The sequence below is a fragment of the Streptomyces sp. SD31 genome, from assembly GCF_052068475.1.
Classification (GTDB): domain Bacteria; phylum Actinomycetota; class Actinomycetes; order Streptomycetales; family Streptomycetaceae; genus Streptomyces.
In genome coordinates this window covers 229,080-284,243 of sequence record NZ_JBQHCX010000007.1, presented here as the reverse complement: position 1 = coordinate 284,243, position 55,164 = coordinate 229,080, and the positions used below count along the sequence as shown (strand labels likewise).

The following is a 55,164-nucleotide window of genomic DNA, read 5'->3' as shown; positions in this document are numbered from 1 at the left end:
GACCTCGCAATACGTGCGACGAGGATGGCCACTACCGCATGACGAGTCAAGGGTCCGGGACAGATGACCTACTGGCCGGAAACGGTGGACTGCTGACGGGGATTCGGTTCACACCGCGTGGGTGACCCGAATCTTGGACTGGCCGTGCGGCAGTTCCTCCCAGTCCGTCATGAAGCGGGCCCGCAGGCCGTGCTTCTCGGCCAGTGCGACGAGGGTCTCGGTGCGGTAGTAGAAGTCCTCCCGCAGGACGTGGTGTTCCTCGCCCTCGGTGCGATCGAACGTGAAGTCGAACCAGCCGCGAGGGGCGAGCACCCGGCCGACATTGGCCAGGCACTCCTCGATCACCGTGAGCGGCGAGTGCGAGAAGACGCTGTGTGCGTGCACGACGTCGAAGTGGTCGTCGGGCAGGAACCGCAGCGTCAGGTCGCGCACCGGGGTCAGCGTGGGGAGCCGCTGCTGCAGGCCCATCTCGACGACGGTGTCCTGCGCGGCGAAGAGGATGTCCGGCGAGATGTCGATGCCGTAGTAGTGACCGGGCTCCAGGTGCCGGATGAACCGCCAGCCTCCGCGCAGGTTGCCGCAGCCGATCTCCAGCATCCGGTGCTCGGGGAGCAGGCCGTGGCCGACGAGGTAGTCGAACTGCATCGCCCCGAGCGCCAGCCACCGCTCGCGGCTTTGGCTGCCGACCGCAGCGTCCGGGTCGGCCCGGGTGTCGCAGCGCATCACGGCGCGGTAGTAGGAGACGTGGTCCGGATGCCGACGGCGTAGCCACATGTCCCGGGCGGTGCGGGCCAGATGGCGGGGCACGCGGTCGGGGTGGCGCAGGGCGTAGGCGAGGCGATGGCCGAGAGCGGCGCGATTGACGGTGAGGTTCTTGGCCGGCATGTGGATCGTGCCTCCCTGGGGATGCGGTACCACCGAGGATGCTCAACCGGGGACCGCGGCGCCACAGGTGCGGGCCGGCCGTGGAGAAGGCCATCGGGGTGGGAGCCTCTGGGAGGGGTGGGGGCCGTCGCGGGCGGAGGGCGATGCTTCGACGGCAGGAGCACGACGGGGGATGCTGGAACCCGGATGCCGATCGTCTGTGCTGTCGCCGTTCTCGCCGTCGCGAACCTGCTGAACAACTGGCTCGCGCGGAGTCCCGTGCTGTACGTGGTCATCTGCGTGGCCGCGACGGCGGTCCTGCTGCTGATCGCCCGCTGGGACGGGCTCACCCTGGGCGAGCTGGGGCTCGACGCGGTGGCGATGCGCCGGGGACTGCGGTGGGCTCCCGTCCTGGCGGGAGTCGTCCTGCTCGTTCTGCTGCTGCTCCTCGCCGTGCCGGCCGGGCGCGAGGCGTTCCAGGACGCCAGGGCCGCGGACCTGTCCGTGGGGCGGCTGCTGTGGGTTGCCCTGGTGCGGGTGCCGTTCGGGACCGTGCTGCTGGAGGAGACGGCCTTCCGTGGCGTGCTGTGGGCCATGATCAGGCGGCGGCGCGGCACGGCCTGGGCCACCGGCGTGTCGTCGCTGCTGTTCGGGTTCTGGCATCTGATGCCGTCCCGCGGCATCAACCGCTCCAACGCCGCGGTCGGCTCCGTCTTCGGCGACGGTCCGGCCGGCGTGGCGCCGACCGTGGCCGTGGCGATCGCCGCCATGGCCGTGGCCGGGGTGGTCCTGTGCGAGCTGCGCCGCCGCTCCGGCAGCCTGCTGGCGCCCATGGCCCTGCACTGGGCGGTCAACAGCCTCGGTTACGCGTTCGCCTGGGCGGCGGACCGCTGGTGGCTCGACGGCTGACGGTCAAAAGTTGATCATGTGTCCGGCGAGTCCGTGCACCGCTTCCTTGACCGCCTCTCCGAGGGTGGGGTGGGCGTGGACGTTGCGGGCGACCTCGTGGACGGTCAGGTCCCACTGCTGGGCCAAAGTCAGCTCGGGCAGCAACTCGGTGACGTCGGGGCCGATGAGGTGACCGCCGAGGAGTTCGCCGTACTTGGCGTCGCTGATCAGCTTCACGAAGCCGGTCGCGTCGCCGAGGCCGTGCGACTTGCCGTTCGCGGTGAAGGGGAACTTGGCCACCTTGACGTCGTGGCCCAGTTCGCGGGCCTGTGCCTCGGTGTAGCCGAAGCTGGCGATCTGCGGCTGGCAGTACGTGGCGCGCGGGATCATCACATAGTCCAGCTCCATCGTCTCGGCGTCCGCGATGGTCTCGGCGGCGATGACGCCCATCGCCTCGGCCGCGTGCGCGAGCATCAGCTTCGCCGTCACATCGCCGATGGCGAAGATGTGCGGGACCGAGGTACGGCAGCGGCCGTCGACGTCGATCGCGCCGCGCTCGGTGACGGTCACGCCCGTCTTGTCCAGGCCGTAGCCCTCGATGTTCGGCTGGAAGCCGATCGCCTGGAGCACCTTGTCGGCCTCCAGGACCTGCTGGGCGCCGTCCTTGCCGGTGACGGTGACGCGCACCTGCTCGCCGGACTCGTCGACGGTGTCGACGCGGGTGGAGGTCAGCACGTCGATGCCCAACCGGCGGTACTGCTTGGCGAGTTCGGCGGAGACCTCGGCGTCCTCCAGCGGGGCCATCCGGTCCAGGAACTCGACGATGGTGACCTTCACGCCGTAGTTGTGCAGGACGTAGGCGAACTCGACGCCGATCGCGCCGGCGCCCGCGATGACGATCGAGCGCGGCAGCTCCTCGGCCAGGATCTGCTCCTCGAACGTCACCACGCGCGCGCTGCGGCGGGTGCCGGGGAGCAGTTTCGGCGTGGCGCCGGTGGCGATGATGCAGTGGTCGAAGCCGATGGTGCGGGTCTCGCCGTCGTAGCCGGCCACCTGGAGGGTGTGCGGGTCGAGGAAGGTGCCGCGGCCGTCGATCTCGGTGATCTTGTTCTTCTTCATCAGGTAGTGGACGCCCTTGACGCGGCCGTCCGCGACCTTGCGGCTGCGGCGGAACGCCTCACCGAAGTCGAAGGTGACCTGGCCGTCCACCTTGATGCCGAAGGTCTTCGCCTCGCGCGTGAAGATGTGCGCCAGCTCGGCGTTGCGCAGCAGTGCCTTGCTGGGGATACAGCCCACGTTCAGACAGACGCCGCCCCAGTACTTCTCCTCCACGACCGCCACCCGCTTGCCCAACTGGGCGGCGCGGATGGCGGCGACATAGCCGCCGGGGCCCGCTCCGAGGACCACGACATCGAAGCGCTCGTCCTGCTCGACCATGGACTGTTCCTTCCTGAGGGTGACGTCCTGCTCTGCTGGTGCCGTGCGCTGCCAGGGTCTGGCATCCGGCTTATTCCAGCATGACCGCATCCACGAAGTTGTGTGGGGATGCGGGAGGGTGACGACGATCTCAGGCGGCGCGCACTCCGGCGGTCAGATCCATACCCCCCGCGGGATCAGAGGCATACGAGGTTGAGCACGCAGAGCTGCGCCGGTGAGGTCTCCTCCGGTGCGGGGCTCGACGGGGATGTGGACGTTCCGGTGTCCGAGCCTTCGGTCGCCGAGGGGGCCGGCGTCTGCTGCTGCTCGGCCGTCGTACCGCTGCTGTCGCCGGAGTCGGTCCCCCTGGACGCCGGGGTGACGGCCTGCGACTGCGGGGCCGGCGTGGCCGCCGCGGTGGGTGTCGCGGCGGCGTCCGGTCGGGTGACCTGGGGCGCGGTGCGCTCGTCGGGCACCGACTGCGGATGCGAGGCGTTGGTCGGGGTCAGATGTGAGGGAGGGGTGGCGGCGGTGCGCGGGGAACGGTGCGTGTCCTGCGGCGTGGACGCCGGACGGGTGAGCTCCGTGGCCTGGTGCTCCGCGGTCGCCGTCTTGGGATTCTCCGGCGCGGTGGCCGCCTGGGCCTTGTCCCCGGCCCCGCGGTCCATCGCCGAGACGGTCAGACCGCCTCCGACCAGTGCCACGGCGGTCGCGACCACGGCCCGGCGCTGGTTCTTCTTCCAGCGGGCCCGCTGGCGACGCCGCGCCGCCCGGCCCTGCGGGGCGGCGGGGACGCCCTCCACGTCGGCGGCCGGGGCGAGGGGCGCATCCGTCTCGTCCATGCCGGCCGCCGGGGCGGCCTCGTCACGGAAATAGCCGTCGTACCAGGTGTCGTCGGCGGGGGTCTCCCACGCCGACGTCGCGGTCGCCGCCGTGCCCGGCAGGGCCGACACGGTGGGGCCCCCGACCGCGGAGGGAGCGATGTCCGGGGCGTAGGCGCCGCACCCGGGGCACACCAGGGCCCCGTTGAGATGGCGCCGGCACGAGGAGCAGTAGTCCATCTGCGGTCTTTCCGTTAGCACGCGGTATCGAACGGCCAGAACGCTAACGACGCTTTGGACAGGCTGTGTGCAGTCCGAGTGATGCTCCTGCGCAGATGTGACAGGAAGTGTGTGTGAACCATGACCCGCTCAGAGTTCACAGCACCCCTCACGGCGCATACGGCGGCTCACCTCCAGCCACTCCTCCTCCACCTTTCGCTCCGTGGCGCTGTCGAAGGCGTCGACCAGGTCCGCCTGTTCGAAGAGGACGCCGCCGCGCAGGACCGCCGCCGTGCGGATCAGCGTGGCGAAGTCGGTGAACGGGTCTCCGTCCACGACCGTGAGGTCGGCGAGCTTGCCCTCCTCCACCGTGCCCAGGTCGGCGTCGGCACCGAAGACGCGCGCCGGCAGCAGCGTGGCGGTCCGCAGTACCTCGGCCGGGGACAGGCCGGCGCCGTGCAGGGCGCGCAGGGCCAGGTGCAGGTGCAGCCCGACGGGGACGATCGGCTGGTCGGTGCCGAGCGCGACCAGGCCGCCGCCCGCGAGGATCCGCCGGTAGACATCCATCTCCCTTCCCAGCGTGGCCAGTTGGGCGCCGGTGGGCGGCTGCCCGGCCTGCCGGCGTACGAGTGCGGTGTCCCACGGCGGCATGAGCGCGGTGACGCGAGGATCGTCCGCGAGCGCGGGGTCGGCGCCGAGGAGGGCCAGTGCCGTGAACGGCGTGGCGACGAGGTGGAAGTCGGTGGCGGTGTAGATCTCCTCGACGTCCTGGTACGCCCGCCCCGTCGCGGACGTCGCGTGCCCGAACTCCAGCCGCTGCGTCGCCTGCAAATGGGTGGTCAGGTCCTGGCCCAGCTGTACGCCCGGGGTGCACAGGTGGCTACCGCTACGCACCCCGAGCCGCCGGTGCCCGAAGTCCGCGGCCTCCTTCATCACCCAGCCCGGGGCGCGTACGTACGTCTTCACGAAGTCCCAGTCCAGCGCGGCCCCGCGCGCCAGCGAGCGGTGCAGGCCCTCGCGGGTGCGGTGGGCGCGGCCCATGCTGTAGGCGACCCGCGCCCCGTCGAGGAGTTCGCCGGTGGTCAGCAGCCGGGGTCCGGCGAGCACGCCGGCGGCGACCGCCTCCCGGATGCGGGCCTGCTCGTAGGCGAAGCCGCCCAGCGAGACGGCCGTCGTGATGCCGTACGCGAGTTGGAGCGCGGTCTGGCGGCCGCCGTACGTGGTCTGCCAGGGGTGGGTGTGCGCGTCCCACAGGCCCGGGATCACGGTGCGGTCGCTCGCGTCGACGCGGCGTGCGGCCGGGCGGCCGGTGCGGTGCGGGGAGACCTCCGCGATCCGGCCGGCGCGGATCACGATGTCGATGTTCTCGCGGACGTCCGGCCCGGTGCCGTCCCAGAGGCGGCCCGCGTGCACGACCGTGTCGGGCGGGCGCGGTCGGCGGTAGTCCAACGGGACGGGGACGGTACGGGTCCGGCCGCTGCCGATGTCGATCAGGCGCAGGGCGCCCGCGGAGAGGTAGAGCAGGGTGCGGGCGTCGGCGGACCAGGACGGGTGGTCGGCGGGTTCGGTGGTGAGCCGGCGGGGCTCGCCGTCCGGGGTGCCGTCGGCCCGTACGGGCAGCAGCCACAGTGCCGACTCGGCGATCACGGCCATCCAGCGGCCGTCCGGGGACCAGACGGGGCCGGAGTCGTAGCGGTCGGAGAGCGAGGTGTGGGGGGCGAGGGCGTGCAGGGTGGCCGTAGCGGTGGTCGTGTCGACGACGCGGATGAGGTTGTAGCCCTCACGGAAGCGCTGGCCCAGGCGGTTCCGGTCGCACAGCGCCACGTAGCGGCCGTCGGGTGACCAGCTGGGCCGGCCGGGCAGCCCGCCCGCGCCGAGCGGTGCGGCGAGGACGCGTTCGGCGGCGTCGGGCAGGTCGCGCACCACGAGGTTGCCGGACATGTCGAGGCAGGCCAGCCGTGTCCCGTCGGGCGACAGGGCGGGGAAGACCCGGCCGCCCTCGGCGAGCACGGTCTCCTCGCCGGAGCCGAGGTCACGGCGTCGTACGGCGAACATTCCGGCGCGGTCGTCGGTGTACACCAGCGCCGTACCGTCGGGCGTCCAGGTGGGAGCCGACACATAGCGGGTGGAGGGGACTTGCAGGACTTTGCGGGGTGTGCGGCCCCCTGTCGTGCCGGCGGTCCACAGCGCGTTGAGCGCGGCGAAGGCGACAACGCGGCCGTCCGGGGACAGGGCGGGCAGGTGGAGCGCGCGGACGGGGCGGGTGCCGGCGCCGTCGAAGTCGTATGCCTTCCCTCGGTAGCGAGGGCGGTGCACGGGCAGCGTGGCCGTGAACGGGATCTCCTCGGCGCTGTCCGGCGCGTCCGGGTCGAGCAGGCGGAAGTGCCCGTCGACGGTGAGCAGCAGTCGCTCGCCGTCCGCCCAGCGGGGCGGTGCGGGGAGGACGTCGCCCGCTACGGCGACCGGTGTCCCGTCCACCACGAGGGTGCAGGAGGCCGCGGGCGAGGCCGTGGTGCGCAGGTGGGCCAGGCGCCCGGTGGGCGAGACGGCGGGGGTCATGAGCTGGGCGCCGGAGTCGTCGGTGTGCTCGGTGGTGACCGGGCCCGAGCCGTCGGCGGCCACCGACGCGAGGGTGGTGGCGTGCAGGGTGCCCGTCGCGGTGACGGTGGCCCGCACGAAAAGCACCCGCTCCCCGTCGGGCGACCACGCCGGGTCGAAGTCCTCCCAGCGGACGTCCTGCCCGGGGCCCTGCTGCCCGGGGCGCCCGGTGAGCCGGGTCGCCGTGCCGGTGCGCACGTCCACGACCCAGATGCGGTACGGGGCGCCGGTCACGGTGTCGCCGCCGCGCTCGGAGGCGAACGCGATCCGTGTGCCGTCCGGCGACCAGGCCGGGCCCCGGTCGTCCCACGGTCCGTCGGTGAGCTGCCGCAGGCCGGTGCCGTCGGGCCGCAGCGTCCAGAGGTGGAAGCCTCCGCCTCGGTAGGCGCACACGACCAGACCGCTGCCGTCGGGCGAGAACTGCGGGCGGGTGGGTTCGAGGCCGGGCGGGGTGAGCGGGACGGCGGCGCCGCCGCTGCGGGGGATGGACCACAGGACGTTCTGGACCTCGGCGACCAGCCGGTCACCTGACGGGGCGAGGGTCGCGGAACCGCCGGTGGCGGCGGTGAAGGAGAGGGTGGTGGTCGTACCGGAGGAGGCGGCCGCGAGCGGAGTGCCGACCGTGGAGAGCGCCGTGGTGGTGACGCCGGCGGTGGCGGTGGCCCGGAGGAATCCACGGCGGGAGAGCGGGCCGAAACGAAGGGCGTCGGCGGTGTCTTCGGTGTCCAAGGGGGCTCCCGGTGCGCGGAGTTGGCGGTCGGACAGGAGAGACCACTGGTGGCAACGTACGGGGCGGAGCCCGGTTACGGGCCCCGCCCCGGCGCTTCTCGGCCGTTCTTCGTGCCGGCTAGACCAGAAAGAGCAGTTGGACGGCGACGAGTACGTCGATGACACCGCACCACTCGGCGAACGTACGGGAGACGACCTTGTCGAGCCTCAGGTGCACGAAGTCCCACACGCCGTGGAAGAACCAGCCGGCCGCCAGCAGATAGCGGCCCAGGTCCGGATCCACCGCCAGCCCGGCCAGCGCGAGCCCGCAGAAGACGAGCGCGCCCACGGCCTGCACACCGAGCGTGGCCCGCCCGTGCGGTGTCCCGCGGACGGCGCCCCAGGCCAGGAGGACCAGGGCCAGGGCGACGAGGACCGTCGACGGGGCGACGACGTCCTGCAAGGGAAGGGCGAACCCGACCACCAGCGCGGCCCCGAGGACCGGCCAGGTGGCCTGCGGCTTTCCGATCTGGTGCACGACCAGGTAGATCAGCGGCAGCAACGGCAGGGTCTCCCCGAAGCCGCCGACCGCGTCGGCCACGTCCTCGGAACCGGATGCGATCACGTTGAGGATGACGACCGCTACGGCCAGGGCCGTGGGCCAGCGCCGCTTGAGCACGGCGGCCAGGTGCGGGCGGTCCGCCGTCGCGTGAGTGTGGGATGCCTGCATGGCGGCTCTCCTTCGGTACCGGGGCGGGGTATCCGCCGACCCCTCCAGGCTGGGCCCGGGCGAAGGCCGTCAGTAGTGCCGAATCCCCCTGCGCCGACGTGGAGTTGTCACGTCCGCGCATGACATTTGTCATGCATCCTGGGCCACAATGAGCGGGTGGGGGACGGGTCGATCGAGCGTGGGGCGGCGGGGCTGACGAGCCTGCGTCGCTACATGTGGTGGACCGTGCCGGGCATGACCGCGGGTGTCCTGGCCGTCTTCGTCGGCGAGTGGGTCCTCGACGGCGACGTCCCGCCGTGGGCCCGCGTCCCGGCCGCCGCCGCGCTGGCGGTCGAGGTGTGGGCGAGCGTCGCCCTGCTGAGCCGACGGCTCGCGCTCCTGCCGGTGCCCGACACCCGCCCCGGCCGACCGCCCACGGGCCCGCTGATCGCCGCCGCAGGGGCCGGAGTCGTGCTGGCGGCCTTGCCCCTAGCCCTGCGCGACTACGGGCTGTGGCCGGTCGCGCCCGCCCTGGTGGTGGCGATCCTCGCGACGTACCTCCCGCCGCACCTCAGACGACTGCTGATCGCGGGCGCCGTGGCCCTCGCGCCGCTGCCCGGGGGCGTGGTGAGCCTGGCCGAGGGGGACGGGGAGTTGGCGTACGCCGCACTTTTCCCGGCCGGACTGGTCGCCTTCACGGCCTGGGTGACGCTCGGCCCGCTGTGGGCCTGGGACACGGCACGGCGACTGGACGAGGCGCGGCGGCTGGAGGCGGAGGTGGCGGTCAAGGAGGAGCGGCTGCGGTTCGCGGCCGACCTGCACGACATCCAGGGCCATCATCTCCAAGTGATCGCGCTGAAGGGGGAGTTGGCGGCGCGGCTGGTCGAGCTGGATCCGGCGCGCGCCGCCGCGGAGTTGAAGGAGATACGGCGGCTGGCGGCGGACGCCCTCAGCGACACCCGGGCCGTGGTGCAGGGGTACCGTCGAACGACCCTGGAGGACGAGATCACCAACGCGACGCGCGTGCTGGCCGCCGCCGACATCGACGCGCGGATGGCCGTCGACCCCGACGCCGTGGCCGCCGGCCTCACGGACTCCGCCCGCCATCTCCTCGGGCTGGTGATGCGGGAGGCCACCACCAACGTGCTCCGGCACAGCCGGGCCCGGCACGCCGAGGTCGACTACCGGATCGCGGGCGGTTTCGCCCGCCTGCGGGTGAGCAACGACGGCGCCGAGGAACATCCCGCCGGCCTGGAGGGGACGGGCCTGCGCACCCTCGCCGAGCGGCTGGGGGCGGCCGGCGGTGAGCTGACCTGGGAGCACGACGGTGACCGCTTCGAGGTCGCGGTCGCGCTGCCCACTGGCTCAGCGAACTCACCGCAATCACCGAACCCCGCGGACGGAGCCGCCCGATGATCCGCCTGCTGATCGCCGACGACGAGGACCTGCTCAGAAGCGCCCTGGCCGCCCTGCTCGCGCTGGAGCCGGACCTCACCGTCGTCGCCGAGGCGTCCACGTCCACCGAGGCGGTACGGCTGGCCCGTGAGCGCCGCCCCGACATCGCCGTCCTCGACCTGGAGATGCCGCCCACCGACGGGCTGCGCGCCGCCGAGGAGATCCGGGCCGAACTGCCCACGAGGATCGTCCTGGTGACGCGGCACGCCCGGCCCGCCGTGCTGCGCCGGGCGCTGGCGGCGGGCGTACGCGGCTTCGTGCCCAAGACGACCCCCGCGGCCCGGTTGGCCGAGATCATCCGTGACATCGCCGACGGCCGCCGCTACGTCGACCCGGACATCGCGGCCTCCGCGCTGACCGAGGACGGCTGCCCCCTGACCGACCGCGAGCTGGAGGTCCTGCGCGCCGCCCGCACCGGCGCGTCGATCGCGGAGATCGCCACCGAGGTCCATCTCGCCCCCGGCACGGTCCGCAACTACCTCTCCGCGGCCATGTCGAAGCTGGGCACCCCGACCCGCCACGCGGCCGCCCACCGGGCCTGGGAGCAAGGCTGGATCTAGGCCGGTTCCAGGAATCGGATCTAGGCCGGTTCCGACGCCCGCCCCTCCCCCACACCCGAGCTTTCACGGGGCCCCGGAGCCCGCCTCCCCCGCACCGCGGCGGCTCCGGACGCAGCGGCTTCGAGGAGGCGGCGGAAGGTGGGGCATTCCATGTGGGTGGGCGCGGGGCAGGCTGCGGCGTGGCGCAGGGAGTCGCGCAGGACGCCCAGTTAGCGGATTCTTCGGTCCAGTTCCTCCGCCTTGGTCGCGAGCATCTGCCGGTCGATGCGGGGCTGTCCGTCCGGTGCGAACATGCGCGCGATCTCGTCGAGGGAGAAGCCGGCGGTCCGGCCCATCGCGATCAGCGCCAGGCGCTCCAGCACTCCGGGGTCGTACTGACGGCGCAGGCCGCGCCTGCCGGTGGCGGCGATCAGCCCTCTTTCCTCGTAGTACCGCAGCGTCGAGGCGGGTACTCCGGCGCGCCGCGCCACTTCGGCGATGTCCAGGTCCGTCATGTCCTTGACCTCAAGTCGACTTGAAGTAGCACGCTGTCATTGAGGCCCGATGAACACAAGCACAGGAGACGATCATGGAGATCGAGCGCAGGAGCGAGGACGAGCAGGCGGCCCGTTGGAACGGGCCCGGCGGTCACGCCTGGGTCGAGGCACAGGCAGTGTTGGACGAGGTGCTCAGGCCCTTCGAGGAACTCCTCGTCGAAGCGGTGGCCGCCGAGCACGCGGAGCATGTGCTCGATGTCGGCTGTGGCACCGGCGGCACCACGGTGGCCGTCGCGCGACGGCTCGGTCCGGCAGGTCGGTGCGTCGGTGTCGACATCTCCGAACCGATGATCACCGCCGCCCGGGCGCGCGCCGAGCGGGAGGGCGCCGCGGTGTCCTTCATCCGCGCCGACGCGCAAGAGCACGTCTTCGAACCCGCCGCCTTCGACCTCGTCATCTCGCGCTTCGGGGTCATGTTCTTCAGCGACCCCGTCCAGGCCTTCGCGAATCTTCGGCGCGCCGCCCGCGACGAGGCCGGGCTCCGTTTCATCGCGTGGCGAAGCCCCGCGGAGAATCCGTTCATGACGACGGCCGAACGCGCCGCGGCACCGCTCCTGCCGAACCTCCCCGCCCGCCGACCGGAGGGGCCGGGACAGTTCGCGTTCGCGGACTCCGGCCTGGTCCACCGGATCCTGGAGGAGAGCGGGTGGTCCGGGATCGACATCCGGCCGGTCGACGTGACCTGCACGCTGCCCGAGCGGGAGCTGGTCGGTTACTTCACCCGGCTCGGTCCCGTCGGTCAGGTGCTGCCCGAGGCGGACGAGCAGACCCGCGCAAGGGTCGTCGAAACGGTCCGCGCCGCATTCGAACCGTATGTGCACGGCTCGGAAGTCCGCTTCACCGCGGCCTGTTGGACGGTCGGCGCCCGGGCGAAACTTTCGTGATCTCGGCGCCCCTTCCTGTGCGCGCGCGACCGACGCATAGTGAGGGAGCGGTGCTACGGGTCGGCCACGGGAACGGTGATTCAACGAGATGACGCGGAAGAACGCCCTGGTGGTCCGAGGCGGATGGGAGGGGCATCGGCCGGTCGAGGCCACGGAGCTGTTCCTGCCCTTCCTGCGCGGCAAGGGGTACACCGTGCGGGTCGAGGAATCGACCGAGGTCTACGCCGACAGCGCCGAGATGGCCGGCGCCGATCTCGTCGTGCAGTGCGTCACGATGTCGGAGATCACCACCGAGCAACTGGCGGGACTGAGCACGGCGGTCGTGGCCGGCACCGGCTTCACCGGCTGGCACGGCGGCATCGCCGACTCGTTCCGCGCCTCCTCCGACTATCTCCACCTGGTGGGAGGGCAGTTCGCGACCCACCCGGGCAAGGAGCCGTGTGAACGTCAGGGGGGCCAGGAGGACAACTACCTGCCGTACACCGTCAACATCACCGAGCTGGGCCGCGAGCACCCGATCACGGCGGGCCTCGAGGACTTCGAGCTGCACACGGAGCAGTACTGGGTGCTCCACGACGACCTGATCGACGTGCTGGCCACCACCACCCATCCCGCCCGGCCGTGGCAGCCCTGGCACCGGCCGGTCACCTCACCGGCGGTCTGGACGCGTCGGTGGGGTGCCGGCCGCGTCATGGTCGCGACCCCGGGGCACAGCCTGGACGTCCTGCAAAACCCGAACGTGCGCACCGTCATCGAGAGGGGCATGCTGTGGGCGACGCGCACCGCATCGGCGTCGTAGGGCTCGGAGTCATCTCCCGCGCGTACCTGGACACGCTCGTCGGTCATCCGGCCGTGCGCGTCACCGCGGTCGCCGACGTCGACGCCTCCCGCTCGGCCGCGGTCGCCGCCGACCTGCCCGGCGTCCGGGCGCTTACCGTCGAGGAGTTGCTGAGCAGCCCCGACGTGGACACGGTGCTGAACCTCACCGTCCCCGCGGCCCACGCCGAGATCGCCCTCGGCGCCGTCCGCCACGGGAAGAACGTCTACGGCGAGAAGCCGCTGACCGCCGACCTCGCCGAAGCGCACGCCGTGATGGAGGCGGCCGCGATGGCAGGGGTCGGCGTGGGATGCGCGCCGGACACCGTCCTGGGCACCGGCATCCAGACGGCTCGGGCGGCTGTGGAGGCGGGCAGCATCGGACGCCCCCAGTTCGCCTCGGCCGTCATGGTCACGCCGGGGCACGAACGCTGGCATCCCCACCCCGACTTCTACTACACCGCCGGGGGTGGCCCGCTGCTGGACATGGGGCCGTACTATCTCGCGTCCCTGGTCCACCTGCTCGGTCCGGTGCGTGCCGTGATCGGGGCGGGCGGGCGGCTGCGCGGCGAGCGCGTCATCGGTTCCGGGGCGCGTGCGGGCGAGCGGATACCGGTCGAGGTGGACACGCATGTCTCCGGCGTCCTCGAACACGTCGGCGGGACGCTCACGACCCTCACGACGAGCTTCGACGGCGTGGCCACGACGGCCGCGCCGATCGAGGTCCACGGCGACGCGGGCACTCTCGCGGTTCCGGATCCGAACTGCTTCGACGGTGAGGTTCGGCTCTTCGAACTCGGCGCCACGCAGTGGCGCACGCTCCCGCCCTCGGCGGGCTACGTCGACGGCGCACGGGGCGTGGGTCTGCTCGACTTCGTCGCCGGCGACGGACAGCGGGCGCCGCGCGCGAACGGCGGTCTCGCCCTGCATGTGCTGGAGACGATGAGCGCCCTCCTGCGGTCGTCGGCCGAGGGGCGCCGTATCGAGCTGACGACATCCGCGCAGCCGCCCGTTCCCGTTCCGTTGACGCCCGCGCAGGACTGGAGGGGGTCCGGCGTCGGCTGATCCGCGTCACGGGGCGCGGGGGGTCAGTCCACGGGCCAGGTGTGCGCGGGCGCGTTCAGGTGCATGTAGTCCATGTAGGTCGTGGTCATCTGCCGCAGCGCCTCGCGCCGCTGCGCGGTGCCGCCCTTCTCCAGCTGGTGGACCGTCTCCGCCTGCCACAGGGCACCGTTGCGGGCGGTGACGCAGCGCTGCTCGATGACGCCGAGCAGGGGCTCGCGCCACGCCGCGTCGATACCGGCCAGCTCCAGGCCCCGATGCGCCAGGGGCAGCAGACGCCGCAACACCAGTTCCGTGACCGGCACTTCGCCCATGCCGGGCCAGTACAGGCGGGCGTCGATGCCGTCGCGGGCCGCGGTGTGGAGGTTCTCCTCGGCGACCGAGAAGGACATCCGCGTCCAGACCGGCCGGTCCTCGTCGACCAGGGCGCGGGTCAGGCCGTAGTAGAAGGCGCCGTTGGCGATGATGTCCGCCACCGTGGGGCCGGCGGGCAGGACGCGGTTCTCGATGCGCAGGTGCGGCCCGCTGCCGGTGACGGCGTAGATCGGGCGGTTCCAGCGGTAGATCGTGCCGTTGTGCAGCGTCAGTTCGCCCAGCTGCGGCACGCCGCCGTGGCCGAGCACCTCCTGCGGGTCCTCGTCGTCGCACAGCGGCAGCAGCGCCGGGTAGTAGCGCACGTTCTCCTCGAACAGGTCGAAGACGCTGGTGATCCACCGCTCCCCAAACCACACCCGGGGTCGTACGCCCTGGGCCTTGATCTCCTGCGGGCGGGTGTCGGTGGCCTGCTCGAACAGCGGGATGCGGGTCTCGCGCCACAGCTCCTTGCCGAACAGGAAGGGCGAGTTCGCCGCCAGGGCGATCTGGACGCCCACGACGGCCTGGGCCGCGTTCCAGTAGTCCGCGAACTCCCTCGGTGAGACCTGCAGATGGAACTGGGTGCTGGTGCAGGCGGCCTCGGGGGTGATGGTGTCGGCGTACGTCGACAGGCGCTCCACGCCGTCCACCGTGATCCGCAGGTCCTCGCCGCGGGCCGCGAAGATCTGCTCGTTGAGCAGCCGGTAGCGCGGATCGCCGGACAGGGCGGCCTCGCCCACGTCCGCCTCCCCCAGGGTCGGCAGGATGCCGATCATGATCAGGTGTGCGCCCACGGCCGAGGCTCGCTCCTCGGCGTGGTTGAGCGCGTTGCGGATCTCCTGCTCCCAGGCGCCGGGACCGCCGGCCGTCAGCTGCCGGGGCGGAATGTTGATCTCCAAGTTGAAGCGGCCCAGCTCGCTCGACCAGGCGGGGTCGGCGATCGCCCGGAGAACGTCGGTGTTGCGCATCACCGGCAGGCCGTCGGCGTCCACCAGATTGAGCTCGATCTCCAGCCCGACCTGGGGGCGCTCGCTCTCGAAGGTCGACTCGCGCAGCATCTGCGCCAGCACATCGAGGCAGGTGTGCATCTTCTCCCGGTACCGGCGGCGATCCTCCCGCGTGAACACCAGGGCCGGCACGTCACGTCCCATCGTGCCCTCCCGAGTTCCCTCGGCGGATAGCTCTCGTCCCAGCGTCGCACCTCTGGGAGCACTCGAACAGTCGGCGCCCGGCCGTGGCCCCGCTCACCGGAGGAGTCCGGCCTTCTCGCAGGCGGACCTGAGGTTCGGGACGCAGATCTGGTCGATGGTGTACACGCCGTCCTTGACGAGTGTCTGCTCGATGGTGTCGACCGTGACCGCCGTCGGGGTGAGCAGGACGGACGGGACACCCTTGGTCGTGGGGCTGTCGGTGCTCGTCCTGGCGATGTCCCGGACGTCCTCGCCGCGCCCCAGGGCTACGGCCATGGCGGCGGCCGCGGTGGCTTCCGCCCGGAACGGTTTGTACACGGTCATGTACTGCTCGCCCTTGACGATGCGCCGCACGGCGTCGAGGTCGGCGTCCTGACCGGTGATCGGGGGCAGCCGCCGGACCCCGGCGCTCTTGAGAGCGGCGATGACGCCCGCGGCTATCGCGTCGTTGGCCGCCAGCACACCGCCGATCCGCTCCGGGCCCAGGGCCGCTATGGCCGCGGACATGTTGGCATGGGCGTTGTCCGTGCTCCAGCCCTGGGTGGCGTAGGTTCTGCCGATCCGCACCTTGCCCGTGAGGACGGACAGCGCGCCGCTGCGGTACCAGGCCGCGTTGGGGCTGGTGGGATCGCCGTTCATCATGACGACGTCGCGGGCACGCGGCCGGTCGCCCATGGCCTGGAGGAGCGCCTCGCCCTGGAGTCTGCCGACCTGGCCGCCGTCGAAGCTGACGAACCCGGAGATCGGGCCTTCGGCGAGCCGGTCGTAGGCGACGACCGGAACGCCCGCCTTGCGGGCCTCCTGGATCGAGGAGCGGAGCGCTCTGGTGTCGGCGGCGTCGAGGATCAGCACCCCGGCCCCCTTGGTGATCATGGAGATCATCTGTTGCCGCTGCCGCGCCGCGTCGTTCTCGGCGTTGGCGTAGAGCATGGTGCAGTCGGGGCACAGCTCCTTCAGCCGCTCCTCGATCAGCGGCTTGTCGGAGTGCTCCCAGCGGGGCACCGCGCGGCTCGGGAGCAGCAGGCCGACGGTGAAGCTGTCCGCGCCCGCATCGTCGTCGCCCCCGCAGGCGGCCAGGGACGCCGTCAGGAGTCCCGCGACGAGCACCGCGATGACGCGCCGCGCACGGGTCGGCAGGATCCTCATGGCGGACCCCCTCGTTCGGGTCGTGGCTCCGCGTCCGCCGGGGTCGGTGCCGGAGCCGGTTCACGGTGCGGTACGGCGATCTCGCTCCACACCTGTTTGCCGCCGGCCACCGGCATGGAGCCGAAGGACTCGGACATCGCCTCGACCAGCAGCAGCCCTCGGCCGCCGGTCGACTCCCAGTCCACGATCACGGGCTTGGCGGGTGCGCGTGGCGAGGAGTCGCTCACGCTGACCCGTACCCGGCCGGCCCTCAGCGTCAGATCGACGCTGACCGGGCCCTGGGTGTGCACCAGAGCGTTGGTGACCAGTTCGGACACGACGAGCAGGACGGGATCGGTGGCTTCTTCGACCTTCCACCGGCGCAGGGTGCGCGCGGTGAAGCGGCGGGCGTGCATGACGGCGTCGGGCAGCCGCCACACCGCCCAACCGGCCCTGGTCGGGCGGACCTTCATGCCGTCGTAGCGCATCAGCAACAGGGCGACGTCGTCCTCACGGCGGCCCACGTCGCCCAGCAGGGCGTCGGCCATGCGGCCCGGATCGGCCGGATCGGCCTCGGCGAGCGCGGCGGACGTACGGCGCATCCCTTCGTCCAGGGGCAGGTCGGCGGACTCGACCAGGCCGTCGGTGACCAGGGCGAGGACCGTGCCGGGGGCCAGGACGACCGAGGTCATGGGGAACTCTGCCTCCGCCAGAACGCCGAGCGGGAGCCCGCCTTCGACCTGGACCTCCTCGGTCCTGCCGTCGGGATGGCGCAACAGCGGTGCGAGGTGACCGGCCCGGACGAACAAGGTGGTTCCGCCGTCCATGTCCAGTTCGGCATAGCAGCAGGTGGCGAAGAGATCGGTCTCCATGCCGACGAGCAGCCGATTGGCGTGGGACATGACCACGTCGGGCGGATGGCCCTCCACCGCGTACGCCCGGACCGCGGTGCGCATCTGGCCCATGATCGTCGCGGCTCCGGCGCTGTGCCCCTGGACGTCTCCGATGACCAGCGCCACCCGGTCCTCGGAGAGCGCGATCACGTCGTACCAGTCACCGCCCACCTGCAGCCCCCGTCTGGCCGGCAGATAGCGGGCGACGGCCGTCCCGCCCGGCAGCTCGGGCAGGCGCCTGGGCAGCAGGCTGCGCTGCAGCAGCGTCGCGAGTTCCTGCTCGGCGTCGTGTGCGTGGGCGCGCTTGAGGGCCTGGCCGACCAGGGCGGCGGTGGCCGTGAGCAGGGAGCGTTCCTCGGGCGCGAACTCGTGCGGATCGTCCCAGCCGACCAGGCACACACCGGCGGGCCGGCCCTTGGCGGGGAGTGGCAGGACGGCAAGGCCACCGGTGCCGATGCCCTCCAGCCCGGGTTCGAAGGCCGTACCGGCCGGCCACAGATCCGTACGTCCGTCGCGCAGTGCCATCTGCAGGGTGGGCAGGGCGCTGACCGGCGCGTCCGGCCATTCCGAGCGCCACTGCGCGCGCCAGGTCTCCGGCCAGGCTGCGGGCTGCGGCGGGTCGAGCATGGTGACGGTGAGCCGGTCGTCCCGCAGCTCGGCGAGGGCCACCCGGTCGGCGCCCAGCGGTTCACGCAGCGCGGCCACGACCACGCGGCCGACGTCACGGACCTCTGTGGCGTCGTCGAGCGCGGCGGTCAGCCACTGGATCCTGGCGACGTCGTCGGCGCTCCGGCGCAGTACCGACGTCGCCGTCACCACGCCCAGCACCTGGTCCGGCCGGTCGTCGGCGCCCGCGACCAGTCGGCAGCTCAGGTTCAGCCAGCGCATCTCGCCGGTGGGGCGGCGGACCCGGAACTCCAGCTCCCGTCGGCCGAACGCGGGTGTGGACGGCTCCAGGACCGACATCAGCGCGTGCATGTCCTCGGGGAGGGCGTGCGCGAGCAGGGTGTCCGCCTTGCCGTCGAAGTCGTCGGGCGTGATGCCGACCAGTTCGAGCAGGATGTCGTCCGCCTCGACCAGGCCGGTGTTCGGCACCAGGACGAAGGAGCCGATCCGCAGACTCCGCAGGGCTGGACCGAGCAGCGGCACCGGCGCGGGCCGGCCCTCTCCGGCCTGGAGCAGGCCGGCGACCGCGTCGGCGTACCGCTCCAGGAAGCGCCGGTGCTCGGCCTCGAAGCCGGTTCTGGCGGCGCCCACGACGACCAGGCAGCCCAGCCGCCCGCCGTCCGACCCGAGCGGCAGCGCCCCGAGCGACAGCTCCGCCCGTGGCGGCGTCGGCCCGCCTTCGGGATAGGAGGCGAGTTCGGGGGGGTTCAGCCACAGGGGGCGGCCGGTGCGGAAGGCGTACGCCGCGGGTGAGCCGCCCGACACGGGCAGACGCTCCGGCAGCCCGTACTCGGAGGTGGCGCAGCCGACCGTTTCCGTCAGCCGGAGTTCTTCTTCTCCCGCGTCGGGCCCTCCCGCATCGGGCCCGCCCGCGCCGGGCACGTAGACGGCCACCAGCGCCGCTCCGGCGAACCTGAGGACCCGATCGACCGCGGCGACCTCCGGCACCGGAGGCGGTGAACCGATGTCCGCGGCGCCGGCCTCGGATGCCCGCAGCTCGGGGAATCCGGCCCAGGGACGGCCGTCTTGAGGCATGTCCGCTACCTACCTCCCGCCCATGCCGCCGGTGCCGACATATAGGGATATAGAGGCACCTTCCCACCAGAATCGCATAGGTGTGCAATCAGGACAGACGGGCGCCATCGCCTTCTCCGGCGGAGGTCACCGCGGGCCGATCCACCGCGTTCGCAGATCACCCCGGCCGGTGTCACACTGACGACGTGGTCGGACTTCTGCCCGGCAGCACGCGAGCAGCCGCGTGTGAGGTCGGCGACCGTGATCCGCCAGGACCCCTGTGACCGCCCCCTCCCCACGCACGGCGAAGGTCAAGGGAGGTCTCTGAAGATGAAGACCCGCACCCGGGACGCGGCCATGGCCGTGGCCGTGCTCTCCACGACCGTCGCTCTCGCGGCCTGCGGGTCGTCGGGCGACAGCTCCTCGGGCGACGGAGGCGAATCGAACGGGGGAGACACGCCGAGTATCGGTCTGCTGCTGCCGGACTCCACCACCGCTCGCTGGGAGACACAGGACGGCCCGCTGCTCGAGACGAAGATCAAGGAGCTGTGCGGCGAGTGCGCGGTCGAGCATGCCAACGCCAAGGGCGACGTCGCCCTCCAGCAGGAGCAGATGGACGTGATGATCACTGCGGGAGTCGATGCCATCGTGCTCGTGGCCGTGGATGCGAGATCCCTCGCCGCGGCGGTCCGCAGCGCGAACGAAGCTGACATCCCGGTCATCGCCTACGACCGTCTCGCCGAGGGCCCGATCTCCGGTTATGTCTCCTTCGACGGTGAGGAGGTCGGCAGACTCCAGGGCCGGGCGCTGCTGAAGGCCATGGGCGACGGCGGCGAGCACCAGATCGTGATGATGAACGGCGATCCCAGCGACCCCAACGCGGTGTCGTTCAAGAAGGGCGCGCTGTTCGTGCTCGAGGGACGGGTGAAGATCGGCAAGGCGTACGACACGCTCCAGTGGAGGCCGGAGAACGCGCACATGAACATGTCCGGCGCCATCTCCGCCCTCGGCGTCGGCAACATCGACGGGGTCTACGCGGCCAACGACGGCCTCGCCGCCGGCAGCATCTCCGCCCTCAAATCGAACAAGGTCGACCCGCTTCCCCCCGTCACCGGGCAGGACGCCGAACTCACGGCTCTGCAGCGCATCCTGGGCGGTGATCAGTACATGACCGTCTACAAGCCGTTCGCACCCGAGGCTTCCGCCGCCGCCACCATGGCCGTCGCCGCGGCCCGCGGCGAGAGTCTCGACCGCGTCGCCACGGACGAGGTGAGCACGCGCGGCGCCGACGCGGTTCCGGCCGTCATGCTCACCCCCCTGTCCGTGACCGCCGACAACATCAAGGACACCTTGGTGAAGGACGGCGTGTACACGATCGAGCAGATCTGCACCCCCGAACTCAAAGCCGCCTGCGACGAAGCCGGGCTGACCTGACGGCCCGTGCACCGAGACCAGGTCCGGCCCTCGCCGGGCCCCGGGAAGGAGATGGTGTCCCGTGCCGGCTCCCCCCTTGCTGGCGCTGCGCGGCGTGTGCAAGCGATTCGGCGTAGTCGAGGTCCTCAGCGATGTCGAGCTGGAGATTCACGCCGGCCAGGTAGTCGCTCTGCTGGGCGACAACGGGGCCGGCAAGTCCACCCTGGTCAAGGTGATCTCCGGCGTCATCCCGGCGGACAAGGGCGTCATCGAGTGGGAGGGGCGCACGGTCCAGATCAGGCGCCCCCATGACGCACGCGAGCTCGGCATCGCCACCGTCTACCAGGATCTCGCGCTGTGCGGGAACCTCGACGTCGTCGGCAATCTGTTCCTCGGCCGGGAGATCCGCAGGTTCGGGTTCCTCGACGAGATGGAGATGGAGCGCCGCTCCAGACATCTGCTGGACCGTCTGACCAGAGGCGTCCCCGATCTGCGCGCCCCCGTCGTCTCCCTGTCCAGCGGCCAGCGGCAGACGGTCGCCATCGCCCGCTCGCTGCTCGGCGACCCGCGGGTGCTCCTCCTGGACGAACCGACCGTCGCCCTGGGGTTCGAGCAGACCGCCGAGGTCCTGGACCTCGTCGACGAACTGCGCGACCGCGGCATGGGAATCGTCCTGATCAGCCACAACATGGGCGACGTGAAGGCGCTCGCGGACCGCGCCGCCGTACTGCGGCTCGGCCGCAACAACGGGTTCTTCGACGTGAACACCGCGTCCCAGGAACAGATCATCGCCTCCGTCACCGGCGCGACGGAGAACGTTCCCCGCCAGATGACCCACCGGGAGGCGGGGTGGTGAAAGGCATGCGCGGCAATGCGGACACCGCACGGACCGAGCCCTCCGAGGCCCCTCGGCCAAGGCGCGAGCGGGCCGTCGCCCGGGCCGTGGAGAGCTCGGTCGACCTGTTCCGGCGCAAGGTGCGCGCCGGTGAACTGGGCTCGCTCCCCGTCGTCCTGGTCCTCGCCACCGTCTGGATCATCTTCCAGTCCCTCAACGACAACTTCCTCTCCCCCCGCAACCTGTCCAATCTCAGCGTCGACATCGTGGGCACCGGCCTGATCGCGGTGGGCATCGTCTTCGTGCTGCTGCTGGGCGAGCTCGACCTGTCGGTCGGTTCGATCAGCGGTCTCGCCGCGGCCGCCTTCGCCGTTCTGAACGTCAACAACGGCGTGCCGGAGTGGCTCGCCCTGGTCATCGCGGTGCTCGCGGGCACCGCGGCCGGCACCGTGCAGGGGTTCTCCTTCGCCAGAACGCGGGTGCCGGCGTTCGTCGTCACGCTGGCGGGGCTGCTGACCTGGAACGGCCTGATGCTGTACATCCTCGGGACCAGCGGCACGATCAACCTCGACGAGAACGGACTCGTCGCCCGTCTGACGAACTACTACTTCACCGACGACGCCGTCGCCTACGGCCTGGCAGCCGTCGCCGCGGGCGCGGTCTTCCTCGTGTCGTACCAGGACGCGCTGCGTCGCAGGGCCGTCGGCATGCCGCACCGCTCGCTCCAGGCGATCGTCGTACGCACGGGCGCTCTCGCGGTGGTCGCCTTCGCCGCGGCGTACCTGCTCAACCGCTTCCAGGGTCTGCCGCTCGCCCTGCTGATCTTCCTCGTGGTGGTGGCGGGACTCGACATCGTGCTCCGCCGCACGCACTACGGCCGTCAGGTCTACGCTCTCGGCGGCGGCGTCGAGGCCGCCCGCCGCGCCAGTCTCAATGTGACGGGCGTGCAGACCGCGGTGCTCGCGGTCTCGGGCACCATGGCCGCGATCGGTGGTCTGTTCCTGGCCTCGCGGATCACCTCGGTGAGCCAGAGTTCCGGCTCCGGCGTCCTGCTGCTCAACGCCATCGCGGCGGCCGTCATCGGCGGCACCAGTCTGTTCGGCGGACGGGGCACGACCTGGTCCGCGGTGCTCGGCATGCTGGTCATCCAGTCGATCGCCTCGGGCATGGCGATCACGGACACCCCGACCGCGGTCCAGTTCATGATCACGGGCGGGGTGCTGTTCGCCGCGGTGGTCATCGACTCGCTGTCGCGACGCACGCAGGAGGCTCACGGGCGGGCTTGACGGCCCACTCCTGGGTCCGAGCCGCCCGCCGGAACAGCGTGAGGGGATTCGACGGGCGTGGGCGCTCCCTTGCCCCGCCTACACGAGTCACCTAGTTTGACTTTGTGCCGCTCATAAACAAACTCCGTTCGCACAACGCCGTGCCGGACAGGCCACTCGGCGCACTCACCCGACTCCGTATCGCCCTCACAGTCTTCTTCGCCCTCGACGGCTTCGTCTTCGCCGGCTGGGTCGTGCGCATCCCGGCCATCAAGCAGCAGACCGGCGCCTCCGCCAGCACCCTCGGCCTGGCCCTCCTCGGCGTCTCCGCCGGCGCCGTGGTCACGATGGTGCTCACCGGACGCCTGTGCCGCCGCTACGGCAGCCACCAGGTCACCGTCGTCTGCGCGGTCCTGCTCTCCCTCAGCGTCGCCCTCCCTCCGCTCACCCACTCCGCACCGGCCCTCGGCGCCGTCCTTTTGCTCTTCGGAGCGGCCTACGGCGGGATCAACGTGGCCTTCAACAGCGCCGCCATCCACCTCGTCGCCGCCCTCCGGCGACCGATCATGCCGAGCTTCCACGCGGCCTTCAGCCTGGGCGGCATGATCGGTGCGGGCCTGGGCGGACTGGTCGCCGGCCACCTCTCCCCCACCCGGCACCTGCTCGGCCTGACCGTCGTCGGGCTGATCGTGACCGCCCTCGCGGGACCCACCCTCCTGCGCCACGAGCCACCGCGGCCGCCCGACGCCCCACGACACGGCTCCGGCGAGGGCGCCCCGCGCCGCCTCGACCGCCGCACCCGAGGACTCGTGACCGTCTTCGGGGTGATCGCGCTGTGCACGGCATACGGCGAAGGGGCCATGGCCGACTGGGGAGCCCTGCACCTCGAACAGGACCTCGGCGCCTCGCCCGGGCTCGCGGCCGTGGGGTACTCGTGCTTCGCGCTGGCCATGACCATCGGGCGCCTGACGGGCACGGTCCTGCTCGAACGCCTGGGCCGTACCAGGACCGTGGTCGCGGGCGGCGCCACCGCTGCCGCCGGGATGCTGCTCGGCTCCCTCGCCCCCTCCGTGTGGGCGGCCCTGATCGGCTTCGCCGTGACCGGGCTCGGCCTCGCCAACCTCTTCCCGGTCGCCGTCGAACGCGCCGGCACACTCGCCGGACCCAGCGGCGTCGCGACCGCCTCCACGCTCGGCTACGGCGGCATGCTGCTGGGGCCGCCCGCGATCGGGTTCATGGCCGACTGGTTCTCCCTGTCCACCGCCCTGACCAGTATCGCCGTGCTGGCGGCAGCGGCGGCGCTGATCGGCTTCGTCACACGGCACGCGGCGGCCGACCGAGCGGGAGACCAGGCCCTGTCGTCCGGATCAGGCCGGCCGTGAGGTGCTGCGCCTTCCGGCCGGCCCGAACCGGTGGCGATGGGGGTGCGGCCTGGAGGCCCTTCTCGGCAGGACGGCCCCCTGACCGAGCCCCGGCCATTGCCGCTCTGCCCCTCCCCCGCACACCATGGCCCGATGGCGCGACTCCACGACATCGTCATCGACTGTGCCCGCCCGGCCGCCACGGCCCGGTTCTGGGCCGCCGCCCTCGACGGTTACGCCGTCGCCCCGTACGACGACGCCGAACTCGCCCGTCTGCGCGCCCAGGGGATCGCCGACCCGGAGGACGACCCGACCGTGCTCGTCGAGCCCCGTGGCGGCGGCCCCCGCCTGTGGTGCCAGCTGGTCCCGGAGCCCAAACGCGTCAAGAACCGGCTGCACCTGGACCTCGTCTCCGCCGCCCGGGAGACCGAGATCAACCGGCTCGTGACCCTCGGCGCGACCGTCCAGGCCCGGCACGAGGACCACGACGTCCTGGCCGACCCCGAGGGAAACGAGTTCTGCCTCTTCGCCCTGCACCCGTGAACCGCCCTCGGACGCGGGCGAGTTCGTCGGCACCGAACGACGACACGTACCGGCCGTCGCCGAAGGCGTGCCGGCCCGCCGCACCCCGGCCCCAGCCCTTCCCTTCGACCGCGCTCCATCGTGCACACTCTGCCCATGGAGACAGCCGAGTTCGTTCGATTCCTGGACCGCGAGGGTCTGCTGCTCGCCGCGGCCGCCGAGGAGGCGGGGGTCGATGCCAAGGTGCCGACCTGTCCGGAATGGCAAGTCCGGGATCTGGTGCGGCACACGGGGACGGTGCATCGCTGGGCGGCGTCTTTCGTCGCCGACGGCCATACCTCCCGCCGTCCCCTCGATGACCCGCCCGACCTCGACGGCGCCGACCTTCTGGCCTGGTTCCGGGAAGGACACCGTCACCTCGTCGACACCCTCTCCTCCGCCTCCCCCGACGTCCGGTGCTTCCACTTCCTGCCCGCGCCCTCGCCGCTCGCGTTCTGGGCACGCAGGCAGGCCCACGAGACGGCCGTGCACCGCTTCGACGCGGAGGCCGCACGCGGCGGCACACCCAGCGAGCTCGACGCCGGCTTCGCGGCGGACGGCGTGGACGAGTTGCTGCGCGGCTTCCATGCCCGGCCCAAGAGCCGGGTCCGCAGCGCCGAGCCGCGGCTGCTGCGAGTGCGGGCGACGGACACGGACGACGCGGTGTGGACCGTACGGCTGTCCCAGGAGCCGCCCTTGACCGAGCGGGGCGATGCCGGCCGGGCCGACTGCGAGATCGCCGGACCGGCCGCGCTGCTGTATCTGTCGCTGTGGAACCGGCTGCCCTTGCCGAGCGTGACCGGCGACGCATCGGTGGCCGCGCTGTGGCACGAGAACTCGGCCGTCATCTGAGCTGAACCCAGGGCGTACGCCGCTCAGTTCGCGAGCATCCTCGTCAGCACCGCACGCTGCACCGGCAGTACCTCGCCGTGCAGCGTGCGCCCCTTCGCCGTGAGGGCCACGCGCACACCGCGCCGGTCCTCCTCGCACATGCAGCGCTGGACGAGACCGTCCTTCTCCAGCCGGGCGATGAGCCGCGACAGCGCACTCTGACTGAGATGCACCCGCTCGGAGATCTCCTGGACGCGCAATGCCTCGGCGCTCCTCGAGCCGCCCCGCGGCGAGCCCGCGGCCAGTACGTCCAGGACCTCGAAGTCGCTGGCGCACAGGCCGTGTTGGTGCAGCGCACGGTCCAGTTCGCACTGCGTGCGGGCGTGCAGGGCCAGGATGTCCCGCCACTGGTCCACGAGCGCCTGCTCGGCCTTCTTCGCCGCCATGGCCGCACCGTAGCAGAACGCGGAATTCATTGCATCAGAATTAAATGCGCTTGCATTTCATGCGCATGCATGTAGTGTTCCTCGGCATGACCTCTCCGCTCACCCACCCCACGTCCGAGGGACGTTGGACCCCCCGGCTGTGGGGCACCCTGCTGGTGCTGTGCGCCGCGATGTTCCTGGATGCGCTGGACGTGTCGATGGTCGGTGTCGCCCTGCCGTCCATCGGCGCCGACCTGGGCCTGTCCACCTCGACCCTGCAATGGATCGTCAGCGGCTACATCCTGGGATACGGCGGCCTGCTCCTGCTCGGCGGCCGCACCGCCGACCTGCTGGGCCGGCGCCAGGTCTTCCTGGTGGCCCTCGCCGTCTTCGCGCTCGCCTCGCTGCTCGGCGGGCTCGTCGACTCGGGTCCGCTACTGATCGCCAGCCGCTTCATCAAGGGCCTGGCCGCCGCTTTCACCGCTCCCGCCGGCCTGTCCATCATCACCACGACCTTCGCCGAAGGCCCGGTACGCAACCGCGCGCTGGCGATCTACACCACCTGCGGCGCCACCGGCTACTCGATGGGCCTCGTCTTCTCCGGCCTGCTCACCGAGGCGAGTTGGCGCCTCACCATGCTGCTCCCGGCGCCTGTCGCGCTGATCGCCCTGTTCTTCGGCCTGAAGCTGCTGCCGCGCAGCGAGCGCGAGCGGGCCGACGGCGGTTACGACATCCCCGGCGCCGTCCTCGGCACCGCCTCGATGCTGCTGCTGGTCTTCACCGTCGTCGAGGCGCCCGAGGTCGGCTGGGGCTCCCTGCGCACGGTCCTGTCCTTCGTCGCCGTCGTCGTCCTGCTGGCGGCCTTCGTGGCCGTCGAGCGCCGCAGCCCGAGCCCGCTGGTCCGGCTCGGCGTGCTGCGCTCCGGGGCCCAAGTGCGGGCGCAGTTGGGGGCGTTGACGTTCGTCGGCAGTTATATCGGGTTCCAGTTCCTGGTCACGCTGTACATGCAGCAACTGCTGGGCTGGTCGGCGCTGCACACGGCGCTGGCGTTCCTGCCGGCGGGCGCGCTGGTGGCGCTGTCGGCGACGAAGGTCGGCACGATCATCGACCGGTTCGGCACAGCCCGGTTGATAGCGATCGGCTTCGCCCTCATGGTCGCCGGCTACATCCTGTTCCTGCGCATCGACCTCGACCCGGTCTACGCGGCGGTGATCCTGCCCACCATGCTGCTGGTCGGCTCGGCCTTCGCGCTGACCTTCCCCTCGCTCAACGTCCAGGCCACGAACGGCGTCGACGAACACGAGCAGGGCATGGTCTCGGGCCTGCTCAACACCTCGGTCCAGGTGGGCGGCGCGCTCTTCCTGGCCGTCGTGACGGCGGTCCTGACCGCGAACGCTCCCGCGGAGCCCGCGTCCCCGCAGGCGGTTCTCGACAGCTACCTGCCCGCTCTGGTGGTGATCACGGTGATCGCGGTCGCGGGTCTGCTGATCTCCCTCACGGGACTGCGCACCCGCCCCAAGCAGCAGACCGTCGTGGTGGCCAAGTCCATGTCCCAGGAGGCGGAGCGCGTCGGCGTACGCGACTAGGTCGTGTCCGCAAAGTCCCGCCGTCCGCCCAGGAGGGCGGGCCGCGGGGCAGGCGGGAATCGTCAGACAGGCCCTGGGGGGAGCCCCCTTCACCGTCCGCCCGGCGGGAGCCGCTTGCTCCGCCGGGCGCACGCCTGTGAGACTTCCCGTATGACCACGTATGGGGGACGGCGCGATCAGGCCGAGCGGGACGCGATCACCGTAGAGATCGGATACGCCCTGTGCAGCGCGGCGTTCGCGGCGGCCGTGCTGTTCGGGGCCGTGGCGGGGCCGGCGTTCGCCTTCGAGCTGTCGGCCGGAGCGCGCGGCACGCTCGTCGGAGCGGGAGCGACCGCGGCCGCCGTCCTTTTCGTCGCCCGTGTCGTCAGCGTGCTGGTCCGCTTCGGGCGGCGCAAGGCCGCCGGGGACGAGGCGGCTCAGCCCAGCCAGCCCGGGCGGACCAACCCGGACTCGTAGGCAAGGACGACGAGTTGGGCCCGGTCCCGGGCGCCGAGCTTCACCATGGTGCGGCTGACATGGGTCTTCGCGGTGAGGGGACTGACCACCAGGCGGCGGGCGATCTCCTCGTTGGACAGTCCGATGCCGACCAGGGCCATCACCTCCCGCTCGCGCTCGGTGAGTCGGGCGAGGGAGTCGGCGGCCGCGGGCTCCTTGGAGCGGGCGGCGAACTCGGCGATGAGGCGGCGGGTCACGCCGGGCGAGAGCAGCGCGTCGCCCTCGACCACCGCCCGTACGGCACGCAGGAGTTCCTCCGGCTCGGTGTCCTTGACCAGGAAGCCGGAGGCGCCCGAGCGGATGGCCTCGAAGACGTACTCGTCGAGTTCGAAGGTGGTGAGCATGACCACCTTGACGCCCGTCAGGTCACCGTCGTCGGTGATCCGGCGGGTCGCGGCGAGGCCATCGAGGAGCGGCATGCGGATGTCCATCAGGACGACGTCCGGCCGCAGTTCCCGCACCTTGCGCAGGGCCTCCTCACCGTCGGAGGCCTCCCCGGCCACCTCGATGTCCGGCTGCGCGTCGAGGAGCGCCCGGAAGCCGGCCCGCACCAGTGACTGGTCGTCGGCGAGCAGTACACGGATCACCGGTCCTCCTCCACCTCGCGGGAAGCCTTCAACGGCAGTACGGCGAGCACCCGGAACCCGCCGTCGGCCCGCGGGCCGGCCTCGATCGTGCCACCCAGCGCGCCCGCCCGCTCCCGCATTCCGGCGAGTCCGTTGCCGCTGCCGCCCGCGTCGGCACCGGTCGCGGGACCGTCGTCGTCGATACGCAGCCGTAGCGTCGTCCCGTCGTCGTGATCGAGGTGCACGCGTGCGTGCCTCGACTGCGAGTGGCGTACGACATTGGTGAGGGCCTCCTGGATGATCCGGAAGGCGGCGAGGTCCGTGCCGGGTGCCAAGCGGGGCGGCTCGCCCACGACCTCGACGGTGAGGCCCGCGCTCGCCGCCTGCCGCACCAGTTCGGGCAGCCGGTCGAGGCCGGGTGCCGGGGCGCGGGGCGCGTCGCCGGGGGCGCGCAGGGTGTCGAGGACCTGGCGGACCTCGCCGAGCGCCTCCTTGCTCTTGGCCTTGATGGTGGTGAGCGCCGTACGGGCCTGCTCGGGGTCGGTGTCGAGGAGGGCGAGGCCGACGCCCGCCTGCACATTGATCACGGAGATGCTGTGCGCGAGGACGTCATGCAGTTCGCGGGCGATCCGCAGCCGCTCCTCGTCGGCCCGCCGGCGCGCCGCCTGCGCCCGCTCGGCCCGCTCCCGCACCCACTGCTCGCGCCGGGTCTTCGCCAGCTCCGACACCGCCAGGATCGCCGCCACCCAGGCGGCGATCACGCCCTCCTGCCCCCAGGGCGCGGCCGGGTCATCGGACGGCGGCAGCCACTGGTACAGCCAGTGGGCCACCAGCGCGTGCCCGACCCAGAACACTCCGACGGCCGCCCAGGCGGCCCTGCGGTGCCCGGTGACGATGGCGTTGAAGCAGGCCACGGCCACGGCGACGAAGACCGGCCCGTACGGGTACCCGGCACCCAGGTAGACCGTGGCGGCCACCGCCGTACCGAACACGACGGCCACCGGATACCGTTTGCGCCACAGCAGGAGCCCCGCCGCCACGAGCAGCAGCGCGCGGGCGAAGGGGTCGAGCGCCTCCCGGTCGTCCAGCTGGCCCTCGGCTGCGAAGTTCGAGCCGGCCAGCACGAAGACCGTGATCAGCACGGTGGAGCGCCAAGGCCGGCCAGGAGTGTGCTCCTCGCCGTCCTCCCACCGGTTCCACCACGGCGGCCCGTGCCGCCACCACATCGGCGGCCCGCCGCCCCGGCGCACCTGCTGCTCGTCCATGTCCGCCACGCTAGACGCGATGACGGCGGGGCGGCGTCACCCGCGCGTGGTGATCACGCCTACTCCCCGCGAAGTACGTCCGCGCCCTCGTCCGCAGCCACGGGCTCCCTGCCCCTGAGCCGACGCAGCCGCCGCGAGTACGTCGACGGACTCGTCCGCCCTCGTGGCGGCACACCCGCTGCGCGAACGCCTCGTTTCCGCGCCGGCCGGCCGACGCCCTGGGCGCGGCCCCGGAGCCCGCACTGCGCTCGCGTCGGCCTACGGCCGGCCCTCCTGCAGCCCCACGCCGTGCGCGAGCCGGGCCACCGCATGCCGGAAGAACGTCTCCCTGTCCTCCACGACCCGGTGGAACTGTCCGAACAGCTCGAACCCGACGAGCCCGAAGAGCTCGGCCCAGGAGGCGACGAGGGCCGCGACGTTCGCCGGGGGGAGGTCGGGGGCCAGGTCGGCGGCCATGCGCTCGGCCTCGGGGCGCAGTTCGGCGGGCAGGGGCGGTTCGCAGAGGCCGGAGCCGGTGCCGGAGTCGGAGTCGTGGTGGGCGTCGCGGAGGATGCCGATGAAGACGAGGCCGACGCGGGAGGCGGGCGGGACGGTGGTGTCGGGCGCGGTGTAGCCGGGGACGGGCGAGCCGTAGATCAGCGCGTACTCGTGCGGATGCCGCAGCGCCCAGTCACGCACGGCCTCGGCCACCGCCGTCCAGCGCCGCACGGGCCCGGCGGGGGCGGCCTTGTCGCGCGCGGTCTCGGCGCGCTCACCGAGGGAGTCGTAGGCGTCGATGATGAGCGCGGTCAGCAGATCGTCCCGGCTGGGGAAGTAGCGGTAGAGGGCGGAGGAGACCATCCCGAGTTCCCGGGCCACGGCACGCAGCGAGAGCTTGGCGGCCCCCTCGGCCGCGAGCTGTCTGCGCGCCTCGTCCTTGATGGCCGCGGTGACTTCCATCCTGGCGCGGGCCCGGGCGCCCTGTGCGGTGCTGCTCATGCGAGACAGTCTCCCACGAAAAGCAGAGCAGCGCACACATTCGAGAGCAGTGCTCTTGCTTTGGATCAGCAATCTCGTGCACACTGCTCTCAAGCGAGAGCACCGCTCTCTCAATCGGTTTCCATCTGTGGGGGTCACCATGTCGTCGCCGTACTACCTCAAGGGCAGCCCGCTGAACGTCCGCCTCAACACGGTCATCGGCTGGCTGGCCCGACACGGGCTCAGCATCGCGGGCTCGGCGGAGATGTCGGTGCGCGGGCGCAAGAGCGGCCGGATGCAGCGCATCCCGGTCAACCCGCACACATACGACGGCACGCAGTACCTCGTCTCGGCCCGCGGCCACTCCCAGTGGGTGCGCAACATGCGCGCGGCCGGCGGCGGAGAGCTGCGCGTCGGGCGCAAGGTGCGTGAGTTCTCCGCGGTGGAGCTGCCCGACGAGGAGAAGCTCCCGATCCTGCGGACCTATCTGGAGAAGTGGGGCTGGGAGGTCAACCAGTACTTCCAGGGGGTCACCGCGAAGTCCTCCGACGAGGAGATCATCGCCTGCGCCCCGGACCACCCCGTCTTCCGGATCAGCATCCGGAAGTGACCCGTGGTCGTCGTCAGGAGGTGGCCTCTTCCTCCGCCGGCGCCGCGCGGCGGTCCAGCGCGGTCAGGGCGCGCTGGGCCATGGGATGGGTGCGCACGATCTCGCCCAGTGACGTGGAACCGCGCACGATGTCCATGAACGCCTTCCAGGCCGGCCGGAAACCGGTCAGCGCCGCGTGGAAGAGACCGGGACGGCGCTCGAACACCATCAGCAGCCGCTTGCCGACGCTCATCTCGACGCCGAGCCCCGCCTTGATCGCGAAGGCGTAGTTCAGCGCTTGGCGCCGGGTGTCCACCGCGTCGTTCGCCTCGGCGATCCGCACCGCCCACTCCCCCGCGAGCCGCCCCGACCGCAGCGCGAAGGAGATGCCCTCGCGCGTCCACGGCTCCAGCAGGCCCGCCGCGTCACCGCACACCAGCACGCGCCCGCGTGACAGCGGCGAGTCGTCGGCGCGGCAGCGCGTCAAGTGGCCGGAGGAGACGCTCGGTTCGAACCCGGCGAGCCCGAGCCGCCCGATGAACTCCTCCAGGTACCGCTTGGTCGCGGCTCCTTCACCGCGCGCCGAGATCACACCGACCGTGAGCGTGTCCCCCTTGGGGAACACCCAGCCGTAACTGCCGGGAATGGGCCCCCAGTCGATGAGGACCCGCCCCTTCCAGTCCTCGGCGACCGTCTCCGGCACCGGGATCTCCGCCTCCAGGCCGAGATCCACCTGGTCGAGCTTGACCCCGACATGCGCTCCTATCCGGCTCGCGCTGCCGTCCGCGCCGACGACGGCCCGCGCGAGCAGCGTCTCGCCGCCCTGCAGGACGACGGCGACGCTGCGCCGGTCCGGCACCGCCGAGCCGTGCTGCTCGACGCGCTGCACGGTGACACCCGTACGCAGTTCGGCGCCCGCCTTCTGCGCGTGCTCGACCAGCTGCTGGTCGAACTCTGGGCGGTTGATCAGCCCGAACAGCATCTGCTTGGAGCGGCGGGTGCGGGTGAAGCGGCCGTTGTTCGAGAACGTGACCGCGTGCACCCGGTCCCGGAAGGGCAGCTCGAAGCCGGGCGGGAGCGAGTCGCGCGAGGGGCCGATGATGCCGCCGCCGCATGTCTTGTAGCGCGGCAGCTCCGCTTTCTCCAGCAACAGCACGCGCCGCCCGGCGACGGCCGCCGCATACGCGGCCGAGGCTCCCGCGGGTCCCGCGCCCACCACGACGACGTCCCACACCCGCTGCACGTCGTCCGCCGAAGAGTTCTCGCTGCTCACGATGGTCTACTGCTCCCGATCAAGCCGCCTACGCCTGCTGTTCCCCCGCATCCTACGGCGGGCATCGTCGCAGGCCGCTGTGGGAGGATCACAGCACTCATACGTACAACGTCGCACCCACAAGGAGCGTGCCCATGTCGTCGAATCCGGTCGCCGAGACCGTCGCCTCCCTGATGCCCAGGGCGAAGGCGGAGCTCACCGAGCTGGTGGCGTTCAAATCGGTGGCGGACTTCGATCAGTTCCCGAAGAGCGAGAGCGAAGGCGCCGCCCGCTGGGTCGCCGACGCGCTCGGCGCCGAGGGCTTCCAGGACGTGGCGCTGCTCGACACCCCCGACGGCACACAGTCCGTGTACGGCTACCTGCCCGGCCCCGAGGGCGCGAAGACGGTCCTGCTGTACGCCCACTACGACGTGCAGCCCCCGCTGGACGAGGCCGCCTGGAGCACCCCGCCCTTCGAGCTGACAGAGCGCGACGGCCGCTGGTACGGGCGGGGGTCCGCCGACTGCAAGGGCGGCCTGATCATGCACCTGCTCGCGCTGCGCGCGCTGAAGGCGAACGGCGGCATACCGGTCCACGTCAAGGTGATCGCCGAGGGCTCGGAGGAGATGGGCACGGGTGGTCTGGAGCGGTACGCCGAGCAGCACCCGGAGCTGTTGGAGGCCGACACGATCGTGATCGGCGACGCGGGCAACTTCCGCGTGGGCCTGCCGACGGTCACCTCGACCCTGCGCGGCATGACCCTTGTCCGCGTGCAGATCGACACGCTCGAAGGCAACCTGCACTCCGGCCAGTTCGGCGGGGCCGCGCCCGACGCGCTCGGCGCGCTGATCCGCGTACTGGACTCGCTGCGCGCCGAGGACGGCTCGACGACGGTGGACGGGCTGACCGGTGACTCGTCGTGGCAGGGCCTGCACTACGAGGAGGGGCAGTTCCGCGCGGACGCCAGGGTCCTCGACGGCGTCGAGCTGATCGGCTCCGGCACGGTCGCCGACCGTATCTGGGCCCGCCCCGCCGTCACGGTCCTCGGCATCGACTGCCCGCCGGTCGTCGGCGCCACCCCGTCCGTGCAGGCGAGCGCCCGCGCGCTGATCAGCCTGCGGGTGCCGCCGGGCGTGGACGCGGCCGAGGCGACCAAGCTGCTCCAGGCCCACATCGAGGCGCACACGCCGTGGGGTGCCCGGGTGCGCACCGAGCAGATCGGCCAGGGCCAGGCGTTCCGCGCCGACACGAGCAGCCCGGCCTATCAGGCGATGGCGGACGCGATGGCGGTGGCGTACCCGGGCCAGGAGATGCAGTACGCCGGCCAGGGCGGCTCGATCCCCCTGTGCAACACCCTCGCCGCCCTCTATCCGCACGCGGAGATCCTCCTCATCGGCCTGAGCGAGCCGGAGGCCCAGATCCACGCCGTGAACGAGAGCGTGTCCCCGCAGGAGCTGGAGCGCCTGTCGGTCGCCGAGGCGCTGTTCCTGCGCAATTACGCGGCGAGTTGAGGGACTTCGCGCTGAAGATGGGTGCATGACCCGCACCGATCGCCTCACCGCGCACACCGACATCGCCACGTCCCTCGCGCTGCTCTCCGACCACGAACTCGGAGTCCTCGTGGAGTCGGGCGCGCCGCTCGGCACCGGGATCGGCGGACGGTCGACGCTGATCGAGGTGGACGGCAGCCGGGTCTTCGTCAAGCGAGTCCCGCTCACCGACGTCGAGTTACGGCCGGGGAACGTCCGCTCCACGGCGGACCTCCTCGGCCTGCCAGCCTACTTTCACTATGGCATCGGCAGTCCGGGGTTCGGTGCCTGGCGGGAGCTCGCCGTGCACACGATGACCACGAACTGGGTGCTGGCCGACCGGTTCGGGGGGTTCCCGCTGATGCACCACTGGCGGGTCCTGCCCGACGCACCACGGCCGTTGCCCGAAGCGCTGGCTGACGTCGAGCGGGCCGTCGCCTACTGGGGCGGCGACCCGCAGGTGCGCGAGCGTATCGAGGGGCTGCGGACGGCGTCCGCGAGCCTGGCCCTGTTCCTGGAGTACGTGCCCCACACCCTGCACGACTGGTTCGACGCCCAGCTGCGCACGGACGGCGCCGACGCCGCCTGCGCTTTGGTGGAGCAGGGACTCAGGGCAGCCACCGACTTCCTCCACGAGCGCGAACTCCTGCATTTCGACGCCCACTTCAACAACATCCTCACCGACGGACGGCAGCTCTACCTCGCCGACTACGGCCTCGCGCTGTCAGCCCGCTTCCCGCTCTCGCCCGAGGAGCACGAGTTCTTCGGCCGACACCGCCTCTACGACCGCTGCTACACCGCCACCCACCTGGTGAACTGGCTGGCCACCGCGCTGTACGGGTACGGCCTGCCGGAGCGCGAGGCCTTCGTGCGGGACTGCGCCGACGGCATGCGACCCCAGGGAATCCCGCGGGCCGCCGCCGACATCGTCGTCCGGTACGCGCCCCTCGCCGCCGCCGTGGGTGACTTCAACCGCCGGCTGGTGCACGAGAGCAGACTGACGCCGTACCCGCACGAAGAACTGCGCCGCGCCGTTCAGGACATGGGAATCCCGGCCTCCAGGTAGAGCGCCGCCCCACGTTCCCGCGCCCGCAACGCCCAGCGCAGCCGCTCATAACGCACCGGCGGCAGCAGATCGGCGGCCTCGGCCTCGGTGACGAAGCGCCAGTCGCGCAGCTCGGGTCCCGGCAGCAGCAGACGTTCGGCCTCCCCCGAGTCGAGACGGCCGCCGTCGAAAAGGAGCCGCAGACCTCCGTATCCGGGGGGCAAGGGCCGTTCCCAGTCGATGACGAGGAGCCGCGGTACCTCCTCCAGCCGTATCCCCGTCTCCTCCGCGACCTCGCGCATACCCGCGCGCGCGGGCGCCTCGCCGGACTCGACGACGCCGCCGGGAAACTCCCAGCCGGCCTTGTACGTGGGGTCGACGAGCAGCACGCGGTCCTGTTCGTCGAAGAGAAGGACCCCCGAGGCGACGGTCTCGGCGGTGGGCTCGGGCGTCTGCACGATGTCGCAGACGGGGACCGTACCGCTGCCGACGGCCTCGGCGATCCGGGCAGCTGTCTCGTAGGGAGTCAGACCGCTGTTGTCGACGGGATGGGCGTCGGCGGTGAGCCAGGAAGCGAGTGCGGCGCGATACGGCTCTATGTGGTCGTACGACCACTGCCGGATCCGTATCTCGCCGTCGGGCAGGTCGGACGGGAGCTCCCGCCCGGCTATTCGCTCCCGCAGGATCGTTTCCGCCGGGGCGAGGAGCACATGCTGGACGGTGATGCGGCGGGCGGCGAGGCCACCGAAGATCTCGTCGCGGTATTCCTGGCGGAGCAGCGTCATCGGAACCACGAGGGTTCCGCCGAGCTCGGCGAGCAGCGCCGCCGCCGTGTCGATCACGAGACGCCGCCAGATCGGCAGGTCCTGGAAGTCACCGACCTCGGTGAGGTGTTTGGGCGGGAGCAGGTGGGTGAGTGCTCCGCCGATGACCTCGGGGTCGAAGAGCGTGCTGTTCGGGATCAGCTCGATCAGTTCGCGTGCGGTGGTGGTCTTCCCCGCACCGAACGCGCCGTTGATCCAGACGATCACGTTTCCCCCTCTTCTGTTGGCCCCCTGTGGCTTGCCCGCTCCACCCTGCCACGGAAACCAGCTCCAGTAGAGAGCGCATGACAACGGCGCCGACACCCGCTCGGATACGGGGTACGGCGCCGCGTGATCGGGTCGGTCGTGCTCGTCAGCGCTTCTTCTTGTGGGGGGCGTTGTTCACGGCCCGGTCCGTTTCGCGGTTGATGGCCGTGCCGACGGTGTCCAGGGCGCGGTCCACGCTGATCCCGGCGACCTTGGTCTGACCGCTCATGGGGAGGCCGCCGAGCTTGCTCTGACCGCCCATGTCCAGGCCGCCGACCTTGGGCTGACCGCCGGTGTCGGGCAGCCCGGCGGCAGGCGACCCGGCGCCGGAGGCACCCGAGGACTCGGCCGAATGGGACGGAGTGACCGCCGCGACGACGAATCCGGTGGCGAGGGAGGCAATGGCAAGCATGCTGCGCTTCTTCATGGCCGGTTAAACGGCGAAACGGCCTGTGTGGTCACGCCCCGCCTCCAGACAATCGGGACAGTGCGGGAGCCCCGGGCCCGGTCCGCCGCCGGTCGACCCGGCGCAGCCGCACGCGCTGCGCGAGATCGTCGGCCGCTTCCGGCCATCGGGCGTAGTCGAAGACGAACCCCTCGTCGAGCAGCCGGCCGGGGACGACACGCCGGCTCTTGAGCAGGAGCTCGGTGTCCGAGCGCAGCGCGAACGCGCCGAGTTCCGCCATCCACTTCGTCGCGGGCAGCCCCACGGGGACGCCCCACGCGGAGCGAAGGGTCCGCATGAAGGCGCGCTGGGGCAGCGGTTCGGGAGCGGCGAGGTTCACCGGCCCCCGCAGATCGTCCCGCTCGACCAGGAACTCGACCGCGCGGACGAAGTCCCGGTCGTGGATCCAGGAGACGTACTGCCCACCGCCCGCGACGGGACCGCCGAGCCCCAGCCGGGCCAGCCGCAGCAGGACGTCGAACACGCCGCCGCGGTCGGGACTCATCACCATGGCGGAGCGGAGGGCGACCTTCCGGGTGTGCGGCGTGTCGGCCTCTTCCTGCGCCCGCTCCCAGGCCCTGGCGATCCGCACGCTGTAGCCCCAGTAGTCCGGCACATCGGGCTCGCTGCCGCCGATGACGCCCGTGGCCTCGTCGTGCGGCGCGTCGAAGCGGTGCGCGTAGATGGTGGCCGTGCTCATCTGCAGCCAGACCCGCGGCGGCCGGGCGGCGCTCGCGATCGCCTCGCCGACGACCTCGGTGGAGCGCACGCGCGAATCCATCATGGCCTGCAGATTGGGCGCGGTGTAGCGGCAGCTGACGCTGCGGCCGGCCAGGTTGATCACGACGTCACTGCCGTCGATCTCCGTGGCCCACGGGCCCGACGTCGCACCGTCCCAGTGGACCTCGCCTGCACGCGTGGGCCGTCGGGTCAGGACGACCACCTCGTGTCCCGCAGCGGTCAGCGCACGGTTCAGGACCGTTCCCACCTGCCCGGTTCCTCCGGGAATCACTATCTTCATCGGCTCCCCCTCTGGGTGTGGGAACGAGCTTAGCGCAGACAGTTGAACATGTTCAAAACTTTCTTGCGACACCACCGCGGGTACTGACATTCATCACTGTCCTCGGCCCCTGACTCGCCCCAGCCCGGAGGGAGTTGAAGCCAGGGCGAGGGAACGGGGGCACGTGTGACGGCGACAGAGCGGGTGATGCGGGCGGTGAGCACCGGGCCGACGAGGGTCGGCGTCGTACGCGTCCGGGCCAGGTCGCCGGCATCCGTGCTGGCGCGGCGTGGGCCGCTGCCGGGGCTGCGGCACTCGGCCGGGGCACGGCAACTGGTGCTGCCCCTGGGGTGCGGCACCTGGTGCTGCCCCTGGTGGCGATGGAAGTCCCGCCGGCCTTCTTGCTGTCGTCGATGCTGCCGCCCGCGGCCCGGCCCGCGCACGCGGCCTTTGAGGCATTACTGGTGCAGGCGGGCCTCGGGCTGGTGGCAGCGGTGCTCCGGCATCCCCACGAGGTGGACGCGGAGCGGGTGGTCCTGCGGACCGGTTTCCTCGGGGATGTGACGTTGCCGCGCTCGGCGGTCCGCTCAGCGTCTGCGGTGGTCCGCACGGTTCCGGGCAGGGGCGCACTGGCCGTGCCGGGCGAACCGGCCGCGGTCGCCTGCTCGTTGGGCAGTTCGCTGAACGCGGCCCTGTACCTGGACCCACCGGTGCGCCTCGACCTGGGCACAGCCGGGCTGGTGGACGCGGCAACGGTGTACGCGTCGGCGGACTCCCTGCCGGCCCTCTCGGCGGCCCTCCGAACGACATCGCCCCGGTAGTGACGGTTCAGCACACGTTCCCCACCCGCCGCATCCCGGCGAGTGAACGTTCCTGCCCCGCCGCGCCTCACACCCCCGCGGCTGTCACCCCCGCCCTCCCCGCGAGCGCGGCCGCCGCGGCCCCCACCAACCCGGCGTCCGTGCCCATCTGGGCCGGCGTGACGACCAGGCGCTGGACGAAGGACAGGGCAGCGTAGTCGCTCAACGCCTTGCGCAGCGGCGTGAAGAGGACGTCGCCCGCCTTGCCCACTCCCCCGCCGATCACGGCGATGTCGATCTCGACGAGGGTCGCGGTGGCCGCGATCCCGGCGGCCAGGGCCTGCGCGGCGCGCTCGAAGGAGGCCACGGCGACCGGGTCGCCGTCCCGCGCGGCGGCGGCCACGGCGGCGGCGGACATGTCGCCGTCCGGGCCGGGCCGCCAGCCGTTCTCCCGTGCCCGTCGGGCGATGTTGGGGCCGCTCGCGATGCGCTCCACGCAGCCGCGCGAACCGCACGGGCACGCGTCGCCGTCCAGGTCGACGCTGATGTGCCCGATGTGGCCTGCGTTGCCGGTCGGGCCGGGGTGCAGGCGGCCGTTCAGGACCAGGCCGCCGCCGACGCCCGTGGAGACGACCATGCACAGGGCGTTGTCATGGCCCCGCGCCGCCCCCTGCCAGTGCTCCGCCGCCGTGATGGCGACCCCGTCGCCGATCAGCTCGACGGGCAGGCCGCCCGCCGCCTCACGGACCCGTCGGACCAGCGGATAGTCGCGCCAGCCGGGCACGTTCACCGGGCTCACCGTGCCGGCGGAGGCGTCCACCGGTCCCGCGCTGCCGATACCGAGGGCGGTGGCGTGCTCCCACAGCGGCGAGGCGGTGAGCTCGCCGACCACCTCCTCGACGGCCCGCATCACCGTCTCGCCGTCCTCCCGCGCCGGCGTCGCGCGCTGGGCCCGGACCGCGATCGTGCCGTGGCCGTCCACCAGCGCTCCGGCGATCTTGGTGCCGCCGATGTCGAGCGCAGCCACGAGGTCGGTGTGCATCAGTGTCAGTTCTCCCCGTCAACCATTCGAATCTCCCCGTCAACCACGGGAAATGGGCGAGCCGGTCTCGCGGTGGGGGCGCAGGCCGGAGATTGCGGTGGACAGTGTCCCCTGGATCTGACAACGTTGTCCAGGGTCTATTGTCGACGCCACATCCTCATACAAACCCATGGACCGACGCATCCCCGTGGACGACAGGACAGGACACCGCATCGTGCCCGAGACCATCCGCCGATCCGACGGCCTCACGGACCGCCTCTCCGGGTCCCGCTACGGCAACCGTCCGACCATGAAGGACGTCGCAGCGCGTGCCGGAGTCGGCCTGAAGACCGTCTCGCGCGTGGTCAACGGGGAGCCGGGCGTCACCCCGGAGACGGAGCGCCGCGTCCAGGAGGCCATCGACGCCCTGGGCTTCCGCCGCAACGACAGCGCGCGGGTCCTGCGCAAGGGCCGTACGGCGAGCATCGGCCTGGTCCTGGAGGATCTCGCGGACCCGTTCTACGGCCCGCTCAGCCGCGCGGTCGAGGAGGTCGCCCGGGCGCACGGGGCCCTGCTGATCAACGGCTCCAGCGCCGAAGATCCCGACCGCGAACAGGAGTTGGCGCTGGCGCTGTGTGCGCGTCGGGTGGACGGGCTGGTGATCATTCCGGCCGGTGACGACCATCGGTACCTGGAGCCCGAGCTCAAGGCGGGCGTCGCCACGGTCTTCGTCGACCGGCCGGCCGGGAAGATCGACGCCGACTGCGTCCTGTCCGACAACTACGGCGGCGCCCGTGACGGCGTCGCCCATCTCATCGCCCACGGACACCGACGGATCGGCTTCATCGGCGACATGCCCCGCATCCACACGGCCGCCGAGCGCCTGCGCGGCTATCGGGCCGCGATGGAGGACGCCGGCATACCGGTGGAGGACTCCTGGATGTCCCTGGGGGTCACCGACCCGGAGCGGGTCCGCCGGGCGGCCGAGGAGATGCTCACCGGCCCCTCCCCCGTCACCGCGATCTTCGCGGGCAACAACAGGGTCACGGTCACCGTGATCCGGGTCCTCGCCGAGCAGTCCCGCCGCGTCGCCCTCGTCGGCTTCGACGACATCGAACTGGCCGACCTGCTGCAGCCGGGCGTCACCGTGGTCGCCCAGGACGCGGCGGCCATCGGCCGAACCGCCGCCGAGCGCCTGTTCCGCCAACTGGACGGCACCCTCGTCACGCCGGAGCGCATCGAGCTGCCGACGCGGCTGATCACCCGCGGCTCGGGCGAGTTGCCGCCGGCGGACTGAGCGGCCCGTGCAGGACCGCACACTGGAGGCGCAGGGCCTGGCCGAGGCACCGCGCGAGCATCCCCTGCTCTACCCGGGCGCGTGGCCCGAGGACTCCGGCCTCCTCGACGGGAATCGACTGCTGCCCCTGGACCGGCTGGTGTACGACGACCGAGTGCCTGTGCTCGCGGTCGGCTCCAACGCCTGCCCGGGCCAACTCCGGCACAAGATGGCCGAGTTCGGGATCACGGCGCCCATCCCGATGGTGAAGGCGCGGGTGACGGGCCTCGGGGTCGGCGTCTCCGCGCATGTGAGCCGCATGGGATACGTGTCGGCCTCTCCCTTCAACGCACCGGCTGCCGTAGCGGAGTTGTTCCTCACCTGGCTCGATGCCGAGCAATTGGCGGTCATCGACGCGAGCGAGGGTGTGCCGCTGCCGTACGGCAACTACAGCCGCGCCTGGCTGGCCGCGCCCGAGGTCCGGATCGTGCTGGCGGATGGCACGGCGCTGCCGGGGGCCTTCGCGTACGTCAACCGCCATGGGGTGCTGCACAACGGGAACGGTGGGCCTCGCACCCACCCCGGTCAGCGGGCCCTGCTCACCGAACTCCTCGGGGGCTCCGCCCGATTGAGAGAGCTGTTCGGTGTGACGCCCGAGGAGTTCGTCGCGCGGGCGCGTGCCGACGCGCTGCTGTGCGAGCGGGGCACCCGGCTGTTGGCGGAGGAGAAGCTGGTGACGGCCTCCGGCCTGGAGAGGTACGTACGGGTTCAGCAGACCGGGAGTCCGGGCACCGGCTCGTCGTTGTTGCCGCCCTCGATGTAGACGTCGCTGATGAAGACGTTGGTGTTGCCACTGTCGTCGTCCGTCTTGGCCCACCAGACGTTGGTCCACTCGCCGGATGTCTCGCGGCGGCCCAGGTTCTGCTGGCAGTAGAAGTAGTTGGTGCCCGCGTTGAGGACGCCGACCTCGGTGCCGGAGGCGGTGTACGACTTGGCCTGTGTCCAGACCTGGCAGTGGTACTTGCCGCCGCCGATGGAGGAACAGGACGGGGTCGGTGTGCTGCCGCCACCACCCGTGCTGCCGCCCCCACCGGTGGTTCCGCCGCCGGTCGTACCGCCGTCGCCGGAACCGCCGCCCGTGGTACCGCCGTTGGTGCCGCCGTCGCCCGAGGTCTTGGTCGGGGACGAGGTGGTGGCGCGATCGGTGGGCTCGGCCTCCGCCGTGCGGCTCGGGGTCCTGGTCGCGCCGGGGGTCTTGTCATCGTCCTTGTCGGTGAGGCTCGCGTCGCCCGACCGATCGGCGTCGGGGCTGTCGGTCGCCGGGGCGGACGCGCCTTCGGAGGTGGCGGACGACGTGCCCTGCGCCTCGGACTTGGCGTCGCCCTTGTTGTTCAGCAGGGCGACCGCGCCTCCGGCCGCCGCGAGGACGACGGTCACGGCCACGGCGGCGAGCAGGGCGCGGCCCTTGCGTCGGGTGGGGGTGGTGGAGGACGTGACCATGGGGCCGGTGGCGTCCGGGCCCGGTGGCGGCGGGGTGGGGTTGCCGAAGGCGTGCGGGGCGGACGGTATCGCTGTGCTGCCGTACGGCGATGTGGGCGGCTGCCCCGGGGCGCCGTGCCCGTGCCCGGCCGAGCCGGGATGGCCGACGGCGCCGAAGCCCTGGACCGGCGGCGCGCCTTGCCCGGGGGTCGCGGGGCCGTGCGCTCCCTGTCCGGCAGCCCCGAAGCGGGGTGCCCCGGGCAGGTCCGACGCGGGCATGCCCTGGCCCGGCGTGTCCGAGCCCTGAGCGCCCGGCGCACCCGGCCCCTGGATGCCGTACGCCTGCCCGGCAGGCCCTGTAGGCCCCGGTGACCCGAGAGCCGGCCCGTGCGGACCCGCTGCCTCCGGTGGTCCGCCGACCGGCTGCGCCGACGGGGCGCTGGGCTCCCTCTCCTCCCCCACGGACCCGGCGCCCGCCGGCCTCCGCAGTGCGGCCGTCCGCGCGTCGGTGCCGCCCGACTCCGCCACCGCCTGGAGCAGTGCCCGCGCCTCGGCGGCCTCGGGACGGGACTCGGGTCGTTTGTCCAGCAGCCGCTGCAGGACGGGCCCGAGCGGTCCGGCGCGATGGGGCTCCGGCAGCGGTTCGGAGACGATCGCGGTGAGCGTGGAGAACGTCGACGTACGGCGGAAGGGCGCGGAGCCCTCGACAGCCGCGTACAGCGTGGCGCCCAGGGCCCACACGTCGGAGGAGGGGCCCGGTTCGACGCCCTGGGCGCGCTCGGGGGCCAAGTAGTCGAGGGAACCGACGAGAGCGCCGGTGCGGGTGAGGTTGGTGGCCTCGCCGTCGCCCGGGTCCTCCATGGCGGCGATGCCGAAGTCGGTCAGGACCACACGGCCGGAACTCTCGAGCAGGATGTTGCCCGGCTTGACGTCACGGTGCAGGACGCCGACCGCGTGGGCGGCCGCCAGCGCCTCCATGACCTTGGCGCCGATGCCGGCCGCCTCGCGCGGATCGAGGTGGCCGCGCTCGCGCAGCACATCGTCCAGGGACGGGCCGTCGACCAGCTCCATGACGATCAGCGGGCGCCCGTCGACCTCGGCGACGTCGTGCACCGCCACGACTCCGGGGTGCCGCACCCGGGCCGCCGCACGGGCCTCGCGCTGCATTCGCAGCCGCAGATCCGCGAGTTCGGGACCGTCGGCGTCGGTGTAGGTGCGCAGCTCCTTGACGGCGACCTCGCGGCCGAGGACCTCGTCGAGGGCCCGCCAGACCACGCCCATGCCGCCGCGTCCGAGCTGCGCCACGACGCGATAGCGCCCGGCCAGCAGCCGACCGGCCTCGTCCGTCTGTCCGTGCTCCCCCGAAGACACCGCTGCCCCGTTCCTGTGACACCTGTGGCTGTCCATGCGTGGCGTACAGACTACGGGGCAGGAGTGACAACATCGGCCGGTGGTTGCGGCTGTGACCGGCCCGCTACTTGGCCGAGACCGTCAGGTCACCGCGCCGGGGCGCCGCGAATCCCTCCAGATCGGCACGGGTCAGACCGGTCAGCCGGGCGACCTCGGCGATGTCGAGGGCGCCGCAGTCCAGACCGCGCAGCAGATAGCCGCTGAGGGCCTTGGCGGTGGCGGGCTCGTCCATGACGTCGCCGCCGGCCCGGTTGGCGTACCGGGCGAGACGGGCCGCCGCCTGCTCGAAGCCCTCGCGGTAGAAGGCGAAGACGGCCGCGTACCGGGTCGGGATGTGGCCGGGGTGCATGTCCCAGCCCTGGTAGTAGGCGCGGGCCAGGGCGCGGCGGGTGAGGCCGTAGTGCAGCCGCCAGGCGTCGTGGACCTTGGCGGTCGGGCCGACCGGCAGCACGTTCGTCGAGCCGTCGGAGACGCGTACGCCAGTGCCGGCCGCCGCGACCTGCATGATCGCCTTGGCGTGGTCGGCGGCAGGGTGGTCGCTGGCCTGGTAGGCGGCGGACACGCCGAGGCAGGCGCTGTAGTCGAAGGTGCCGTAGTGCAGGCCCGTGGCGCGGCCCTCGGCGGCCTGGATCATGCGGGCGACGGTGGCGGTGCCGTCGGTGGCGAGGATGGACTGGCTGGTCTCGATCTGGATCTCGAAGCCGATCCGGCCGGGCTCCAGGCCCCGCGCCTTCTCGAAGGCCTCCAGCAGCCGGACCATGGCGGTGACCTGCTCGGCGTACGTCACCTTCGGCAGCGTCAGCACCAGCCCGTCGGGCAGGCCGCCGGCCTCCATCAGGCCGGTGAGGAAGATGTCGAGGGTGCGGATGCCCCGGTCGCGTACCGGCGCCTCCATGCACTTCATGCGGATGCCCATGTACGGCGCCGCGGTGCCGTTGGCGTACGCCTCGGCGATCAGCCGTGCCGCGCGGGCGGCCGCCTCGTCCTCCTCGGCGTCCGGGCGGGGGCCGTAGCCGTCCTCGAAGTCGACACGCAGGTCCTCGATGGGCTCGCGCTCCAGCTTGGCGCGCACGCGCGCGTGGACGGGCTCGGCGAGTTCGTCCGACAGGCCGAGGACGGCGGCGAAGGAGGCGGCGTCCGGGGCGTGTTCGTCGAGGGCGGCGAGCGCCTGGTCGCCCCAGGAGCGGATGGTGTCGGCGGCGAAGACGTCGCCCGGGACGTAGACGGTGTGGACGGGCTGGCGGCTGCCGGGGTCTCCGGGGTAGCGGCGCTCCAGTTCGGCGTCGACCGGCGCGAGGGAGGCGCTGATCTCCTCGCTGACGGCGCCCGCGAGGCTCGTCGCCACCTTCTCCTGCTGGCCCTGACCCATCCCACACCCTCCTGTTTTCCGCTATGCGGAATCAACAATCCGTAGAACGAAGTTATCTGGGGACCTTCCGGCTGGTCAACACCCTGTCCACGGGGAGCCACTCCACCATCTCGTCATGTTCACGCCCATCTCAGGACGCGGTATCACACTTCCATACGCACGCCCCGCACGACTCGTCCGGCAGTTCCCACCGAAGGAGCCTGAAGTGCCGAACCACAGCCGAGTCACGCGCCGCCTGGGCCTCAAGGCCGCGTTGGCCACGGCGGTCACCGCGCCCCTCTCCAGTACAGCACTGCCCACGTCGTCCGCCTCGGCGGGCGAACGCCCGGCCCGCCGACACCTGAGGGCCATGTCCTTCAACCTGCGCTTCGCGAGCACCACCGAACCGAACAGCTGGGCGGTACGCAGACCGGTGATGCGCGAGCTGCTGCGCCAGGAGGCCCCGCATGTCGTCGGCACCCAGGAGGGCATCTTCGCGCAGCTGCTCGACATCGACGCCGACCTCGGCCCGCACTACGACTGGGTGGGCACCGGCCGGCTGCACGGCAGCAGCGACGAATCCATGGCGATCTTCTACGACTCCCGCCGCCTCCGCCCGACCGCATACGACCACTTCTGGCTCTCCGACACCCCGAGCGCGATCGGCTCCAACACCTGGGGCGCGGCCTTCGCCCGCATGGTCACCTGGGTCCGCTTCCGCGATCTGGCCGACGGCGGACGGGAGTTCTACGTCCTCAACACCCACTTCGACCATGTGAGCCAGTACGCGCGCGAGCGCAGCGCCTCGCTCATCGCCGAGCGGATCGCCGGGTTCGACCGCTCCCTGCCGGTCGTGGTGACCGGGGACTTCAATGTCGCCGCCCACGAGAACACGGTGTACGAGACCCTGCTCGGCTCCGGTCTCGTCGACACCTGGGACACCGCACGCGAGCGCAGCGCGCTGTACGCGACCTTCCACGGCTACAAGCCGCTGACGCCGAACGGCGACCGCATCGACTGGATCCTGTCCACGCCCGGCGTGACGGCGCACCGGGCGGCGATCAACACGTTCTCCGACGGCGGCCAGTTCCCGAGCGACCATCTGCCCGTGCAGGCGTTCCTGAGCCTGGGGTGACACGAGGACGACACGAGGCCCCCGTGACCGCCGGACGGTCACGGGGGCCTCGTTCAGCCCGGGGTGGGATCAGCCCTTGCGGGTCTTGATCTCCTCGGTCAGGGCCGGGACGACGTCGAACAGGTCACCGACGACGCCGTAGTCGACCAGGTCGAAGATCGGGGCCTCGGCGTCCTTGTTGATCGCCACGATCGTCTTCGAGGTCTGCATACCGGCGCGGTGCTGGATGGCGCCGGAGATGCCGGAGGCGATGTACAGCTGCGGCGAGACCGACTTACCGGTCTGGCCGACCTGGTTGGTGTGCGGGTACCAGCCGGCGTCCACCGCGGCGCGCGAGGCACCGACGGCCGCGCCGAGCGAGTCGGCCAGCGCCTCGATGATCGCGAAGTTCTCCGCGCCGTTGACGCCGCGGCCACCGGAGACCACGATCGCGGCCTCGGTCAGCTCCGGACGGCCCGTCGACTCACGCGGCGTACGGCCGGTGACCTTGGTGCCGGTGGCCTGGGCGGAGAAGGACACCGACAGGGCCTCGACCGCGCCGGCGGCCGGGGCGGCCTCGACGGCCGCGCTGTTCGGCTTGACCGTGATGACCGGGGTGCCCTTGGAGACACGGGACTTGGTGGTGAAGGACGCGGCGAACACCGACTGGGTGGCCACCGGGCCCTCGTCGCCGGCCTCCAGGTCGACGGCGTCGGTGATGATGCCGGAGCCGATGCGCAGCGCCAGACGCGCGGCGATCTCCTTGCCCTCGGCGGAGGAGGGGACCAGGACGGCGGCCGGGGAGACGGCCTCGACGGCCGCCTGCAGGGCGTCGACCTTCGGCACGACCAGGTAGTCGGCGTACTCCGAGGCGTCGTGGGTGAGGACCTTGACCGCGCCGTGCTCGGCGAGGGTCGCGGCGGTGTCGGCGGCGCCGTTGCCCAGCGCGACGGCGACCGGCTCGCCGACGCGGCGGGCCAGGGTCAGCAGCTCCAGGGTGGGCTTGCGGACGGCACCGTCCACGTGGTCGACGTAGACGAGAACTTCAGCCATGGGATTGCTCTCCTGCGGATTGCGAAGTCTGAGGGGCGGTAAGGGAGTTGAGCCTCAAGCGGGCCGGCGAACCCTTAGATGAACTTCTGGCTCGCGAGGAACTCAGCGAGCTGCTTGCCGCCCTCGCCCTCGTCCTTGACGATCGTGCCGGCGGTACGGGCCGGACGCTCGGCCGCGGCGTCCACGACGGTGTAGGCACCCTCGAGACCGACCTCCTCGGCCTCGATGTCCAGGTCGGACAGGTCCCAGGACTGAACCGGCTTCTTCTTGGCGGCCATGATGCCCTTGAAGGACGGGTAGCGCGCCTCACCCGACTGGTCGGTGACCGACACGACGGCCGGCAGGGAGGCCTCGAGCTGCTCGGAGGCGGCGTCGCCGTCCCGGCGGCCCTTGACCGTGCCGTCCTCGACGGAGACCTCGGACAGCAGGGTGACCTGCGGGACGCCCAGGCGCTCGGCGAGCAGGGCCGGTACGACGCCCATGGTGCCGTCGGTGGAGGCCATGCCGGAGATGACCAGGTCGTACCCGGCCTTCTCGATCGCCTTGGCCAGCACCAGGGAGGTGCCGATGGCGTCGGTGCCGTGCAGGTCGTCGTCCTCGACGTGGATCGCCTTGTCGGCGCCCATGGACAGCGCCTTGCGCAGGGCGTCCTTGGCGTCCTCCGGGCCCACCGTCAGGACGGTGATCTCCACGTCGTCGTCGGAGTTCTCGGAGATCTGCAGTGCCTGCTCGACCGCGTACTCGTCGAGCTCGGAGAGCAGACCGTCCACGTCGTCCCGGTCGACGGTCAGGTCATCGGCGAAGTGCCGGTCGCCAGTGGCGTCGGGCACGTACTTCACGGTGACAACGATCCTCAAGCTCACGCCGGCTCTCCTACTGCGTCGACATTTCTATGCTGCCTACTTGCAGGCAGCATAGGCGCCCCAAGTGGCCGTTCCCGCTCGGGGCGACCCGCGCTCCGAGCGAAATATTACTCGTCAGTACACCCAGTTCGTTCCCGCTAAGCAAGCGCTTTGAACTGTGACCTTCGCAACGCAGCGTAATCGGAATTCGACGGCTTCGCAGAACGGGGGAAGGCCGGTTCGGTCACTTCGGTGGGGTGAGGTCAGTCACGCAGGCCGTTGAACCGGCCCTGGTGGTACACGAGGGGACGTCCGGGGCCGGTGGGGTCACCGAGGACGACCTCGGCCAGCACGATGCGGTGATCGCCCGCGGGCACCCGGCCCACGATCCGGCACACCATCCAGGCGAGCACGTCGTCGAGGACGGGGACGCCCTCGGGACCCTCACGCCAGGCCGTGGGCGGGCCGAAACGGTCGGCGCCGCTGCGGGCGAAGGTGGCCGCCAGCGACTGCTGGTGCTCGCCGAGTATGTGGACGCCGACATGGTCCGTCGCGGCTATCGCCGGCCAGCTGGAGGCACCGGTGCCGATGCCGAAGGAGAGCATCGGGGGCTCGGCGGAGACGGAGGTGAGGGACGTGGCGGTGAAGCCGACCGGACCCGTCTCGCCGCGGGCCGTGATCACTGCCACACCGGCGGCATGGCGCCGGAAGACGGAGCGGAGCAGGTCGGGGGAGGCGAGCCGGGTGGTGCCGAGGCCGGACGTGGCCGTCATGGAGTTGTCCTTCTGCAAGGGGAGGTGTGCGGGTCCGTGGCCGTTCAACAGCCCGGACAGCGCGCGCTCGCGGTGCGGGCCAGGTCGACATGGGCCCGGCCGAAGAGAAGGAGTTCCTCAGGCATACGGTCAGGCTGACGATAGGTGGTGCACACAGTCAAGTGGGTTCCGCGATGTGGGAGATGACTCACCCTCGGCGTCACGGCCCCTCAGACCGCCTCGCCCAGCGCGGCGATGACGTCCGCCTTGCGCGGCTGACCGGTGGCCCGCCGTACGACGTTGCCGTCGGCGTCGAGGACCAGCACGGTCGGCGTCTTGAGGATGTCGAGCCGGCGGACGAGGTCCAGATTGTCCTCGGCGTCGAGCTCGACATGGGTCACGCCCGGGACCATCCCGGCCACCTCGCCGAGCACCCGCCGGGTGGCCCGGCAGGGTGCGCAGAAGGCGCTGGAGAACTGCACGAGGGTGGCGCGCTCGCCCAGCGGCCCGCCCAACTCGGCCGCCTGGAGCCGCTTTCCGTCGTCCCGCCCGCGCACCCGTACTCTCCCGCTCCGCCGCTGATGCAGCACTCCGTACGCGCTCGCCGCGACGAGCACCACCACGCACACCACAAGTCCGGTCATCACCCTCCTCAACCCTTCACGCGATTGCAAAGATTCCCGGCTCCCCGAAGCCTGTCCGCTGCGGAATGCTCGATGCATGGACATCGATGTGAGGGGGCCGCGCTTCGGGGCGGCCGTGACGACCGTGGTGCTGGCGGTCGTTCTGGTCACCGGGAGCGCCTGGCTGCTGGCCTGGCAGACTCTGGCGTTCGCGCTGGGCGCGGCGGGCGGGGTGAGCCGTTCGCCGTACGGCCTGCTGTTCCGCAAGGCCGTACGTCCCCGGATCGGGCCGCCGACCGAGTTCGAGGCGCCGGAACCGCCACGGTTCGCACAGGCGGTGGGGCTGGTCTTCGCGGGCCTCGGGCTGGTCGGGTACACGCTCGGCCCGGACTGGCTGGGACTCGCCGCGACCGGGGCCGCGCTCGCGGCCGCCTTCCTGAACGCCGTCTTCGGGTACTGCCTGGGGTGCGAGATGTACCTGCTCGTACGGCGGGTGACGGTCCGCGCGGAGTAAAGGCGGCTTCAAAAACCGAGGTGGGCCATGGGCCGACGTGACGAGAATCTCGCCGTCCAGGGGCACTGGGGCTGGCTCCCCGGCCGTTCTTGGGGCACGATCTGCGAGATGCCGTAAACCTACGGCTGCGTAACTTCCACACTGGGAGCTTCCTTCCCAGGCACAGAAGGAAGGGTCCACCCCGTCCATGGCAGAGATTGTCTACCGTCCCGTCGTCGGTTTCGCCCAGACGTTGTTCAAGGCGTGGGACCTCAAGATCGACTGCAAGGGATCGGAAAACATTCCGCGCTCGGGCGGCGCTGTACTGGTGAGCAACCACATCAGCTACCTGGACTTCGTCTTCAACGGGCTGGCGGCGCTCCCGCAGAAACGTCTCGTTCGCTTCATGGCGAAGGAGTCCGTCTTCCGGCACCGGATCTCCGGGCCGCTGATGCGCGGCATGAAGCACATCCCCGTGGACCGCAAGCAGGGTGAGGCGGCCTACGCGCACGCGCTGGACTCGCTGCGGTCGGGCGAGATCGTCGGGGTCTTCCCGGAGGCCACCATCTCACAGTCGTTCACCCTGAAGAGCTTCAAGTCGGGTGCCGCGCGACTGGCCCAGGAAGCAGGCGTGCCGCTGATCCCGATGGCCGTGTGGGGCACCCAGCGGCTGTGGACCAAGGGGCACCCGCGCAACTTCAAGCGCAGCCACATCCCGATCACGATCCGGGTCGGCGAGGCGATCGAGGCCTCCAAGGACAAGTACGCGGGCGCGATCACCCGCCAGCTGCGCGAGCGCGTCCAGGAGCTCCTGGAGGCCGCGCAGCGCGCCTACCCGGTGCGACCGAAGGACGCCAACGACACCTGGTGGATGCCGGCCCACCTCGGCGGTACGGCGCCTACTCCCGAGCAGGTACGCGAGGCCGAAGCCCGCTAGGCGCTCCGCTGGGTAAGTGCCGCGAAGTGTCGTCGGTCGGCTGCGGCGCCGTCGTGGCTGGTCGCGCCCACGCGGCGGAGCCGCATATCGATACAGCGCCGAGCCCCTTTGGGGCGCTGCCGGGCCCCCGGTTGGGGAGGCTCGTGATCTGCGCCCCGGGGCTGACCTTCAGAGCGCGGCAGGGAGTGTCTGCCACAGATGCGGCCGGTCGGGGGCAGCCTTGAGGGTGTCGAGTACGACCGGGTGAGGGGCGGCGTACAGGAGCGGATAGTCCCTCTCGTCTGACGCCGGGTCGGGCTCGAAGGCCAGTCGCTCGCCGTCCAGGGAGAACTGGGCGTTCACACCAGGTTTGTTGCCCCGCGGATCCTGCCGGTGCCAGGCGCCGTTGAAACGCACGGCGACCAGGCCGTGCACCACCTCGAACTTCTGGTAGCACAGCGCGGTCGGGATGTCCTCGGCCCGCAGCAGCGCGGCGAGCGCGTGGGCCTTGGCGTAGCAGATGCCGGTGCCCTGTTCCAGGACGTCGGAGGCGCGCCAGGTGACGCGTAGATCGCCGGAGTCCTGTGAGTGGGGGATGGTGTCCCGCACGAACTCGAACGCCGCCCGCGCATATTCATACGAGTCCGCCACGCCGTCGGCGAGCCTGGCAGCCGTCTTGCGGACGAGCGGATGGTGATGGTCGATCACCTCGTCAGCAGCCAAGTACGCGGACAGGTCGGCGGTTTGCTGAATCATCTGCATGGCAGCTGAGCGTATGCGCCAGTCCGGACACGGGTCAATTTATTTTCCATCAAACGCATAGGTATGCAGTCCTCAGGGCGCGGTGACCGTAGTGCCTCGAAAACGGCTGAACATCGCCGCAACCTGACGCCCGCCTACAACCCCCTCCCCCGCGCCGCGGGTCTGGTCTCCGACGGAGCGTCGACAAGGGGGAAGTCATGAAGCATCGTCTACTCGGAGCCGCGGTCGCCGGCTGTGCCCTGGCCGCGGTCGGGGCCGGGCCCGTGCATGCCTCGTCCGACCAGCTGTGGATCAGTGCGCCGTCCGAGACGGTGCTGCCCGGGCCGGACGCGGGTGGTGCCGTGCCCGACCGGGCCCTTGAGGTACGCGTCACCCACGACAACACCGACAACGATGTGCCCGCCGGCCGCCTGACCGTCGACGCCGGCGAGATCGCCTTCTTCGCCACCGTGTCCTGGCCCGGCAACTGCATGCCGCAGACTCCGGTCATGGCAGTCTGCGACGTCCCGGCGATGCCGGCCGGGACGGACAGTGTGACGGTCGCCCAGCTCGGGCTACGGGCCCTGCCGGACGCCGACCTCGACGCGTGGGGGTACGTACGCTACGAGGCCACCGCAGGCGACCTGACGGCGTTCCCGCAGGAGACCCGGATCTCCCTGGCCGACGGCCCCGACCTCGGGCTCAGTCAGGCCGAGGACCAGCGGGACCTCACGCCCGGCACGAACACCCGGGTACGGGCGACGGTCGGCAACAGCGGCAACCGCCCGGTGGACCGCACGCTGCTGTGGGTCGACGCGTCGTACGGACTGCGCTTCAAGGAGCGGCACTCCAACTGCGAGTACAGCGAGCACGCCAGGGGTACGTCCGCGCTGTGCGTGCTGGACGAGGCGGTGGCCCCGGGCGGGCGGTACGAGCTGGTGACCGCGCTCGGCGTCGGGCGCAAGGCGCTGTACGAGAGGTTCGACCACTCGGTCCTGCCCTACTCGGACAAGGCGCTGGAAGAGGCCCGCGGTGACGCGACGTGGACCCGGGGAACGGGCCCCGAGCTGAACCTGCGCCCGGTGGCGGCGCAGCGGGCCGCGGCCGGCGAGGAGGACCTCGACCTTTCGGACAACCACCGGTCCGTGCTCCTCGACGCCAGGAACACCGCCGACCTCAAGCTGACCGGCAGCAGGGTGCACGGAGCCGCCGGCGACACCGTGACCGCCGGCATCACCGTCCACAACCGTGGCCCGGCATGGGTGGCCTCGCTCGGCGCGGGCGCGGCCGTGGCCACCGTACGGTTCCAGGCGCCGGAGGGCACCACGGTGGTCGGCCTGCCGGAGGAGGAGTGCGGGGCCGAGCCGCCGTCCGAAGAGGGGCCGTCCGTCACGACGTACTACTGCCGGACCCCGCACTACCTGCACGACAAGGCGTCCCACACCTTCGACGTGCGGTTGCGGATCGACGAGGTGGTGCGCGGGGCGCGCGCCACCGTCGAGACCCTCAACGACGACCCGGAGCTCCCCATCCGCAAGTTCGACCCGAACCTGCGCAACAACAGCGCGCGGATCGTCGTCAACGGCTGAACCGGCACAGTCGGCCGCCGAGGAGGAGATGGCCTAGGGCCTGTCGTCAAATTCCCGTCGTCGCCCGAAGGGCGGCCCCGCGGCGTCTGGTGCGCGTGCTCTCGGCGTGCCGGGCGGAAGTCCTCGTACTGGGCGTACGTGGGCTTTCGCCCGGTGCGGCGAGAGTGCGTGCCAGGCGTCGCGGGGCAGGCGGGAATTGACGACAGGCCCTAGCGCGCCATCTCCTCCTTCAGCGCCGCCACGAACGCGTCCACGTCCTCCTCGGTCGTGTCGAAGGCGCACATCCAGCGCACGACGCCCGCCGACTCGTCCCAGAAGTAGAACCGGAACCGTTTCTGCAGGCGCTCGCTCACGTCGTGCGGGAGCTTGGCGAAGACGCCGTTGGCCTGCACGGGGTAGAGGATCTCGACGCCGTGCACGGCGCGGACGCCCTCGGCCAGCCGCTGGGCCATCTCGTTGGCATGGCGGGCGTTGCGCAGCCACAGGTCCTTGGCGAGCAGGGCCTCCAACTGCACCGACACGAAGCGCATCTTGGAGGCGAGCTGCATGGACAGCTTGCGCAGGTGCTTCAGGTGGCTGACGGCGTCCTGGTTGAGGACGACGACCGCCTCGCCGAACAGCGCGCCGTTCTTGGTGCCGCCGAGGGAGAGGATGTCGACGCCGACCGCGTTGGTGAACGTCCGCATGGGGACGTCCAGGGAGGCGGCCGCGTTGGCTATCCGGGAACCGTCCAGATGCACCTTCATGCCGTGCGCGTGGGCGTGCTCGCAGATCGCGCGGATCTCGTCCGGCGTGTAGAGGGTACCGAGTTCGGTGCTCTGGGTGATCGAGACGACCTGCGGCATCGCCCGGTGCTCGTCCTCCCAGCCGTACGCCTGCTTGTCGATCAGGTCGGGGGTCAGCTTGCCGTCGGGCGTGGGTACGGTGAGCAGCTTGAGCCCGCCGACCCGCTCCGGCGCCCCGCACTCGTCGACGTGGATGTGCGCGCTCTCCGCGCAGATCACCGCGCCCCAGCGGTCGGTGACCGCCTGGAGCGCGACGACGTTGGCGCCGGTGCCGTTGAAGACCGGGAACGCCTCGGCGGTGGCGCCGAAGTGGCTGCGGATGATCCTCTGGAGGTTCTCGGTGTACGCGTCCTCGCCGTAGGCGACCTGGTGCCCGCCGTTGGCCAGAGCCAGGGCGGCGAGCACCTCCGGATGGGCGCCGGCGTAGTTGTCACTGGCGAAACCGCGGACGTCCGGGTCGTGATGGCGGCGGGCGTCGGTCTTCGGAGGGTTCACGGCTTCTCGGTCAGCCACAGACGGTTTCCGTTCACTTCGGCGGCGGGCTTGTCCCAGACGCCCACGACGGCATCGGCCAGGTCCTTGACGTCCGTGAAGCCCGCGAACTTCGCGTTGGGTCGCTCGGCACGCATCGCGTCGTGCACCAACGCCTTCACCACCAGGATGGCAGCCGCGGACGTCGGCCCCTCGGGGCCCCCGGCCTTGCGGAAGGCGTCGGCCAGCGCGAGCGTCCAGGCCTCGGCGGCTGCCTTGGCGGCGGCGTACGAGGCGTTGCCCGCGGTCGGCTTGGAGGCGCCGGCGGCGCTGATCAGCACATACCGTCCGCGGTCGCTGCGCTGCAGGCCCTCGAAGAAGGCCAGTGAGGTGTGCTGCACGGTGCGGATCAGCAGCAGCTCGAGGAACTCCCAGTCGTCGAGGCTCGTCTTGACGAAGGTCTCGCTGCCGCGCCAGCCGCCCACCAGGTGGACCAGGCCGTCGACGCGGCCGAAGTCCTTCTCGATGCGGTTGGCCCAGTCACGGGTCGCCTCGCGGTCGAGCAGGTCGACCGTGTCCCCGACGACGGTGGCACCGCCGTGCGCGTAGCTCGCCGCGTCCACGGCCTCGGCGAGCCGCTCCGGGTCGTTGTCCGAGCCGATGACGGTCGCGCCCGCCTCGGCCAGCCGCAGCAGCGCCGCCCGGCCGGCGGGCCCGCCCGCGCCGGCCACCGCGATCACCGCACCGCTGAGAGCTCCGTTCCCCGCCATTTTCTTCGCCTCCTGAGCAGTGGTGGTGCGGTCGCTCATGCGGCGACCCGCTCGGCGCTGTCCGCCGTGATGCCCTTGGTGGAGGCGATCACGTTCTTGAGCTTCTTGGACAGGGCCTCATAGAACATGCTCAGCGGAAACTCGTCCGGAAGCACGTCATCGACGAGCTTGCGCGGCGGCTGCGTCAGATCGAGGGCGTCCGGGCCCTTGGCCCAGCGGGATCCCGGGTGCGGGGCGAGATAGGTGGAGACCAGCTCGTAGCCGGCGAACCAGTGGACGAGCTTCGGGCGGTCGATGCCGTCGCGGTACAGCTGCTCGATGTCGGCGCACAGCTGGTTGGTGACCTGCGGGGCGCGCTGCCAGTCGATGAACAGCTTGTTGTCGGTCCAGCGGACGACGTCGTGCTTGTGCAG

52 protein-coding genes (1 of these 52 cut by a window edge) are annotated in these 55,164 nt (G+C 71.6%); 24 read left to right on the top strand and 28 right to left on the bottom strand.

What is annotated here, in order from left to right; genetic code table 11:
- Positions 1–108: 108 nt before the first annotated feature.
- On the bottom strand, positions 109–885 hold the full coding sequence (locus ACTMVF_RS17615) for a class I SAM-dependent methyltransferase (protein WP_441271986.1): 777 nt from the start codon (positions 883–885) through the stop codon (positions 109–111).
- Between the two features lie 186 nt (positions 886–1,071).
- Between ACTMVF_RS17615 and ACTMVF_RS17610 the strand changes: the two genes are divergently transcribed.
- Complete coding sequence (locus ACTMVF_RS17610) at positions 1,072–1,773, top strand: lysostaphin resistance A-like protein (RefSeq protein ID WP_441271985.1); 702 nt, start codon at positions 1,072–1,074, stop codon at positions 1,771–1,773.
- 3 nt (positions 1,774–1,776) lie between these two features.
- Here ACTMVF_RS17610 and lpdA read toward each other — a convergent pair whose 3' ends face one another.
- From lpdA to ACTMVF_RS17590, 4 genes are all read right to left on the bottom strand, one after another.
- Positions 1,777–3,189 (bottom strand): dihydrolipoyl dehydrogenase, encoded by a 1,413-nt coding sequence (gene lpdA, locus ACTMVF_RS17605; protein WP_441271984.1) that lies wholly within the window; start codon positions 3,187–3,189, stop codon positions 1,777–1,779.
- 176 nt (positions 3,190–3,365) lie between these two features.
- The gene (locus ACTMVF_RS17600) at positions 3,366–4,229 is read right to left on the bottom strand and encodes an SCO2400 family protein (RefSeq protein ID WP_441271983.1); all 864 of its coding nucleotides are present in this window, start codon (positions 4,227–4,229) and stop codon (positions 3,366–3,368) included.
- A 129-nt stretch (positions 4,230–4,358) separates the two neighbouring features.
- A complete protein-coding gene (locus ACTMVF_RS17595) occupies positions 4,359–7,535 on the bottom strand; it encodes an amidohydrolase family protein (protein ID WP_441271982.1) in 3,177 nt (1,058 codons plus the stop codon).
- Between the two features lie 118 nt (positions 7,536–7,653).
- Positions 7,654–8,244 carry a hypothetical protein gene (locus ACTMVF_RS17590; protein ID WP_441271981.1) on the bottom strand — a complete coding sequence of 197 codons (591 nt, stop codon included), beginning with the start codon at positions 8,242–8,244 and terminating at the stop codon, positions 7,654–7,656.
- Positions 8,245–8,400: 156 nt separating this feature from the next.
- Here ACTMVF_RS17590 and ACTMVF_RS17585 point away from each other — a divergent pair, with 156 nt between their 5' ends.
- Together ACTMVF_RS17585 and ACTMVF_RS17580 are read left to right on the top strand one after the other, a co-directional pair.
- Positions 8,401–9,639 carry a sensor histidine kinase gene (locus tag ACTMVF_RS17585; RefSeq protein ID WP_441271980.1) on the top strand — a complete coding sequence of 413 codons (1,239 nt, stop codon included), beginning with the start codon at positions 8,401–8,403 and terminating at the stop codon, positions 9,637–9,639.
- Positions 9,636–10,238, top strand: coding sequence for a response regulator transcription factor (locus tag ACTMVF_RS17580; protein WP_441271979.1), 603 nt, complete (start codon positions 9,636–9,638; stop codon positions 10,236–10,238). Before ACTMVF_RS17585 ends, ACTMVF_RS17580 begins: the two co-directional genes overlap by 4 nt.
- Positions 10,239–10,447: 209 nt before the next feature.
- On the opposite strand, the gene ACTMVF_RS17575 is transcribed toward ACTMVF_RS17580, so the two are convergent.
- Positions 10,448–10,732 carry a MerR family transcriptional regulator gene (locus tag ACTMVF_RS17575; protein ID WP_441271978.1) on the bottom strand — a complete coding sequence of 95 codons (285 nt, stop codon included), beginning with the start codon at positions 10,730–10,732 and terminating at the stop codon, positions 10,448–10,450.
- A gap of 74 nt (positions 10,733–10,806) precedes the next feature.
- Between ACTMVF_RS17575 and ACTMVF_RS17570 the strand changes: the two genes are divergently transcribed.
- The 3 genes from ACTMVF_RS17570 (at position 10,807) to ACTMVF_RS17560 (ending at position 13,539) form a co-directional block, all read left to right on the top strand.
- Positions 10,807–11,658 (top strand): class I SAM-dependent methyltransferase, encoded by an 852-nt coding sequence (locus ACTMVF_RS17570; protein ID WP_441271977.1) that lies wholly within the window; start codon positions 10,807–10,809, stop codon positions 11,656–11,658.
- Between the two features lie 88 nt (positions 11,659–11,746).
- Positions 11,747–12,457 carry a ThuA domain-containing protein gene (locus ACTMVF_RS17565; RefSeq protein WP_441271976.1) on the top strand — a complete coding sequence of 237 codons (711 nt, stop codon included), beginning with the start codon at positions 11,747–11,749 and terminating at the stop codon, positions 12,455–12,457.
- Positions 12,427–13,539 (top strand): Gfo/Idh/MocA family protein, encoded by a 1,113-nt coding sequence (locus tag ACTMVF_RS17560; protein ID WP_441271975.1) that lies wholly within the window; start codon positions 12,427–12,429, stop codon positions 13,537–13,539. Before ACTMVF_RS17565 ends, ACTMVF_RS17560 begins: the two co-directional genes overlap by 31 nt.
- A gap of 23 nt (positions 13,540–13,562) precedes the next feature.
- On the opposite strand, the gene ACTMVF_RS17555 is transcribed toward ACTMVF_RS17560, so the two are convergent.
- The 3 genes from ACTMVF_RS17555 to ACTMVF_RS17545 form a co-directional block, all read right to left on the bottom strand.
- Positions 13,563–15,041, bottom strand: coding sequence for a glutamate--cysteine ligase (locus ACTMVF_RS17555; RefSeq protein WP_441271974.1), 1,479 nt, complete (start codon positions 15,039–15,041; stop codon positions 13,563–13,565).
- 93 nt (positions 15,042–15,134) lie between these two features.
- The gene (locus ACTMVF_RS17550; protein WP_441271973.1) at positions 15,135–16,226 is read right to left on the bottom strand and encodes a sugar ABC transporter substrate-binding protein; all 1,092 of its coding nucleotides are present in this window, start codon (positions 16,224–16,226) and stop codon (positions 15,135–15,137) included.
- Positions 16,223–18,799 (bottom strand): SpoIIE family protein phosphatase, encoded by a 2,577-nt coding sequence (locus ACTMVF_RS17545; RefSeq protein WP_441271972.1) that lies wholly within the window; start codon positions 18,797–18,799, stop codon positions 16,223–16,225. The genes ACTMVF_RS17550 and ACTMVF_RS17545 overlap by 4 nt, the downstream gene beginning before the upstream one ends.
- A 309-nt stretch (positions 18,800–19,108) precedes the next feature.
- Here ACTMVF_RS17545 and ACTMVF_RS17540 point away from each other — a divergent pair, with 309 nt between their 5' ends.
- The 6 genes from ACTMVF_RS17540 to ACTMVF_RS17515 all read left to right on the top strand — a co-directional run bounded on the left by ACTMVF_RS17540 (position 19,109) and on the right by ACTMVF_RS17515 (position 25,065).
- Positions 19,109–20,212: a substrate-binding domain-containing protein gene (locus ACTMVF_RS17540; protein WP_441271971.1), complete on the top strand. Its 1,104-nt coding sequence runs from the start codon at positions 19,109–19,111 to the stop codon at positions 20,210–20,212.
- Positions 20,213–20,273: 61 nt separating this feature from the next.
- Positions 20,274–21,047: an ATP-binding cassette domain-containing protein gene (locus tag ACTMVF_RS17535; protein ID WP_441271970.1), complete on the top strand. Its 774-nt coding sequence runs from the start codon at positions 20,274–20,276 to the stop codon at positions 21,045–21,047.
- Between the two features lie 5 nt (positions 21,048–21,052).
- A complete protein-coding gene (locus ACTMVF_RS17530) occupies positions 21,053–22,312 on the top strand; it encodes a sugar ABC transporter permease (RefSeq protein ID WP_441271969.1) in 1,260 nt (419 codons plus the stop codon).
- A gap of 104 nt (positions 22,313–22,416) precedes the next feature.
- Positions 22,417–23,673 carry an MFS transporter gene (locus tag ACTMVF_RS17525; RefSeq protein WP_441271968.1) on the top strand — a complete coding sequence of 419 codons (1,257 nt, stop codon included), beginning with the start codon at positions 22,417–22,419 and terminating at the stop codon, positions 23,671–23,673.
- Positions 23,674–23,805: 132 nt separating this feature from the next.
- On the top strand, positions 23,806–24,195 hold the full coding sequence (locus ACTMVF_RS17520) for a VOC family protein (RefSeq protein ID WP_441271967.1): 390 nt from the start codon (positions 23,806–23,808) through the stop codon (positions 24,193–24,195).
- Between the two features lie 135 nt (positions 24,196–24,330).
- A complete protein-coding gene (locus ACTMVF_RS17515; protein ID WP_441271966.1) occupies positions 24,331–25,065 on the top strand; it encodes a maleylpyruvate isomerase family mycothiol-dependent enzyme in 735 nt (244 codons plus the stop codon).
- Positions 25,066–25,088: 23 nt separating this feature from the next.
- Here the strand turns inward: ACTMVF_RS17515 and ACTMVF_RS17510 are convergent, their stop codons facing one another.
- On the bottom strand, positions 25,089–25,490 hold the full coding sequence (locus ACTMVF_RS17510) for a MarR family winged helix-turn-helix transcriptional regulator (protein ID WP_441271965.1): 402 nt from the start codon (positions 25,488–25,490) through the stop codon (positions 25,089–25,091).
- An 86-nt stretch (positions 25,491–25,576) separates the two neighbouring features.
- On the opposite strand from ACTMVF_RS17510, the gene ACTMVF_RS17505 reads away from it, so the two are divergent.
- Complete coding sequence (locus tag ACTMVF_RS17505) at positions 25,577–27,055, top strand: MFS transporter (RefSeq protein WP_441272093.1); 1,479 nt, start codon at positions 25,577–25,579, stop codon at positions 27,053–27,055.
- Between the two features lie 150 nt (positions 27,056–27,205).
- Positions 27,206–27,511, top strand: a complete 306-nt coding sequence (locus ACTMVF_RS17500) for a DUF6332 family protein (protein ID WP_441271964.1) — start codon at positions 27,206–27,208, stop codon at positions 27,509–27,511.
- Here ACTMVF_RS17500 and ACTMVF_RS17495 read toward each other — a convergent pair.
- From ACTMVF_RS17495 to ACTMVF_RS17485, 3 genes are all read right to left on the bottom strand, one after another.
- Positions 27,472–28,137: a response regulator gene (locus ACTMVF_RS17495; RefSeq protein WP_441271963.1), complete on the bottom strand. Its 666-nt coding sequence runs from the start codon at positions 28,135–28,137 to the stop codon at positions 27,472–27,474. The two genes, ACTMVF_RS17500 and ACTMVF_RS17495, sit on opposite strands and share 40 nt — an antisense overlap.
- A complete protein-coding gene (locus ACTMVF_RS17490) occupies positions 28,134–29,381 on the bottom strand; it encodes a sensor histidine kinase (RefSeq protein ID WP_441271962.1) in 1,248 nt (415 codons plus the stop codon). Before ACTMVF_RS17490 ends, ACTMVF_RS17495 begins: the two co-directional genes overlap by 4 nt.
- Before the next feature lie 258 nt (positions 29,382–29,639).
- Entirely contained in the window at positions 29,640–30,359 is a 720-nt protein-coding gene (locus ACTMVF_RS17485; protein WP_441271961.1) for a TetR/AcrR family transcriptional regulator, read from the bottom strand.
- Positions 30,360–30,498: 139 nt separating this feature from the next.
- Between ACTMVF_RS17485 and ACTMVF_RS17480 the strand changes: the two genes are divergently transcribed.
- Entirely contained in the window at positions 30,499–30,948 is a 450-nt protein-coding gene (locus ACTMVF_RS17480; protein ID WP_441271960.1) for a nitroreductase family deazaflavin-dependent oxidoreductase, read from the top strand.
- Between the two features lie 13 nt (positions 30,949–30,961).
- Here the strand turns inward: ACTMVF_RS17480 and ACTMVF_RS17475 are convergent, their stop codons facing one another.
- A complete protein-coding gene (locus tag ACTMVF_RS17475; RefSeq protein ID WP_441271959.1) occupies positions 30,962–32,200 on the bottom strand; it encodes a geranylgeranyl reductase family protein in 1,239 nt (412 codons plus the stop codon).
- A gap of 134 nt (positions 32,201–32,334) precedes the next feature.
- On the opposite strand from ACTMVF_RS17475, the gene ACTMVF_RS17470 reads away from it, so the two are divergent.
- Both ACTMVF_RS17470 and ACTMVF_RS17465 read left to right on the top strand, forming a co-directional pair.
- Complete coding sequence (locus ACTMVF_RS17470; protein WP_441271958.1) at positions 32,335–33,690, top strand: dipeptidase; 1,356 nt, start codon at positions 32,335–32,337, stop codon at positions 33,688–33,690.
- Positions 33,691–33,715: 25 nt separating this feature from the next.
- Positions 33,716–34,774, top strand: a complete 1,059-nt coding sequence (locus ACTMVF_RS17465) for a protein kinase family protein (RefSeq protein ID WP_441271957.1) — start codon at positions 33,716–33,718, stop codon at positions 34,772–34,774.
- Here the strand turns inward: ACTMVF_RS17465 and ACTMVF_RS17460 are convergent.
- The 3 genes from ACTMVF_RS17460 to ACTMVF_RS17450 all read right to left on the bottom strand — a co-directional run bounded on the left by ACTMVF_RS17460 (position 34,744) and on the right by ACTMVF_RS17450 (position 37,289).
- Positions 34,744–35,784, bottom strand: coding sequence for an NUDIX hydrolase (locus tag ACTMVF_RS17460; RefSeq protein ID WP_441271956.1), 1,041 nt, complete (start codon positions 35,782–35,784; stop codon positions 34,744–34,746). The two genes, ACTMVF_RS17465 and ACTMVF_RS17460, sit on opposite strands and share 31 nt — an antisense overlap.
- 145 nt (positions 35,785–35,929) lie before the next feature.
- Complete coding sequence (locus tag ACTMVF_RS17455) at positions 35,930–36,235, bottom strand: hypothetical protein (RefSeq protein ID WP_441272100.1); 306 nt, start codon at positions 36,233–36,235, stop codon at positions 35,930–35,932.
- A 46-nt stretch (positions 36,236–36,281) separates the two neighbouring features.
- The gene (locus tag ACTMVF_RS17450) at positions 36,282–37,289 is read right to left on the bottom strand and encodes a TIGR01777 family oxidoreductase (protein ID WP_441271955.1); all 1,008 of its coding nucleotides are present in this window, start codon (positions 37,287–37,289) and stop codon (positions 36,282–36,284) included.
- Between the two features lie 329 nt (positions 37,290–37,618).
- Between ACTMVF_RS17450 and ACTMVF_RS17445 the strand changes: the two genes are divergently transcribed.
- Entirely contained in the window at positions 37,619–38,089 is a 471-nt protein-coding gene (locus tag ACTMVF_RS17445; RefSeq protein WP_441271954.1) for a hypothetical protein, read from the top strand.
- A 67-nt stretch (positions 38,090–38,156) separates the two neighbouring features.
- Here ACTMVF_RS17445 and ACTMVF_RS17440 read toward each other — a convergent pair whose 3' ends face one another.
- The gene (locus ACTMVF_RS17440) at positions 38,157–39,110 is read right to left on the bottom strand and encodes an ROK family protein (RefSeq protein WP_441271953.1); all 954 of its coding nucleotides are present in this window, start codon (positions 39,108–39,110) and stop codon (positions 38,157–38,159) included.
- Positions 39,111–39,279: 169 nt separating this feature from the next.
- Here ACTMVF_RS17440 and ACTMVF_RS17435 point away from each other — a divergent pair, with 169 nt between their 5' ends.
- Both ACTMVF_RS17435 and ACTMVF_RS17430 read left to right on the top strand, forming a co-directional pair.
- A complete protein-coding gene (locus ACTMVF_RS17435) occupies positions 39,280–40,386 on the top strand; it encodes a LacI family DNA-binding transcriptional regulator (protein WP_441271952.1) in 1,107 nt (368 codons plus the stop codon).
- 7 nt (positions 40,387–40,393) lie between these two features.
- On the top strand, positions 40,394–41,188 hold the full coding sequence (locus ACTMVF_RS17430; RefSeq protein ID WP_441271951.1) for a hypothetical protein: 795 nt from the start codon (positions 40,394–40,396) through the stop codon (positions 41,186–41,188).
- Here the strand turns inward: ACTMVF_RS17430 and ACTMVF_RS17425 are convergent.
- Positions 41,134–43,215: a protein kinase domain-containing protein gene (locus ACTMVF_RS17425; protein ID WP_441271950.1), complete on the bottom strand. Its 2,082-nt coding sequence runs from the start codon at positions 43,213–43,215 to the stop codon at positions 41,134–41,136. The two genes, ACTMVF_RS17430 and ACTMVF_RS17425, sit on opposite strands and share 55 nt — an antisense overlap.
- Before the next feature lie 103 nt (positions 43,216–43,318).
- Complete coding sequence (locus ACTMVF_RS17420) at positions 43,319–44,623, bottom strand: DUF6986 family protein (RefSeq protein ID WP_441271949.1); 1,305 nt, start codon at positions 44,621–44,623, stop codon at positions 43,319–43,321.
- 205 nt (positions 44,624–44,828) lie between these two features.
- Here ACTMVF_RS17420 and ACTMVF_RS17415 point away from each other — a divergent pair, with 205 nt between their 5' ends.
- Positions 44,829–45,737: an endonuclease/exonuclease/phosphatase family protein gene (locus tag ACTMVF_RS17415; protein ID WP_441271948.1), complete on the top strand. Its 909-nt coding sequence runs from the start codon at positions 44,829–44,831 to the stop codon at positions 45,735–45,737.
- Positions 45,738–45,806: 69 nt separating this feature from the next.
- Here the strand turns inward: ACTMVF_RS17415 and ACTMVF_RS17410 are convergent, their stop codons facing one another.
- The 4 genes from ACTMVF_RS17410 to ACTMVF_RS17395 form a co-directional block, all read right to left on the bottom strand.
- Entirely contained in the window at positions 45,807–46,769 is a 963-nt protein-coding gene (locus ACTMVF_RS17410; RefSeq protein WP_441271947.1) for an electron transfer flavoprotein subunit alpha/FixB family protein, read from the bottom strand.
- A gap of 74 nt (positions 46,770–46,843) precedes the next feature.
- The gene (locus tag ACTMVF_RS17405; protein WP_441271946.1) at positions 46,844–47,632 is read right to left on the bottom strand and encodes an electron transfer flavoprotein subunit beta/FixA family protein; all 789 of its coding nucleotides are present in this window, start codon (positions 47,630–47,632) and stop codon (positions 46,844–46,846) included.
- 242 nt (positions 47,633–47,874) lie between these two features.
- Positions 47,875–48,384, bottom strand: a complete 510-nt coding sequence (locus tag ACTMVF_RS17400) for a flavin reductase family protein (protein WP_441271945.1) — start codon at positions 48,382–48,384, stop codon at positions 47,875–47,877.
- 209 nt (positions 48,385–48,593) lie between these two features.
- Positions 48,594–49,007: a TlpA family protein disulfide reductase gene (locus ACTMVF_RS17395; protein WP_441271944.1), complete on the bottom strand. Its 414-nt coding sequence runs from the start codon at positions 49,005–49,007 to the stop codon at positions 48,594–48,596.
- A gap of 76 nt (positions 49,008–49,083) precedes the next feature.
- Here ACTMVF_RS17395 and ACTMVF_RS17390 point away from each other — a divergent pair, with 76 nt between their 5' ends.
- Both ACTMVF_RS17390 and ACTMVF_RS17385 read left to right on the top strand, forming a co-directional pair.
- Complete coding sequence (locus ACTMVF_RS17390; RefSeq protein WP_441271943.1) at positions 49,084–49,500, top strand: DUF4395 domain-containing protein; 417 nt, start codon at positions 49,084–49,086, stop codon at positions 49,498–49,500.
- Between the two features lie 187 nt (positions 49,501–49,687).
- Positions 49,688–50,416, top strand: a complete 729-nt coding sequence (locus tag ACTMVF_RS17385) for a lysophospholipid acyltransferase family protein (RefSeq protein WP_441271942.1) — start codon at positions 49,688–49,690, stop codon at positions 50,414–50,416.
- Positions 50,417–50,584: 168 nt separating this feature from the next.
- On the opposite strand, the gene ACTMVF_RS17380 is transcribed toward ACTMVF_RS17385, so the two are convergent.
- Positions 50,585–51,157 carry a transglutaminase domain-containing protein gene (locus tag ACTMVF_RS17380; RefSeq protein ID WP_441271941.1) on the bottom strand — a complete coding sequence of 191 codons (573 nt, stop codon included), beginning with the start codon at positions 51,155–51,157 and terminating at the stop codon, positions 50,585–50,587.
- Positions 51,158–51,354: 197 nt separating this feature from the next.
- On the opposite strand from ACTMVF_RS17380, the gene ACTMVF_RS17375 reads away from it, so the two are divergent.
- Positions 51,355–52,725: a hypothetical protein gene (locus ACTMVF_RS17375; RefSeq protein WP_441271940.1), complete on the top strand. Its 1,371-nt coding sequence runs from the start codon at positions 51,355–51,357 to the stop codon at positions 52,723–52,725.
- 209 nt (positions 52,726–52,934) lie between these two features.
- Here ACTMVF_RS17375 and ACTMVF_RS17370 read toward each other — a convergent pair whose 3' ends face one another.
- The 3 genes in view from ACTMVF_RS17370 to ACTMVF_RS17360 are tightly spaced (each overlapping or abutting the next) and all read right to left on the bottom strand, a layout consistent with a single transcriptional unit that may run on beyond the window.
- A complete protein-coding gene (locus tag ACTMVF_RS17370) occupies positions 52,935–54,005 on the bottom strand; it encodes a threonine aldolase family protein (RefSeq protein WP_441271939.1) in 1,071 nt (356 codons plus the stop codon).
- The gene (locus ACTMVF_RS17365) at positions 54,002–54,790 is read right to left on the bottom strand and encodes an SDR family NAD(P)-dependent oxidoreductase (protein WP_441271938.1); all 789 of its coding nucleotides are present in this window, start codon (positions 54,788–54,790) and stop codon (positions 54,002–54,004) included. The genes ACTMVF_RS17370 and ACTMVF_RS17365 overlap by 4 nt, the downstream gene beginning before the upstream one ends.
- Positions 54,787–55,164: the 3' end of a DUF6421 family protein gene (locus ACTMVF_RS17360; protein ID WP_441271937.1), read on the bottom strand. The gene runs 1,020 nt beyond the window's last position; 378 of the gene's 1,398 nt are visible here — the last part of the coding sequence; its start codon lies off the right edge, out of view — the gene reads right to left on this strand; the stop codon is at positions 54,787–54,789. The genes ACTMVF_RS17365 and ACTMVF_RS17360 overlap by 4 nt, the downstream gene beginning before the upstream one ends.

Coding starts and splice junctions, on each gene's coding strand:
- lpdA (WP_441271984.1), bottom strand. CDS start 3,189: ATGGTCGAGCAGGACGAGCGCTTCGATGTCGTGGTCCTCGGAGCGGGC.
- ACTMVF_RS17565 (WP_441271976.1), top strand. CDS start 11,747: ATGACGCGGAAGAACGCCCTGGTGGTCCGAGGCGGATGGGAGGGGCAT.
- ACTMVF_RS17590 (WP_441271981.1), bottom strand. CDS start 8,244: ATGCAGGCATCCCACACTCACGCGACGGCGGACCGCCCGCACCTGGCC.
- ACTMVF_RS17540 (WP_441271971.1), top strand. CDS start 19,109: ATGAAGACCCGCACCCGGGACGCGGCCATGGCCGTGGCCGTGCTCTCC.
- ACTMVF_RS17510 (WP_441271965.1), bottom strand. CDS start 25,490: ATGGCGGCGAAGAAGGCCGAGCAGGCGCTCGTGGACCAGTGGCGGGAC.
- ACTMVF_RS17450 (WP_441271955.1), bottom strand. CDS start 37,289: ATGAAGATAGTGATTCCCGGAGGAACCGGGCAGGTGGGAACGGTCCTG.
- ACTMVF_RS17395 (WP_441271944.1), bottom strand. CDS start 49,007: ATGACCGGACTTGTGGTGTGCGTGGTGGTGCTCGTCGCGGCGAGCGCG.
- ACTMVF_RS17480 (WP_441271960.1), top strand. CDS start 30,499: ATGTCGTCGCCGTACTACCTCAAGGGCAGCCCGCTGAACGTCCGCCTC.
- ACTMVF_RS17375 (WP_441271940.1), top strand. CDS start 51,355: ATGAAGCATCGTCTACTCGGAGCCGCGGTCGCCGGCTGTGCCCTGGCC.
- ACTMVF_RS17455 (WP_441272100.1), bottom strand. CDS start 36,235: ATGCTTGCCATTGCCTCCCTCGCCACCGGATTCGTCGTCGCGGCGGTC.
- ACTMVF_RS17440 (WP_441271953.1), bottom strand. CDS start 39,110: ATGCACACCGACCTCGTGGCTGCGCTCGACATCGGCGGCACCAAGATC.
- ACTMVF_RS17410 (WP_441271947.1), bottom strand. CDS start 46,769: ATGGCTGAAGTTCTCGTCTACGTCGACCACGTGGACGGTGCCGTCCGC.
- ACTMVF_RS17385 (WP_441271942.1), top strand. CDS start 49,688: ATGGCAGAGATTGTCTACCGTCCCGTCGTCGGTTTCGCCCAGACGTTG.
- ACTMVF_RS17420 (WP_441271949.1), bottom strand. CDS start 44,623: ATGGGTCAGGGCCAGCAGGAGAAGGTGGCGACGAGCCTCGCGGGCGCC.
- ACTMVF_RS17400 (WP_441271945.1), bottom strand. CDS start 48,384: ATGACGGCCACGTCCGGCCTCGGCACCACCCGGCTCGCCTCCCCCGAC.
- ACTMVF_RS17545 (WP_441271972.1), bottom strand. CDS start 18,799: ATGCCTCAAGACGGCCGTCCCTGGGCCGGATTCCCCGAGCTGCGGGCA.
- ACTMVF_RS17470 (WP_441271958.1), top strand. CDS start 32,335: ATGTCGTCGAATCCGGTCGCCGAGACCGTCGCCTCCCTGATGCCCAGG.
- ACTMVF_RS17485 (WP_441271961.1), bottom strand. CDS start 30,359: ATGAGCAGCACCGCACAGGGCGCCCGGGCCCGCGCCAGGATGGAAGTC.
- ACTMVF_RS17520 (WP_441271967.1), top strand. CDS start 23,806: ATGGCGCGACTCCACGACATCGTCATCGACTGTGCCCGCCCGGCCGCC.
- ACTMVF_RS17580 (WP_441271979.1), top strand. CDS start 9,636: ATGATCCGCCTGCTGATCGCCGACGACGAGGACCTGCTCAGAAGCGCC.
- ACTMVF_RS17575 (WP_441271978.1), bottom strand. CDS start 10,732: ATGACGGACCTGGACATCGCCGAAGTGGCGCGGCGCGCCGGAGTACCC.
- ACTMVF_RS17555 (WP_441271974.1), bottom strand. CDS start 15,041: ATGGGACGTGACGTGCCGGCCCTGGTGTTCACGCGGGAGGATCGCCGC.
- ACTMVF_RS17550 (WP_441271973.1), bottom strand. CDS start 16,226: ATGAGGATCCTGCCGACCCGTGCGCGGCGCGTCATCGCGGTGCTCGTC.
- ACTMVF_RS17530 (WP_441271969.1), top strand. CDS start 21,053: ATGCGCGGCAATGCGGACACCGCACGGACCGAGCCCTCCGAGGCCCCT.
- ACTMVF_RS17615 (WP_441271986.1), bottom strand. CDS start 885: ATGCCGGCCAAGAACCTCACCGTCAATCGCGCCGCTCTCGGCCATCGC.
- ACTMVF_RS17515 (WP_441271966.1), top strand. CDS start 24,331: ATGGAGACAGCCGAGTTCGTTCGATTCCTGGACCGCGAGGGTCTGCTG.
- ACTMVF_RS17365 (WP_441271938.1), bottom strand. CDS start 54,790: ATGAGCGACCGCACCACCACTGCTCAGGAGGCGAAGAAAATGGCGGGG.
- ACTMVF_RS17505 (WP_441272093.1), top strand. CDS start 25,577: ATGACCTCTCCGCTCACCCACCCCACGTCCGAGGGACGTTGGACCCCC.
- ACTMVF_RS17380 (WP_441271941.1), bottom strand. CDS start 51,157: ATGCAGATGATTCAGCAAACCGCCGACCTGTCCGCGTACTTGGCTGCT.
- ACTMVF_RS17570 (WP_441271977.1), top strand. CDS start 10,807: ATGGAGATCGAGCGCAGGAGCGAGGACGAGCAGGCGGCCCGTTGGAAC.
- ACTMVF_RS17610 (WP_441271985.1), top strand. CDS start 1,072: ATGCCGATCGTCTGTGCTGTCGCCGTTCTCGCCGTCGCGAACCTGCTG.
- ACTMVF_RS17490 (WP_441271962.1), bottom strand. CDS start 29,381: ATGGACGAGCAGCAGGTGCGCCGGGGCGGCGGGCCGCCGATGTGGTGG.
- ACTMVF_RS17600 (WP_441271983.1), bottom strand. CDS start 4,229: ATGGACTACTGCTCCTCGTGCCGGCGCCATCTCAACGGGGCCCTGGTG.
- ACTMVF_RS17390 (WP_441271943.1), top strand. CDS start 49,084: ATGGACATCGATGTGAGGGGGCCGCGCTTCGGGGCGGCCGTGACGACC.
- ACTMVF_RS17435 (WP_441271952.1), top strand. CDS start 39,280: ATGGACCGACGCATCCCCGTGGACGACAGGACAGGACACCGCATCGTG.
- ACTMVF_RS17465 (WP_441271957.1), top strand. CDS start 33,716: ATGACCCGCACCGATCGCCTCACCGCGCACACCGACATCGCCACGTCC.
- ACTMVF_RS17500 (WP_441271964.1), top strand. CDS start 27,206: ATGACCACGTATGGGGGACGGCGCGATCAGGCCGAGCGGGACGCGATC.